54 protein-coding genes (2 of these 54 only partly in view) are annotated in these 55,830 nt (G+C 72.1%); 15 read left to right on the forward strand and 39 right to left on the reverse strand.

Annotation, left to right across the window (positions count from 1 at the left end):
* The 9 genes from ACIBI9_RS01700 to ACIBI9_RS01740 all read right to left on the reverse strand — a co-directional run.
* On the reverse strand, positions 1-115 hold the start of the coding sequence (locus ACIBI9_RS01700) for a helix-turn-helix domain-containing protein (protein WP_397219995.1). The gene continues 842 nt to the left of window position 1, outside the view; the window shows 115 of its 957 coding nt (coding positions 1-115); the start codon lies at positions 113-115; its stop codon lies off the left edge, out of view.
* Between the two features lie 238 nt (positions 116-353).
* Complete coding sequence (gene lipA / locus ACIBI9_RS01705; RefSeq protein WP_397219996.1) at positions 354-1,283, reverse strand: lipoyl synthase; 930 nt, start codon at positions 1,281-1,283, stop codon at positions 354-356.
* A 56-nt stretch (positions 1,284-1,339) separates the two neighbouring features.
* Positions 1,340-2,320, reverse strand: coding sequence for a M48 family metallopeptidase (locus tag ACIBI9_RS01710; protein ID WP_397219997.1), 981 nt, complete (start codon positions 2,318-2,320; stop codon positions 1,340-1,342).
* Between the two features lie 22 nt (positions 2,321-2,342).
* Complete coding sequence (lipB, locus tag ACIBI9_RS01715; RefSeq protein ID WP_397219998.1) at positions 2,343-3,035, reverse strand: lipoyl(octanoyl) transferase LipB; 693 nt, start codon at positions 3,033-3,035, stop codon at positions 2,343-2,345.
* Positions 3,036-3,072: 37 nt separating this feature from the next.
* Complete coding sequence (locus ACIBI9_RS01720) at positions 3,073-3,810, reverse strand: Type 1 glutamine amidotransferase-like domain-containing protein (RefSeq protein ID WP_397219999.1); 738 nt, start codon at positions 3,808-3,810, stop codon at positions 3,073-3,075.
* 37 nt (positions 3,811-3,847) lie between these two features.
* Positions 3,848-4,741, reverse strand: coding sequence for a TIGR01777 family oxidoreductase (locus tag ACIBI9_RS01725; RefSeq protein ID WP_397220000.1), 894 nt, complete (start codon positions 4,739-4,741; stop codon positions 3,848-3,850).
* Positions 4,742-4,884: 143 nt separating this feature from the next.
* Positions 4,885-6,342, reverse strand: coding sequence for a 2-oxoglutarate dehydrogenase, E2 component, dihydrolipoamide succinyltransferase (gene sucB / locus ACIBI9_RS01730; RefSeq protein ID WP_397220001.1), 1,458 nt, complete (start codon positions 6,340-6,342; stop codon positions 4,885-4,887).
* Positions 6,343-6,381: 39 nt separating this feature from the next.
* Positions 6,382-7,746 carry a dihydrolipoyl dehydrogenase gene (gene lpdA, locus ACIBI9_RS01735; protein ID WP_397220002.1) on the reverse strand — a complete coding sequence of 455 codons (1,365 nt, stop codon included), beginning with the start codon at positions 7,744-7,746 and terminating at the stop codon, positions 6,382-6,384.
* Between the two features lie 51 nt (positions 7,747-7,797).
* Complete coding sequence (locus tag ACIBI9_RS01740) at positions 7,798-9,267, reverse strand: leucyl aminopeptidase (RefSeq protein WP_397220004.1); 1,470 nt, start codon at positions 9,265-9,267, stop codon at positions 7,798-7,800.
* 97 nt (positions 9,268-9,364) lie between these two features.
* Between ACIBI9_RS01740 and ACIBI9_RS01745 the strand changes: the two genes are divergently transcribed.
* The 3 genes from ACIBI9_RS01745 to ACIBI9_RS01755 are packed head-to-tail and all read left to right on the forward strand — an operon-like array spanning position 9,365 to position 11,555.
* Complete coding sequence (locus ACIBI9_RS01745; RefSeq protein ID WP_185072825.1) at positions 9,365-9,712, forward strand: GntR family transcriptional regulator; 348 nt, start codon at positions 9,365-9,367, stop codon at positions 9,710-9,712.
* A complete protein-coding gene (locus ACIBI9_RS01750; RefSeq protein WP_397220005.1) occupies positions 9,709-10,671 on the forward strand; it encodes a hypothetical protein in 963 nt (320 codons plus the stop codon). Before ACIBI9_RS01745 ends, ACIBI9_RS01750 begins: the two co-directional genes overlap by 4 nt.
* Complete coding sequence (locus tag ACIBI9_RS01755) at positions 10,668-11,555, forward strand: CPBP family intramembrane glutamic endopeptidase (RefSeq protein WP_397220006.1); 888 nt, start codon at positions 10,668-10,670, stop codon at positions 11,553-11,555. Before ACIBI9_RS01750 ends, ACIBI9_RS01755 begins: the two co-directional genes overlap by 4 nt.
* Positions 11,556-11,581: 26 nt before the next feature.
* Here the strand turns inward: ACIBI9_RS01755 and ACIBI9_RS01760 are convergent, their stop codons facing one another.
* Positions 11,582-12,346, reverse strand: a complete 765-nt coding sequence (locus ACIBI9_RS01760) for an adenosylcobinamide-GDP ribazoletransferase (protein WP_397220007.1) — start codon at positions 12,344-12,346, stop codon at positions 11,582-11,584.
* A gap of 33 nt (positions 12,347-12,379) precedes the next feature.
* On the opposite strand from ACIBI9_RS01760, the gene ACIBI9_RS01765 reads away from it, so the two are divergent.
* Positions 12,380-13,180, forward strand: a complete 801-nt coding sequence (locus tag ACIBI9_RS01765; protein ID WP_397220008.1) for an ABC transporter ATP-binding protein — start codon at positions 12,380-12,382, stop codon at positions 13,178-13,180.
* 3 nt (positions 13,181-13,183) lie between these two features.
* On the opposite strand, the gene ACIBI9_RS01770 is transcribed toward ACIBI9_RS01765, so the two are convergent.
* Positions 13,184-14,233: a bifunctional adenosylcobinamide kinase/adenosylcobinamide-phosphate guanylyltransferase gene (locus ACIBI9_RS01770; protein ID WP_397220009.1), complete on the reverse strand. Its 1,050-nt coding sequence runs from the start codon at positions 14,231-14,233 to the stop codon at positions 13,184-13,186.
* A 44-nt stretch (positions 14,234-14,277) separates the two neighbouring features.
* A complete protein-coding gene (locus ACIBI9_RS01775; protein WP_397220010.1) occupies positions 14,278-14,922 on the reverse strand; it encodes an SCO2322 family protein in 645 nt (214 codons plus the stop codon).
* Between the two features lie 82 nt (positions 14,923-15,004).
* Between ACIBI9_RS01775 and ACIBI9_RS01780 the strand changes: the two genes are divergently transcribed.
* Complete coding sequence (locus ACIBI9_RS01780) at positions 15,005-15,211, forward strand: hypothetical protein (protein ID WP_185072832.1); 207 nt, start codon at positions 15,005-15,007, stop codon at positions 15,209-15,211.
* Positions 15,212-15,281: 70 nt separating this feature from the next.
* Here the strand turns inward: ACIBI9_RS01780 and ACIBI9_RS01785 are convergent, their stop codons facing one another.
* Positions 15,282-16,280: an aldo/keto reductase family protein gene (locus tag ACIBI9_RS01785; RefSeq protein WP_397220011.1), complete on the reverse strand. Its 999-nt coding sequence runs from the start codon at positions 16,278-16,280 to the stop codon at positions 15,282-15,284.
* Positions 16,281-16,337: 57 nt separating this feature from the next.
* Here ACIBI9_RS01785 and ACIBI9_RS01790 point away from each other — a divergent pair, with 57 nt between their 5' ends.
* A complete protein-coding gene (locus tag ACIBI9_RS01790) occupies positions 16,338-17,321 on the forward strand; it encodes a hypothetical protein (protein ID WP_397220012.1) in 984 nt (327 codons plus the stop codon).
* A 28-nt stretch (positions 17,322-17,349) separates the two neighbouring features.
* On the opposite strand, the gene ACIBI9_RS01795 is transcribed toward ACIBI9_RS01790, so the two are convergent.
* Positions 17,350-17,931, reverse strand: a complete 582-nt coding sequence (locus ACIBI9_RS01795) for a DUF3043 domain-containing protein (RefSeq protein WP_397220013.1) — start codon at positions 17,929-17,931, stop codon at positions 17,350-17,352.
* 152 nt (positions 17,932-18,083) lie between these two features.
* On the opposite strand from ACIBI9_RS01795, the gene ACIBI9_RS01800 reads away from it, so the two are divergent.
* From ACIBI9_RS01800 to ACIBI9_RS01825, 6 genes are all read left to right on the forward strand, one after another.
* A complete protein-coding gene (locus tag ACIBI9_RS01800; RefSeq protein WP_397220014.1) occupies positions 18,084-18,902 on the forward strand; it encodes a PspA/IM30 family protein in 819 nt (272 codons plus the stop codon).
* The gene (locus tag ACIBI9_RS01805) at positions 18,899-19,177 is read left to right on the forward strand and encodes a hypothetical protein (RefSeq protein WP_185072836.1); all 279 of its coding nucleotides are present in this window, start codon (positions 18,899-18,901) and stop codon (positions 19,175-19,177) included. Before ACIBI9_RS01800 ends, ACIBI9_RS01805 begins: the two co-directional genes overlap by 4 nt.
* A gap of 3 nt (positions 19,178-19,180) precedes the next feature.
* Positions 19,181-20,080: a zinc metalloprotease HtpX gene (htpX, locus tag ACIBI9_RS01810; protein ID WP_397220015.1), complete on the forward strand. Its 900-nt coding sequence runs from the start codon at positions 19,181-19,183 to the stop codon at positions 20,078-20,080.
* A gap of 2 nt (positions 20,081-20,082) precedes the next feature.
* Entirely contained in the window at positions 20,083-20,643 is a 561-nt protein-coding gene (locus ACIBI9_RS01815) for a hypothetical protein (RefSeq protein ID WP_397220016.1), read from the forward strand.
* A 29-nt stretch (positions 20,644-20,672) separates the two neighbouring features.
* The gene (locus ACIBI9_RS01820) at positions 20,673-22,058 is read left to right on the forward strand and encodes an alpha/beta fold hydrolase (RefSeq protein ID WP_397220017.1); all 1,386 of its coding nucleotides are present in this window, start codon (positions 20,673-20,675) and stop codon (positions 22,056-22,058) included.
* Positions 22,059-22,135: 77 nt separating this feature from the next.
* Entirely contained in the window at positions 22,136-22,738 is a 603-nt protein-coding gene (locus ACIBI9_RS01825) for an SIMPL domain-containing protein (protein ID WP_397220018.1), read from the forward strand.
* A gap of 261 nt (positions 22,739-22,999) precedes the next feature.
* On the opposite strand, the gene ACIBI9_RS01830 is transcribed toward ACIBI9_RS01825, so the two are convergent.
* From ACIBI9_RS01830 to ACIBI9_RS01865, 8 genes are all read right to left on the reverse strand, one after another.
* On the reverse strand, positions 23,000-23,890 hold the full coding sequence (locus ACIBI9_RS01830) for an alpha/beta fold hydrolase (RefSeq protein WP_397220019.1): 891 nt from the start codon (positions 23,888-23,890) through the stop codon (positions 23,000-23,002).
* Positions 23,887-24,207, reverse strand: coding sequence for a Nif11 family protein (locus tag ACIBI9_RS01835; RefSeq protein ID WP_397220020.1), 321 nt, complete (start codon positions 24,205-24,207; stop codon positions 23,887-23,889). The genes ACIBI9_RS01830 and ACIBI9_RS01835 overlap by 4 nt, the downstream gene beginning before the upstream one ends.
* Positions 24,204-24,506 carry a hypothetical protein gene (locus tag ACIBI9_RS01840; RefSeq protein WP_397220021.1) on the reverse strand — a complete coding sequence of 101 codons (303 nt, stop codon included), beginning with the start codon at positions 24,504-24,506 and terminating at the stop codon, positions 24,204-24,206. Before ACIBI9_RS01840 ends, ACIBI9_RS01835 begins: the two co-directional genes overlap by 4 nt.
* A 2-nt stretch (positions 24,507-24,508) precedes the next feature.
* Positions 24,509-25,504: an alpha/beta fold hydrolase gene (locus ACIBI9_RS01845; RefSeq protein ID WP_397220022.1), complete on the reverse strand. Its 996-nt coding sequence runs from the start codon at positions 25,502-25,504 to the stop codon at positions 24,509-24,511.
* Positions 25,505-25,522: 18 nt separating this feature from the next.
* Positions 25,523-26,632, reverse strand: coding sequence for an NAD(P)-dependent alcohol dehydrogenase (locus tag ACIBI9_RS01850; RefSeq protein WP_397220023.1), 1,110 nt, complete (start codon positions 26,630-26,632; stop codon positions 25,523-25,525).
* Positions 26,629-27,288 (reverse strand): hypothetical protein, encoded by a 660-nt coding sequence (locus tag ACIBI9_RS01855; protein ID WP_397220024.1) that lies wholly within the window; start codon positions 27,286-27,288, stop codon positions 26,629-26,631. Before ACIBI9_RS01855 ends, ACIBI9_RS01850 begins: the two co-directional genes overlap by 4 nt.
* Before the next feature lie 106 nt (positions 27,289-27,394).
* Entirely contained in the window at positions 27,395-28,678 is a 1,284-nt protein-coding gene (locus ACIBI9_RS01860) for a ferritin-like protein (protein ID WP_397220025.1), read from the reverse strand.
* 13 nt (positions 28,679-28,691) lie between these two features.
* On the reverse strand, positions 28,692-29,690 hold the full coding sequence (locus ACIBI9_RS01865) for an alcohol dehydrogenase catalytic domain-containing protein (RefSeq protein WP_397220026.1): 999 nt from the start codon (positions 29,688-29,690) through the stop codon (positions 28,692-28,694).
* Between the two features lie 202 nt (positions 29,691-29,892).
* On the opposite strand from ACIBI9_RS01865, the gene ACIBI9_RS01870 reads away from it, so the two are divergent.
* Positions 29,893-31,182: a sugar phosphate nucleotidyltransferase gene (locus ACIBI9_RS01870; RefSeq protein ID WP_397220028.1), complete on the forward strand. Its 1,290-nt coding sequence runs from the start codon at positions 29,893-29,895 to the stop codon at positions 31,180-31,182.
* Here ACIBI9_RS01870 and ACIBI9_RS01875 read toward each other — a convergent pair.
* The 3 genes from ACIBI9_RS01875 to ACIBI9_RS01885 form a co-directional block, all read right to left on the reverse strand.
* The gene (locus ACIBI9_RS01875; protein WP_397220029.1) at positions 31,143-32,078 is read right to left on the reverse strand and encodes a hypothetical protein; all 936 of its coding nucleotides are present in this window, start codon (positions 32,076-32,078) and stop codon (positions 31,143-31,145) included. The genes ACIBI9_RS01870 and ACIBI9_RS01875 overlap by 40 nt on opposite strands.
* A 134-nt stretch (positions 32,079-32,212) precedes the next feature.
* Positions 32,213-35,197, reverse strand: a complete 2,985-nt coding sequence (locus ACIBI9_RS01880; RefSeq protein ID WP_397220030.1) for a type I polyketide synthase — start codon at positions 35,195-35,197, stop codon at positions 32,213-32,215.
* Between the two features lie 150 nt (positions 35,198-35,347).
* Positions 35,348-36,178, reverse strand: a complete 831-nt coding sequence (locus ACIBI9_RS01885) for a helix-turn-helix transcriptional regulator (protein WP_397220031.1) — start codon at positions 36,176-36,178, stop codon at positions 35,348-35,350.
* 148 nt (positions 36,179-36,326) lie between these two features.
* On the opposite strand from ACIBI9_RS01885, the gene ACIBI9_RS01890 reads away from it, so the two are divergent.
* Positions 36,327-37,655 (forward strand): ATP-binding protein, encoded by a 1,329-nt coding sequence (locus tag ACIBI9_RS01890; protein ID WP_397220032.1) that lies wholly within the window; start codon positions 36,327-36,329, stop codon positions 37,653-37,655.
* Between the two features lie 44 nt (positions 37,656-37,699).
* On the opposite strand, the gene ACIBI9_RS01895 is transcribed toward ACIBI9_RS01890, so the two are convergent.
* Genes ACIBI9_RS01895 through ACIBI9_RS01930 form a run of 8 tightly spaced genes read right to left on the reverse strand, consistent with a single transcriptional unit; the run spans position 37,700 to position 46,857 of the window.
* Complete coding sequence (locus ACIBI9_RS01895) at positions 37,700-38,893, reverse strand: PP2C family protein-serine/threonine phosphatase (protein WP_397220033.1); 1,194 nt, start codon at positions 38,891-38,893, stop codon at positions 37,700-37,702.
* Positions 38,894-38,897: 4 nt separating this feature from the next.
* Positions 38,898-39,356 (reverse strand): ATP-binding protein, encoded by a 459-nt coding sequence (locus ACIBI9_RS01900; protein ID WP_397220820.1) that lies wholly within the window; start codon positions 39,354-39,356, stop codon positions 38,898-38,900.
* Complete coding sequence (locus ACIBI9_RS01905; RefSeq protein WP_357599021.1) at positions 39,356-39,661, reverse strand: anti-sigma factor antagonist; 306 nt, start codon at positions 39,659-39,661, stop codon at positions 39,356-39,358. Before ACIBI9_RS01905 ends, ACIBI9_RS01900 begins: the two co-directional genes overlap by 1 nt.
* A 17-nt stretch (positions 39,662-39,678) precedes the next feature.
* Positions 39,679-41,694, reverse strand: coding sequence for a glycogen debranching protein (locus ACIBI9_RS01910; RefSeq protein ID WP_397220034.1), 2,016 nt, complete (start codon positions 41,692-41,694; stop codon positions 39,679-39,681).
* Positions 41,691-42,026, reverse strand: coding sequence for an STAS domain-containing protein (locus ACIBI9_RS01915; protein WP_397220035.1), 336 nt, complete (start codon positions 42,024-42,026; stop codon positions 41,691-41,693). Before ACIBI9_RS01915 ends, ACIBI9_RS01910 begins: the two co-directional genes overlap by 4 nt.
* A 7-nt stretch (positions 42,027-42,033) precedes the next feature.
* Positions 42,034-44,430, reverse strand: coding sequence for an AGE family epimerase/isomerase (locus ACIBI9_RS01920; protein ID WP_397220036.1), 2,397 nt, complete (start codon positions 44,428-44,430; stop codon positions 42,034-42,036).
* A gap of 10 nt (positions 44,431-44,440) precedes the next feature.
* On the reverse strand, positions 44,441-46,030 hold the full coding sequence (locus tag ACIBI9_RS01925) for a thiamine pyrophosphate-binding protein (protein ID WP_397220038.1): 1,590 nt from the start codon (positions 46,028-46,030) through the stop codon (positions 44,441-44,443).
* Positions 46,031-46,032: 2 nt separating this feature from the next.
* The gene (locus ACIBI9_RS01930; RefSeq protein ID WP_397220039.1) at positions 46,033-46,857 is read right to left on the reverse strand and encodes a type 1 glutamine amidotransferase domain-containing protein; all 825 of its coding nucleotides are present in this window, start codon (positions 46,855-46,857) and stop codon (positions 46,033-46,035) included.
* A gap of 152 nt (positions 46,858-47,009) precedes the next feature.
* Here ACIBI9_RS01930 and ACIBI9_RS01935 point away from each other — a divergent pair, with 152 nt between their 5' ends.
* On the forward strand, positions 47,010-48,638 hold the full coding sequence (locus tag ACIBI9_RS01935; protein WP_397220040.1) for an FAD-dependent oxidoreductase: 1,629 nt from the start codon (positions 47,010-47,012) through the stop codon (positions 48,636-48,638).
* Positions 48,639-48,641: 3 nt separating this feature from the next.
* Here the strand turns inward: ACIBI9_RS01935 and ACIBI9_RS01940 are convergent, their stop codons facing one another.
* The 6 genes from ACIBI9_RS01940 to ACIBI9_RS01965 form a co-directional block, all read right to left on the reverse strand.
* A complete protein-coding gene (locus ACIBI9_RS01940; RefSeq protein ID WP_397220041.1) occupies positions 48,642-50,042 on the reverse strand; it encodes an ATP-binding protein in 1,401 nt (466 codons plus the stop codon).
* Entirely contained in the window at positions 50,021-51,079 is a 1,059-nt protein-coding gene (locus tag ACIBI9_RS01945; RefSeq protein WP_397220042.1) for an IS701 family transposase, read from the reverse strand. Before ACIBI9_RS01945 ends, ACIBI9_RS01940 begins: the two co-directional genes overlap by 22 nt.
* Before the next feature lie 130 nt (positions 51,080-51,209).
* Complete coding sequence (locus ACIBI9_RS01950) at positions 51,210-52,790, reverse strand: GMC family oxidoreductase (RefSeq protein ID WP_397220043.1); 1,581 nt, start codon at positions 52,788-52,790, stop codon at positions 51,210-51,212.
* Between the two features lie 11 nt (positions 52,791-52,801).
* On the reverse strand, positions 52,802-54,307 hold the full coding sequence (locus ACIBI9_RS01955) for a GMC family oxidoreductase (protein WP_397220044.1): 1,506 nt from the start codon (positions 54,305-54,307) through the stop codon (positions 52,802-52,804).
* Entirely contained in the window at positions 54,307-54,999 is a 693-nt protein-coding gene (locus ACIBI9_RS01960) for an EthD domain-containing protein (RefSeq protein WP_397220046.1), read from the reverse strand. Before ACIBI9_RS01960 ends, ACIBI9_RS01955 begins: the two co-directional genes overlap by 1 nt.
* Before the next feature lie 120 nt (positions 55,000-55,119).
* Positions 55,120-55,830, reverse strand: the final stretch of a protein-coding gene (locus ACIBI9_RS01965) for an FAD-binding oxidoreductase (RefSeq protein ID WP_397220047.1). It continues 909 nt past the right edge of the window; 711 of the gene's 1,620 nt are visible here — the last part of the coding sequence; its start codon lies beyond the right edge, outside the window; it ends in the stop codon at positions 55,120-55,122.

Below are 55,830 nucleotides of genomic sequence, written 5' to 3' on the forward strand. Positions count from 1 at the left end.
GGGCGCCGGGGGCGATCCTGCAGTCGAGCGGGCCGAGCGTGTCACACACGATGCTCCGCCAGGCGTCGTGGCGCCGCTTGGCGGGCAGGTCACTCGTGCGGATCAGAACGGCCATGTCCGCTCCCGTGGTCGGCTGCCTGCCATGCTAACCACGCCCCCCACCCCTCGAAACCCACCGCCTCGGTGCCCCACCGCCTCCGTGCCCCACGCCGCCGCGGTGCTGGCGCGCCGTCGGGAGCCGCGCCCCCGCGGCCGGGGGCGTGGCCGGGCAGTGGGGCGGCGGCGTCGGGGGGTGCGGGTGGGTATGAAGCAGCCCCGGGGCCGGAGGGGTCCCGGGGCCGGTGGTTGGGAGGTCAGGCCGTCTGGCGAGCCTCGATGGCCTGCTTGTAGAGGCGGCCCGCCCGGTACGACGAGCGCACGAGCGGCCCGGACAGCACACCGGCGAACCCGATGGCCTCGGCCTCCGCCTGCAGCTCCACGAACTCCTCGGGCTTCACCCACCGCTCCACCGGGTGGTGGCGGGGCGTGGGCCGCAGGTATTGAGTAACGGTCAGCAGGTCGGTGCCGGCCGCGTGCAGGTCGCGCATGGCCTCGACGACCTCCTCGCGCGTCTCGCCCATGCCCAGGATCAGGTTGGACTTGGTGACCAGCCCGGCCTCGCGGGCCATCGTGATCACCGCGAGCGACCGCTCGTAGCGGAACGCGGGACGGATCCGCTTGAAGATCCGCGGCACCGTCTCGACGTTGTGCGCGAACACCTCGGGCCGGCTGGAGAAGACCTCCTCCAGCTGGTCGCGGTTGCCGTTGAAGTCGGGCACCAGCAGCTCGACGCCGCACCCGGGCAGCAGCCCGTGGATCTGGCGGGCCGTCTCGGCGTAGAGCCAGGCGCCGCCGTCGGGCAGGTCGTCGCGGGCCACGCCGGTCACGGTCGCGTACTTCAGGCCCATCTGCTGCACGGACTCGGCCACGCGGCGCGGCTCGTCGCGGTCGTACTCCTTCGGCTTGCCCGTGTCGATCTGGCAGAAGTCGCAGCGGCGCGTGCACTGGTCGCCGCCGATGAGGAAGGTCGCCTCGCGGTCTTCCCAGCACTCGTAGATATTGGGACAGCCCGCCTCTTCACAGACCGTGTGCAGACCCTCCCGGCGCACGAGCGATTTCAGCTCGGTGTATTCGGGGCCCGTCTTCAGCTTGGTCTTGATCCACGGGGGCTTGCGCTCGATAGGGGTTTCGGCGTTACGCACCTCCAGGCGGAGGAGCTTTCGGCCTTCAGGGGCAACGGTCACGTTCTCAGCTTACGTCTCCCGGATACGCGGCCCGGCCGGGGGTCAAGGTGAGGAGGTCAGGAGATGAGGCCGAAGCCGCGGATCGCGCGCGTGTACTGGGCGAGGAGCTCGTCGTCGATGCGTTCGGACTCGTGCGTGCCGAGCAGCTCCGAGTGCGGGGGAGTGGTGAGCACCCCGTCGTCGGTGAGCCTGGAGCGGGCCAGCGCGCCCTGCCTGATGGCCGCCGCGCTCTCGCCGCGCAGCGCCGCCGCCTGCATCGGCGCCAGGTAGCCGCCGCCGGACAGCCCGTCGAGCTCGGCGAGGTCCTGTTCGGAGGCGGCCCGCCGGGCCAGCTGCCGCTGCCGGGCCAGGGTACGGCTCTCGCCGGCGCGGGCCAGCCGGGTCAGCGCGTACCGGATCAGGAGCACGGGCCCGCCGAGCACCCGCCCGAGCAGGCGGCCGAACATCCCCGCCACCTCGTACGTGGTCCCCGGGTGGTCCACCGCGCCCAGCGAGGAGGCCGCGATCTTGGTCTGCGCCTCCTCCCTGATCCGCAGCGGCCCGGCCCCCAGCAGCGCGTCCCGCCACGACTCCAGGGTGAACAGCGCCCCGCTCACGACGAGCTCGTCGCCGGTCGGCACCCGCGCGTACGCCGTGGCCAGCAGGGCGACCCGCTGCCTGGGCGGCAGCGCCAGCCACAGCGGCAGCCCGATCATCAGGACGGGGGTACGCGGCAGCCCCACGCGGTCGTAGCGCGTCTCGGGGTCCAGGTCCATGACGGCGACCTTGCGCGGTCGCCGGACGCCGACCCGGTCGGCCACGCGGTCCGCGGCGCCGTACAGCTCGGACGCCGACGAGCGGTCGAGCACCTCGGCGTCGGCGGGCAGACCGCCCAGGCGGGGCCGCAGCGCCCACCCGATGGCCAGGCTCGCGCCGCCGAACAGCCACGCGAGCAGGGAGTCGAGGTGCCCCAGGATCGTCCACGCGCCCAGCGCGACGAAGCCGAGCGTCAGCAGGTGGACCAGAAGGGCGAGCAGGAGAGCGAGGACGCGCTTCACACGGCCGATCGTAGGCCGTGGGTCATCTGCGGAGAAGGTCCTCTTCGTGGAGATCGTACGACTCCATGCCGAGGGCCTCCGCCAGCCGTTTCTCCGCGATCGGCATGACCTCCTCCACCACGATGCGGCGGCCGGTCTCCGCCGACAGCGAGGAGACGCCGACGTCGGGGATGCCGCACGGCGCGATGCGGTTGAACCAGCGGGGGTCGTTGGCGCAGTTGAGGGCGAAGCCGTGCATGGTGACGCCGCGGGCGACGCGCAGCCCGACCGCGCCGAGCTGGCGGTCGGGCAGGCCCAGGCTGGGATCGCCGACCGCCCAGACGCCCCCGCGCCCCTGCACCTGTCTCGCCGTGACGCCGAAGTCGGCGCAGATCTGGATCATGGCCTCTGCGAGGCGGCAGGCGTACGCGGTGACGTCGGTGATGCCGACGATCGGGTAGACCACCAGTTGCCCGGGACCGTGCCAGGTCAGCCGGCCGCCCCGGTCGACGTCGACGACCGGGGTGCCGTCGGCCGGACGCTCGTGCGGGGCGGTGCGCTTGCCCGCGGTGTAGACGGGCGCGTGCTCGAGGAACAGCACGGTGTCGCTCAGCTCTCCGGCGACCCGCTTGCCGTGCACCCAGCGCTGCAGCGACCAGGCCTGCTCGTAGGGGACGTCGACGCCGAGGCGGACGATGGCGAGTGCGTGGGGATCGTCCCCGTGGATGGGGCGCATGAGCCTATTGTGCCGGTCCCGCCCCCGCGAAGGGTAATCAGGGGGTAAGGAGTCGTGGCTCGATCCTGAACTCCTTGACCCCGCCGGCCCCGTCGCTCTCCACCCGGTAGGCGTAGCCGCCCGGCTCGACGGTCACCGCCTGGATGAACTCGGTGCCGACGTAGTGGAGCCCCACGCCCTCGTCGGCGGCGTAGCCGGAGGGCAGCTCGCCGCCGGCCACCGACTGCTGCAGCAGCGGGCGGCGCTGCGGGTCGGAGTCGTAGTGGACGCCGCACGAGTAGGGCAGCAGCGCCATGCCCTCGGCCCACACGCGCAGGTCGGGACCGAAGGAGTCGGTGTTGCCGCCGACGTGCCAGCACAGCGCGCCCGCGCTCTGGCCCGAAAGCACCACCCCGGCCCGCCACGCCTCCTCGAACGCCTCGTCAAGGCCGTGCAACCGCCACAGCGCCATCAGGTTGGCCACACTGCCGCCGCTGACGTAGATCATGTCCTGTTCGAGCATCCACGCCCGGGGATCCTCGACATTGGGCATCGGGAACAGGGTGAGATGGCTCAACTCGACGTCCCACCCGGCGAAGGCGCCGTACATCTTCAGGATCCAGTCGTCCGAGTCGCCCACCGCGGTGGCGATCAGGCCCAGCTTCGGCCGGTCCTGCCCGGTCAGGTCGAGGCCGTAACGCAGCAGCGGACTGGCCTCGAGGAAGCTGTAGCGCCTGCTCGGGCGGAAGGATCCGCCCCCGATGGCGAGGATGTGTGACTGTCCTGACCGGCTCATGTCAAGATTCTCCCACCTGTTGAAGACGGACGGCTCACTACAGTACGGCGCTCAGCGCCTCGTCGAGGCGGGTATGGGCGAACACATAGCCGCTGTCGAGCAGCTTCCTCGGCTCCACGCGGTGGCCGGGCAGCAGCGCCTCGCGGGCGAACTCGCCGAGCCCGGCGGACAGCGCGAAGCCGGGCACCGGGATCGGCACGGTGCCCCTGTGCAGGGCTTTTCCGAGTGTGCGGGTGAATTCGGCGTTGGTCACGGGCGCGGGCGAGGTGAAATTGACTGGTCCTGTAATGTCACGATTTTTCAAGACATGCACCGCGGCTCCGACCCAGTCGTCCACGGTGATCCACGACCAGAACTGCTTCCCCGACCCGAGCGGCGCCCCCAGCCCGATCCGGAAGATCGGCAACATCCGCCCGAGCGCCCCGCCCTTCTTGCTGAGCACCAGCCCGGTCCGCATCTGCGCGGTCCTGACCCCGGCCTCGCCCGCCCGCCGGGCCTCGCCCTCCCAGCGCCCGCACAGATCCGCCAGGAAGCCGCGGCCCTTCCCCTGGCCCTCGTCGATCACCCGGTCGCCGGTGTCGCCGTAGAAGTCGACTCCGGAGGCGGACAGGAGCACCTCTGGCTTGCCGGACAGCGTGCCGATCGCGTCCACGAGCACCCGCGTGCCCTGGACCCGGCTGGCGACGAGCTCCCGCTTGTACGCCGGGGTCCACCGCCGGTCACCGACGGACGCGCCCGCCAGGTGCACGACCGCCTGCGCACCTTCGAGCGCGGCCTGGTCGATCGCCTGCTCGGCCGGGTCCCAGAAGGCCTCGTCGGCCGCGCGTGGGCGGCGCCGTACGAGCCGGACGACCTCCCACCCCTCGGCCCGCAACGCCGGCACCAGCGCCGACCCGAGCAACCCCGACGCCCCCGTCACGATGATCGCCATAGCCCCACAGTACGCCCGCCCCACGTCACGGACGCGCCAGCCGCGCCAGGACGAAAAACCCCGGGCAGACGAACGGCCGGGCGGCCCCGGAAGGGAGCCGCCCGGCCGCAACGCCCGGATCAGGCCCTCAATCAGGCCCTGGGTCAGGCGAGGCCGAGCTGGGCCTCGAAGCGGCCCTCCTCGAGACGGCGCTTGACCGTCGTGAGGAAGCGGGCCGCGTCCGCGCCGTCCACCAGACGGTGGTCGTACGTCAGCGCCAGGTAGACCATCGACCGGACCGCGATGACCTCGCCCTCAGGCGTGTCGATCACGACGGGCCGCTTGACGACGGCGCCGGTGCCCAGCATGCCGACCTGCGGCTGGTTGAGGATCGGCGTGTCGAACAGGGCGCCACGGCTGCCGGTGTTGGTCAGCGTGAACGTGCCGCCGGTGATTTCGTCCGGCGTCACCTTGTTGGCGCGCGTGCGCTCGGCCAGGTCGGCCGTCTTGCGGGCCAGCCCGGCGAGGTTGAGGTCGCCGGCGTTCTTGATGACCGCCGCGATCAGGCCGCGCTCGGTGTCGACCGCGATGCCCAGGTGCTCGACGTCGAAGTACGTGACCTCCATGGTCTCGTTGTTGATCGTCGCGTTGAGCTTCGGGTGCTGCTTGAGCGCCTCGATGGCGGCCAGCTCGAAGAACGGCATGAACGACAGCTTCACGCCCTCGCGGCGCAGGAAGTCGGCCTTCGCCTGGTCGCGCAGCCGCGCGATCTTGGTGACGTCGACCTCGACCACGGTGGTGAGCTGCGCCGCCGTCTGCAGCGACTCGACCAGCCGCTTCGACATCGTCTGCCGCAGCCGCGTCATCTTCTCCGTGCGGCCCCGCAGCGTCGTGTCGACCTCCACGGGCTCGGGACCCGCGGTGACCGGCGCCTGCGGGGTGGGAGCGGCGGCGGGCGCCGGCTGGGCGGCGGCCGGAGCCGGAGCCGCGACCGGGGCGGCCTGGGCCGCGGCGGCCTTGTCGCGCTGGGCCTTGGCGGCCTCGAGCACGTCCTGCTTGCGGATGCGGCCGCCGACGCCGGTGCCGTTGATCGAGTCGAGGTCGACACCGTGCTCGTTGGCGAGCTTGCGCACCAGCGGCGTCACGTACGGGCTCTCACCCGACGGCAGCGGCGCGGGCTCCGCGGCCGGGGGAGCGGCCTGCGGGGCGGGGGCCGCGACCGGGGCAGGCGCCGGAGCGGGGGCGGGGGCCGGAGCGGGCTGCGCGGGAGCCGGCTGCGGGATCGACGAGACCGGCGGAGCCGGGGCGGGCTCGGGCTCGGGCTGCGGAGCCGGGGCGGGGGCGGGGGCCGCCTCGGGCGCCGGGGCGGCGGCGGCCGCCTGGCCCTTCTCGTCGATGACGGCGAGCTCGGCCCCGACCTCGACCGTCTCGTCCTCAGCAACGACGATCTTGGTGAGGACACCCGCGGACGGCGACGGGATCTCGGTGTCGACCTTGTCGGTCGACACCTCGAGGAGCGGCTCGTCGGCCTCGACGCGCTCGCCCTCCTTCTTCAGCCAACGGGTTACGGTGCCCTCGGTCACGCTCTCGCCGAGCTGGGGCATTTGTACGGAGACCGGCATCGTTATTCTTCTCTCGCGTTCTGATCTCGAGGGCTTGGACTAGTTGTGTACGTGCAGCGGCTTGCCGGCCAGGGCCAGCATCGCCTCACCCATGGCCTCGGACTGGGTCGGGTGTGCGTGGATGAGCTGGGCGACCTCTGCGGGCAGCGCCTCCCAGTTGTAGATCAGCTGCCCCTCCGTGACGAGCTCGCCGATGCGCCGGCCCACCATGTGGACACCGACGACCGGGCCGTCCTTCTGGGCGATGACCTTCACGGCGCCTGAGGTGCCGAGGATCTGGCTCTTGGGGTTTCCCGCGAGGTCGTAGACCTGCTCGACGATCTCGATGCCGCGCTCGGCCGCCTGCGCCGAGGTGATCCCCACCGAGGCCACCTCGGGGTCGGAGTAGGTGATGCGCGGCACGCCCGCGTAGTCGATGGGCGGCGGGTTGAGGCCGGCGATGTGCTCGGCCACCATGATCCCCTCCGCGAACCCCGCGTGCGCGAGCTGCAGCGTCGGGATGAGGTCGCCGATGGCGTAGACGCCGGGCACGGAGGTCCGGCAGTGCTCGTCGACGACGACCGCGCCGCGCTCGATGGCGATGCCCTGCTCCTCGAAGCCCATGCCCGCCGACACCGCGCCCCGGCCGACCGCGACGAGCAGCAACTCGGCGTCGAGGGTCTTGCCGTTGGCCAGCGTGACGACCACACCCGTCTCGGTGGTCTTGGCGCTGTCGAAGAAGACGCCCAGCTCGTACTTGATGCCGCGGCGGCGGAAGGCCCGCTCCAGCAGCTTGGAGCTGGACTCCTCCTCGGTCGGCAGCAGGTGCGGCAGCGCCTCGACGATCGTGACCTCGGCCCCGAACGAGCGGTAGACGCTCGCCAGCTCGACGCCGATCACGCCGCCGCCCAGCACGATGACGGACGTGGGCACGCGGTCCATCTTGAGGGTGTGCTCGCTGGTGATGACGCGCTCGCCGTCGATCTCCAGGCCCGGCAGCGACTTGGGCGCCGAGCCGGTGGCCAGGACGAGGTTGCGGCCCTCGACGACCTCCGGGCCTACCTGGATCCGGTTGGGGCCGACCAGGCGGCCCTCGCCCTCGATGATCGTCACGCCCGCGCCCTTCAGCAGGCCCTGCACGCCCTTCCAGGCACGCGTCACGATCTTGTCCTTGAACGCGTGCACGCCCTGCACGTCGATGCCGTCGAAGCGCGCCTTGACGCCGTAGGACTCGCTCTCGCGGGTCTCGTCGGCGACCTCGGCGGAGTGGAGCAGGGCCTTGGTGGGGATGCATCCCCTGTGGAGGCAGGTGCCGCCGATCTTGTCCTTTTCGATCAGCGCGACCGACTTGCCCAGCTCAGCCGCCCGAAGCGCGCAGGCGTAACCGCCGCTGCCGCCACCTAGGACGACGATGTCATAGGCCACAGGAAGGCTCCTTGTCGGGGTGTTCGTGATGCCGTCATCTTTTCATTTGTTTCAGATGCTCGCGTGCCGCTCTGCGAGTCCGATGAGGGTACGGGTGATGGCACCGGTGCCGCCCTTCGGGGTGTAACCGTACGGCTCGCCCTTGTTGAAGGCGGGGCCGGCCATGTCGATGTGGGCCCAGCGCACGCCGTCGGGCACGAATTCCTTCAGGAAGATGCCCGCCGCCAGCATGCTGCCCCATCGCTCCGGCTGGAGGTTGGCGATGTCGGCGATCGGCGAGTCGAGGCCCTTGCGCAGCTCCTCGGGCAGCGGCATGCCCCACGCGCCCTCGCCCGCCGCCTTCGCGGCCTCGACGACCAGCTCCCTGACGGCGTCGTCGTTGGCCATGACGCCGGCCGTGCGCCAGCCGAGCGCGACGATCTGCGCGCCGGTGAGGGTCGCCACGTCGACGATCAGGTCGGGCTCGTCCTGCGCGGCCCTGGCGATGCCGTCCATGAGCACCAGGCGGCCCTCGGCGTCGGTGTCGAGCACCTCGACGGTCTTGCCGCTGTAGCTGTGGATGACGTCGGAGGGGCGCTGGGCGGTGCCGCTCGGCAGGTTTTCGGCCAGGCAGAGGTAGCCGACGGCGTTGACCGGCAGGCCGAGCCTGGCGATGCCGATCATGGCGCCGAGCACCGCGCCCGCGCCGCCCATGTCGGACTTCATCCAGTCCATCGAGGCCGACGGCTTGAGCGACAGGCCGCCGGAGTCGAACGTGATGCCCTTGCCCACGAACGCCAGCCGCTTGGCGGCCTCGGGGTGGGTGTAGGAGAGGCGGACCAGGCGCGGCGGGTTGGCCGAGCCCTGGCCGACGCCGATGAGGCCGCCGTAGCCGCCGTCCTTGAGCTGCTTGTCGTCGAGCACCTCGACGCTCAGCCCCGCCTTGGCGCCCTCCTGCTCGGCGATCTCGGCGAACTTGGCGGGCCACAGGTCGGACGGAGGCGTGTTGACCAGGTCGCGGACCAGGGCGACCGAGTCGGCCAGCACGCCCGCGCGCTCGGCGACGCCGTCGGGCTCGCCTGAGACCACGGTGAGCTCGGCGACCGGCGCCTTCTGCTCGCCGTTCGTGCGGTAACGCGCGAAGGCGTACGCGCCGAGCAGGCCGCCGAGCGCGACGGCCTCTGTCTCCTCGGGCGTGCCGGTGGGCAGGGCGAGCGCGGCCCTGGAGGTGCCGGCGAGCGACCGTACGGCGGCACCGGCGGCGCGGCGCAGACCCTCGGCGTCGGGCGAGTCGCCCAGACCCACCGCGACCAGCAGCGGGGCGGCGATGGCGCCGAACGTGGGAAGCTTGGCCACCTCGCCGGCCTTGCCGGTGAAGGCGACGGCGCGGAGGGAGTCGGCGAGCTTGCCGCCGAAGGCGGCCTCGAGCGACTCGGCGCCCGTGGCGGCGCGCGGGCCGTCCTGTCCTGACCTGAAGCCGACGATCAACGCGTCGGTGTCGATGGAGACTGGATCTGCTGAGTTCAGCCGCACAGTGGTCACGTAAACCGATGCTATCCAGGTCTTCTACGTACTCACAAACAGGGGTTCATCCTACCAATCGCGCGTCATGTCGAATGGTGCTAGTGTCATTAGCACCATGCTGCTGACGCTCGATCTCAACGACGCCCGGCCCCTGCACGAGCAGGTGGCGGGCGCCATCCGCCGCGCCATCGGAGAGGGCTCGTACCGGCCGGGCGACCGCCTGCCGCCGGCCCGCGACCTGGCCCAGGTGCTCGGCATCAACCCCAACACCGTGCTGCGGGCGCTGCGCGACCTGCGGGACGAGGGGTTGCTGGAGTTCAGGCGGGGCCGGGGGGTCAGCGTCGCGGGGCGTGCCGACGGTCGCGCCCTGCTCGCGCAGCGGGCGCGCGAGCTGCTGGACGAGGCCCGCAAGTACGGCTACGGCCGCGACGACCTCATCGCCATCCTGGAGGACCTGCCGTGAATCCCCGAGTCACCGCCGTCATATGGGGGCTGTCCGTCATCGCCGCGCAGACCGCTCTGCCACTGGCGCTGCGGGACCGGCTGCCCGATCCGCTGGCCACGCGCTGGGGCATGGGCGGCCAGGCCTACCGCTCGATGTCCTTGACCGCGTACATCCTGGTCACATTCCTGCTCTGGACGGCGCTCTGGCTGGTCGCGCTGGCCGCGTCCGAGCGGGCCACGGCCCGCAGGCCGAGCCGGACGGTGTGGTGGGGCGGGCTGTTCGGCCTGGGCGTGCTCGCCCTCGGCGTGAACGTCACGACCGTGCTCGCCAACCTCGACGCGGGCAGCTGGGCCGCGGCCCGGCTGCCCGCCTGGCAGGTCCTCGCGGTCATCGCGGCCGGGATCGGCGTCGCCGTTCTCGCGGGGTACCTGCGCAGAGGCGCGCCCGACGCGGATGCCGCCCACCGGATCCCGCCCCTCCTGCGGCTGCGGCCCGGCCGGCGCACCGTGTGGGTGGGCCACGTCGCCAACCGGTGGCTGACGCTGCTCCCGGCCGCCGCCGTGGCCGCCGCCCTGGTGCTGGGCCTGCTCTACGTCACCGGTCTGGTGCCCGGCGGGCAGGCGACGGCGGTCCTGCCCGCGCTCGTCCTCGCGCTGGCGGCCGGGGTGCTGACCTCGTCCGTGTCCGTGCAGGTCGGCGACGGCCGGGTCGCCGTCCAGTTCGGGCCGCTCGGCTGGCCGGCGCGCAGGATCCCCCTGTCGCTGATCGAGTCGGCCTGGTCGGAGACGCGCCATCCGGCCGAGGTAGGGGGCTGGGGCATTCGCGGGCTGCCCGGCGGTTCGACCATCATGCTGCGTGGCGGCGAGTGCCTGGTCATCCGTTACCGCTCCGGCGGCCGGCTCGCGATCAGCATCGACGACGCCGAACGCGGCGCATCCCTCATCAACGCCCTCATCGCGGAGCGAGTGGAGCAATGAAACGACCTCTCCTCATCTTCATCGTCCTGGCCTTCGGGCTGTCGTGGGCGGCGGCGCTGCCCCTCTGGTTCGCCGGCGGGATCGGCTCGCCGCTGCTGCGGCCGCTGGCCACGCTGATGATGTTCACCCCGGCCGTGGGGGTGCTCGGCGTGTGGGCGGTCACGCGCACGCCGTTCCGCGAGTGGGCCAGGCAGACCGGGCTGACGCTGGGCGAGCGCAAGGGGCGCACGGGCGTTCTCATACTGACCGCCTGGCTCGGGGTGCCGCTGCTGCTCCTCCTGGCGGGGGTCCTCAGCGCCGCCGTCGGGCTGTTCTCGATGGACCTCGGCCAGTTCAGCCTGTTCCGGGCGGTGCTGCGGGCCCAGGGTGTGGGCGTGCCCGAGAGCCTCACCACGGCGGTCGTGCTGCAGATCGGGATCGGCGTGATCGCCGGGCCCGTGCTGAACGCGATCCCCGCGCTGGGGGAGGAGTGGGGCTGGCGGGGCTGGCTGCTGCCCCGGCTCGTCTCCACCAACGGCATGCTCCTCGGGCTGGTCTTCACCGGCGTCATCTGGGGCCTCTGGCACGCGCCCCTCACCCTCCTGGGCTACAACTACCCGCGGCTCAGCTCCTGGGCGGCGCTGTTCTTCGTGGGCTTCTGCGTCCTGTTCGGGGTGCTGATCGGGTGGCTGCGGCTGCGCACGGGCAGCGTGTGGCCGGCCGTCGTGGCCCACGGCTCGCTGAACGCCGTCTCCCAGTCCGTGCTGCTGCTCGGCGACGCCGCCGCGCCGCCCAACGAGGTGCTGGTCGGCCTGACCGGCCTGGTGGGCTGGGTGCTCATGGCGCTCCTCGGCGCGGCCCTGCTCCGCTTCTATCCGGTACGCGTGCCGCAGCCGGTCGCCTGACCCTCTCGATTCGATCCCGGGGGCGCTCAGCCGAGGATCGCGCACACGGCCAACGTGGTGGCCGTGGCCGCCTCGACCAGCGCCCCCAGAACGTCACCGGTGATCCCGCCGAGGCGCCGCCGCGCGTGCCCGAGCAGCAGCAGGGCGGCGGCCAGCCCGGCGAGCAGGCCGAGCGGCAGCACGATCGTCCCTGCCAGACTCAGGCCGGGCCCTCCCGAGCCCGGCGCCAGTCCGGCGGCGGCGGCGCCGAGGAGCGCGGCCAGGGTGACGAGCACGGGGGCGGGGCGGCGTACCGTGCCCGCGACCGTCGCGCCGAGCCCGTCGGGCCGGGCGGCGGGGACGCCCGTCCGGCAGGCCCAGGTCAGCGCCAGCCGCCCGGCCACGCAGGCCGTCACCAGTGCCGCGTACCCGGCCCCGGCCGCCGCGGCGACCTGGACGACCAGCGTCAGCACCAGCGTCATCACGCCGAACGGCCCGATGTCCGACTTTTTCATGATGTCGAGCGCCTGAGCGGCCGGCTTGCCGCTGCCCAGCCCGTCCGCCAGGTCGGCGAGCCCGTCCAGGTGCAGCCCCCGGCTCAGCACGGCCAGCAGCCCGACCGCCAGCGCCGCCCCCAGTAGCGGCGGCCCGGGCAGGATCAACGGCAGCCCGGCGACCAGGCCGAGCGCCAGCCCGACCACCGGGGCCAGCGCCATCGCCTGCCCCGCGACCTCCCGATCCACCCGCTCGACCCGCACCGGGAAGACGCTGAGTGTGCCGATCGCGAACGAGAGCCCATGCGGAAGGCGCATATCGGACGATCGTAGGCCCACTAGTGTGGCGGGATGCACGTGGTTGAACTCGAAGGCGTAGGTGTCCGAGTTGTCGGCAAGTCGCTGCTGGACAGCGTCGATTGGCAGGTGGACTACGGCGACCACTGGGTGATCCTCGGTCCCAACGGCGCGGGCAAGACGACGCTGCTCTCCCTGGCGGGCGCCGTCCGGCATCCGAGCGAGGGCGCGGTCAAGGTGCTCGGCCACAAGCTCGGCCGGGTGGACGTGCGGGAGCTGCGCCGCCACATCGGCCTGGTCGCGGTCAGCCAGCGGCTCATCGACGAGGAGCTGATGGAGGAGGAGGGCGCGACCGCGCACACCGTCGTGCTCACCGGGCACACGGGGACGAGCGTTCCCCTGTGGGACAAGTACGGCGAGGCCGAGCGCGACCGCGCCCACCGGCTGCTGGCCGACCTGGGGTGCAAGGACCTGGCGGACCGGCCGTTCCGCGTGTGCTCGCAGGGGGAGCGGGCCAGGATCAGGGTGGCCAGGGCGCTCATGGCGGATCCGGCGGTGCTGCTGCTCGACGAGCCGTTCGCGGGGCTCGACCTGCCGGCCAGGGAGGACCTCATCGCCGCCGTCGAGGACCTGGCCACGACCCGGCCCGTCCTGACCACCGTGACGGTGACGCACCACCTGGAGGAGGTGCCGGCGACGACCTCCCACGCGATGCTCATGCGCGACGCCAGGGTGCTGGCCGCCGGCCCGGTGGAGGAGGTGCTCACCTCGGCCAACCTCTCGGAGTGCTTCGGCCGCCCCCTCCACGTGGACCGCCTCGACGGCCGCTGGTACGCCCGCGCCGTCCGCCCGTAGCGCTCACAGCTCCAGCAGGCGCCCCGCCACCACCAGGGCCACGTACTCCGACTCGGCGGCGAGGCGTTCGTTGAGGCGGCCGAGCGCGTCCCGGAAGGCCCGCCCGCTGGACGTGGCGGGCACCACCCCCATTCCCACCTCGTCGGAGACCGCCACGAGGCGCACGGGCGTCTGCCGCCAGGCCGCCACGAGCTCGTCGCAGCGTTCGCGGACGGGCGCGCGGTCGCCCTCCCAGGCCCCGTGCTCGTCGAACACCGCCGTCAGCCAGGTCCCGAGCCCGTCGATCAGCAGCGGCGTGGTGGCCTGCCCGATGGCCGAGACGAGGTCGGCGGTCTCGACGGTGGCCCAGTGCGCGGGCCGCCGCTCCCGGTGCGCCCACACGCGTGCCGCCCACTCGCCGTCGCCCGCGCCGCTCGGGCCGGTGGCCACATAGGTGACGTACGGCTCGGCCGCCAGCCGCAGTTCGGCCTCGGCCGACTTCCCTGACCGCGACCCGCCCAGCAACAACGCCCGCCACGGCGCCGTCGCGGGGCCGCCGGGACGCGTGCTGCCATCGCCGGGCCACGTCCCGATGGCCGTCCCGTGGAGCGTCCGGCCGGTCTCCAGCACCGTCCCGTCGGGGACGGCCTGCGCGCCCCACAGCCGCAGGCGCCTGGCCAGCTCCTCCTCCGAGCGGATCCGGTGGTCCAGCCCGACGGCCACCACCAGGGTCCGGTCGTCGGCCAGCCCCGCCCGCCGCAGTTCCCCGAGCCGCTCGGGCCGATCGAGCAGGTCGATCAGCACCACGTCGTACCTGCCGGGCCCGTCCGCGGGCACCGGCCGCCCCTGCGGGAGGCAGAGCAGCCGGGAGCCGTCGGGGCCGGCCAGCCCCAGCCCGCCCGCGCAGGCCCGGTACCCGCCCGGCGGGTCGTCGAAGGGGAAGCGGGCCACGCCGTCCACGACCAGCTCGAACGGGCGCCGGTGGCCGGACGGGAGTCCGGCGCACGAGGCGCACCGGCAGCCGGGCTCCGGCCATCCCGCGCCGCCTGCCGTACCGGAGACAAGGATCTTCACCGCGCCGAGCGTAGCGTCCGGCCGGGTGCATGGAACGTTCCAGGTCAGGCCCTGGTCCTGGAGCGGCGGCGGGTGGCCGCCACGGCGCCGCCCGCCAGCAGGGCGAGCGCGCCCGCGCCGGCCGCGATCAGCGTGATCGGCAGGGCGCTCCCGGACGGCGCGGCGGACGCGGCGGCGGCCGTCAGTTCGGTGCCGCTCTTCTCCTTGGACGGATAGTCCGCGACCGCCACGACGGTCCCCTGGGCGTTCACGCGGACCTTGGCGGTGGAGGCGAGGAGCTGGGCGGCGGTGGCGTTCTCGGCGCCCGCGACGCACTTCAGCAGGCTCTGGCCGGGAGGCCGCTCACCGGGGTAGGCGTCGGCCTCCCCGTCGCCGAAGTCCACCGCGACCACCACGCGCTTGTGCCCGGACCCGGCCGCGTCCCTGTCGCACACCGCCTGGAACGACGGCAGGTCCCCGCCGGGCGACTCGCCCCTCACCCCGTCCGGGGCCACGGAGAAGCGCCACCCGATGACCGATCCGTCCGGCGGGGCGGCGTCGGCCGTCACGGCCAGCCAGGCCGTCCCGTCGCTCTGCCACGCGCTCCACGCACGCGGGACCCCGGGGTCGGCGAGAGCGGAGGAAGGAAGTGAGAGGAAGGCGGCCGCCCCGAGTGCGACCCCGGCCGCAACACGATATGCGCGCAGCATCGATTGACCTCCAAGCTCGGGAGTAGGGTTCCAGTGCCTGCGGAGGGTGCGCCGGCGAACCCGCGGAAAAGGAGCGTATGGCATGACATGGCGGTGGCGTTATGAAAATGCAAATGGTGGTGAGGTAACGGATCGCCCTTTGCCGCGAGAAGTGTTTCCGAGCCAGGCCGACGCGGAGTCCTGGCTCGGTGAGAACTGGCGTGACCTGCTCGAATCGGGAGTTGAGCAGGTGGCCTTGCTCGAAGAGGACCGTGTGGAGTACACGGGATTGTCATTGCGTCAGGAGTGACCGGCGGTAAATGAAAAACCCCTTGAGCGCGATTGTGGCTCAAGGGGTTTTTTCTTGGAGGGGCGACAGGTTACGGGCGGGTGCTCGGGCTCTGCGTCTTCGCCGGGTCGCGCTCCACGACCGGGCCGAGCACGTCGTCGATCCGCTTGAGCACGTCGGCGTCCAGCTTCACGCCCGCGGCCTTGACGTTGTCACGCACCTGCTCGGGGCGGCTGGCCCCGACGATGGCGCTGGAGACGTTCGGGTTCTGCAGCACCCAGGCGACGGCCAGCTGCGCCATGCTCAGCCCGAGGTCGGCGGCGACCGGCTTGAGCTCCTGGACGCGGGTCAGCACGTCGTCGTTCATGAACCGGGCGATCATGGCGCTGCCGCTGTCGTCGGTCGCCCGGGAGCCCTCCGGCGGCTGCTGTCCGGGCAGGTACTTGCCCGTGAGCACGCCCTGGCCGATCGGCGACCAGACGATCTGGCCGATGCCCTCCTTCTCGCTCAGCGGCACGATCTCGCCCTCGATGATCCGCCACAGCATCGAGTACTGGGGCTGGTTCGAGACGATCCGGTCGAAGCCCATCTCGTCGGCGATCTTCAGGGCCTGGGCGATCTGGTCGGCCGTCCACTCGCTGACGCCGATGTAGAGGACCTTGCCCTGGCGTACGAGGTCGTCGAACGTCTTGAGCGTCTCCTCCAGCGGCGTCTCGTAGTCGAACCGGTGCGCCTGGTACAGGTCGACATAGTCGGTCTGCAGGCGGCGCAGCGAGCCGTTGATGGACTCGGTGATGTGCTTGCGTGACAGGCCGCGGTCGTTCTGGCCGGGGCCGGTCGGCCAGTAGACCTTGGTGAAGATCTCCAGCGACTCCCTTCGCACGCCCTTCAGCGCGCGGCCGAGCACCTCCTCGGCCTTCGTCGCCGCGTAGACGTCCGCGGTGTCGAACGTGGTGATGCCCTCGTCGAGCGCCGCCTGCACGCACTGCTTGGCGGCGTCCTCCTCGACCTGGGAGCCGTGGGTGAGCCAGTTTCCGTAGCTGATCTCGCTGACTTTGAGACCGCTACGACCGAGGTGTCGGAATTCCATGCATCAGACTTTAATCCCGGTCCATGGGGTGATCGGTTTCGGGATAGGGTGCGCGACGTGCTGAAGCTCGTACGGCTGGCGCTGACGGCGGCCATCCTGACCGCGATCGCGGTACGGCTGCGCCGCCGCGCCCGGATCCCCGGCAAGCCGCCCGCGCCCCCGATCTCGGCGGGCGTCTCACGGGCGGCCGGACGGACGCGGATGGGCCTGGTGTGGGCCGCCATCGCGGGAGTCGTGGTGCTGACGCTGGCCGCCGCCGTCATCCCCACGGGGCCGCAGGTGGTGTCCGAGGCGCGGGCGGCCGTCTACCAGGCTCAGCAGTCGGCCATGACCGTGGCGATGGGCGCCGACGGGAAGAGCCCGGTGCCCGTCACACCCACGCCGACGCCCGGCGCGCCCACGCCGGCCGCCACGGATCCGACGCCCGTCGCGCCCACGCCGACCGCTGCGGGGCCTGCCTCGACGCCGCCCCCGGGCATCCCGGCCGCGTGCATGCTGAGCGGCCGGACGGCGGTACGCCCGATCAGCCCGCGCGTGCGGGCGGCGGTCGACCGGCAGTGGCGGCGCATCGAGCGGTGGCTGCGGGAGCACGCGCCCCGGACGTACGCCTCGCTGGGCGCCCCCGGCAGGGCCGGCACCATCGCGCTCGCCGAGGCCCAGACGGGCCTGGAGTTCCCCGACGACCTGAGGGCCTCGCTGCTGCGCCACAACGGCATGTCCGGCCCGCCCGCGGCCCGCTTCGGCTTCGGCGGGGAGCAGGTGCTCGGCGTGCGCGGGATCCGCGACCAGTGGCGGGAGAGCTGCGCCGCGCGGGTCGGCAGGGGCGACCCGATCGGCCGGCTGATCCGCGTCGGCACCCTGATCGAGGTCGACGCGGACACCGGTCACGTGGTGGCGTCGATGGTGGGGCCAGAACCGATCTGGCCCTCGTACCACGCGATGCTGCGCGACATGGCGGACGCGCTGGAGAAGGGCCGCCCCGTGTTCGGGGCGCGGGCCACGGTGAAGGGCGGCCTGCTCCGCTGGTCCGACGCTCAGTGAGCGAGCCGTCCCCGGTGGCCGGGGACGGCTACTTCTTGGGCACCGGCTTCCCGCCCGGCAGCACCATGGGCGGCGGGAAGCGCAGCTTGCGGATCTGCAGCGCCCGCATCGCCGCGTAGAAGCCCACGCCCTTGGTGCTCTCCTGGGGCAGCTTCTCGGCCACCAGGCGCTTCACCTTCCACGCCACGTAGACGGAGGTGAACAGCACGCCGATCATCATGATCGGCCAGCCGATGGTGACCGTGTATCCCAGCACCGCGGCGCGGATCGACATGGGCCACGGGATCCACGTCGCCAGCAGGATCAGTAGCGAGAACGGCAGGAAATACTGGCTCGGCAAGCGCCGGGAATCGACCCACTCGCGCGCGAACTTGCGCGCTGCGCCCTTGTCACGAGCAGGAAAATACCGCTCGTCACCTGCGAGCATGCCCTGGCGGGCCCTGTCGCGCTCGGCGGCCTGCTTGGTCCGCATCTGCCGATAGGCCTCTTTGCGGTCTTTCGGCGCATGGACCGGCTGGCGCCGTTTGCTCTCCTGATCACGGCGCTTGGGAGTGGGACGACCTTTACCCTGGGGCTTAGGATCGTCATCGGGGACGGGGGTGTCGTCCACGGAGGTTTGGGAACGGCGTCGCAACACGACGTCAACCCTACCTGGACTGCAACTTAGTGACGCCCTCGTGCGTTATGCGTAGGGTAATCCCAAGGCGGCTGCGCTGCATTGGGTGAACACCAGCACGACCTAGAAGGGGACGGCCGACGCGCATGAGCGTGATGAAGAGACTTTCGATGATCTTCAAGTCCAAGGCCAACAAGGCCTTGGACAAGATGGAGGATCCGCGCGAGACCCTTGACTACTCCTATCAGCGGCAGCTCGAGCTGCTGCAGAAGGTGCGCCGGGGTGTGGCCGACGTCGCCACGTCGCGTAAGCGGGTCGAGCTCCAGGTAACCGGCCTCGAGAAGCAGGCCCAGCGCCTTGAGGAGCAGGGCCGCAAGGCGCTGTCCGTCGGGCGCGAGGACCTCGCCCGCGAGGCGCTGCAGCGTCGCTCCAATCTGCAGACGCAGATGGCCGATTTGAAGCTGCAGCACGACAACCTGCAGGCCGAGGAGGAGAAGCTCACCACGGCTTCCCAGCGGCTGCAGGCCAAGGTCGACGCCTTCCGTACGAAGAAGGAGACGATCAAGGCCACCTACACCGCCGCCGAGGCGCAGACCCGGATCAACGAGGCCTTCTCCGGCATCTCCGAGGAGATGGGCGACGTCGGCCTGGCGATCCAGCGCGCCGAGGACAAGACGGCGCAGATGCAGGCCCGCGCCGGCGCGATCGACGAGCTGCTGGCCAGCGGCGCGCTCGACGACTACACCGGCACCCGCGGCGACGACATCCAGGCCGAGCTCGACCGCATGGGCGGCGGCATGGACGTCGAGCTGGAGCTGGCCAGGATGAAGGCCGAGCTGGGCCAGGGCCCCGCGCCCAAGAGCGCCATCGAGCAGGGCCAGCCGCAGCAGCAGGCCCAGCCCCAGGCGCAGCCGCAGCAGCACGGCGGGACCCAGCAGCTTCGTCAGCCTGGGGAGCCGGCATGATTGTCAGGATCATGGGCGAAGGCCAGGTGCAGATCTCCGCCGACGACATCGCGGTGCTCAACGAGCTCGACACCGAGCTCGAGGCGGCCATCGAGGTCGGTGACGAGCCGATCTTCCGTACGAAGCTGCATGCACTGCTCGACAAGGTGCGCCAGGTGGGCAAGGCGCTTCCCGACGACAGCCTTGAGCCGTCAGAGCTGATCCTTCCCCCCGCGGACGCCTCGATCGAGGAGGTCCGGGAGATGCTGGGCGACCAGGGCCTCATCCCGGGCTGAGCCGTGAGCACGCGGTTCGCGTCCGACCGCGGGCTGACCACCCGCATGGCCGTGACGATGTTCCTGCTCGGGCTGCTCTATGTCGTGTTCATCGGCGTCCTGATCGCCCTCGGCGTACGGGCGCTGACCGTGCTGGTGATAGCCGGGGGCCTGCTGTTCGTCCAGTACTTCCTGTCCGACCGCATCGCGCTGTTCGCGATGCACGGGCGGGAGGTCTCGCCACAGGAGGCTCCCGAGCTGCACGGCCTGATCGACCGGCTGTGCGCGCTCGCCGACATGCCCAAGCCGCGGGTGGCGATCGCCGACTCCGACGTCCCCAACGCGTTCGCCACCGGCCGTAACCAGAACAACGCCGTCGTCTGCGTGACGACCGGCATCCTGCGCCGCCTGGAGCCCCAGGAGCTCGAAGGGGTTCTCTCGCACGAGTTGTCGCACGTCGCCCACCGCGACGTCGCCGTCATGACGATCGCCTCGTTCCTGGGCATCGTGGCGGGCCTCATGACCAGGATCGCCCTCTACACGGGGCTGGGCGGCCGGCGCAACGGCAACCAGGGCGGCCTGCCCGTCGGGCTGATCATCCTGCTCGTCTCCGTCGTCGTGTACGCGATCAGCTTCCTGCTCACCCGTGCCCTGTCGCGCTACCGCGAGCTGTCGGCCGACCGCGCCGGCGCCCTGCTCACCCAGCGCCCCTCGGCCCTGGCCAGCGCGCTGGTGAAGATCACCGGCGACATGGCCAGGATCCCGACCCAGGACCTGCGCGAGGCGGCGCCGTTCAACGCCTTCTACTTCGCCCCGGCGGCGGCCCCGGGCCAGACGCTGGCGAACATGTTCTCCACCCACCCGCCGCTCGAACGGCGGCTGGCCCAGCTGGCGGACATCTCCCGGCAGCTCGGAAGGGGCTGAGCATGGGCTGGCTGGATGCCCTGCTCGGCCGGTCCAAACCGGTCAAGCCCAACCTCGACGCGCTGTTCGCGCTGCCGTCGGCGGCCGTGACGCTGCAGGCCGCGACCGGGCTCGTGCCCACGGGCCTCGGCTCGGTGGCCTTCAGGGCCGCGGAGGGCGGCGCCTTCGCCTCCCTGGAACGCGACGTCAAGGCCCTGCTCGGCGAGCGAGTCGAGGAGTCGCACGACTCGTACGGCTACACCTGGCTCATGGTGCGCCGCTCGCCCGACGCGCTCGGCGACCTGGTCACCGAGCTGCACGCGGTCAACTCGTCGCTCGAGTCGGCCGGGTTCGGGCCGTCGCTGCTGTGCTCGCTGGTGTCGTTCCGGTCCGAAGCCGACGGCCGGCGGCTGGCCGTCGTGTACCTGTACAAACGCGGGACCTTCTACCCGTTCGCCCCGCTCGCCGCTCAGAGGCGGGACAACGCGCTCGAACTGCAGGTCCGGGGCGCCCTCGAGGGCGAGTTGCCGCTGGAGAAGGATCTCGGCCGGTGGTTCCCGGTCTGGGGCGCGCCCGGTCTGTGACCGGACACCTTGAGTGATCTAATGATCACGTGGAGCGAAGGTTGTACGTCCTCGCGGCTTCCGCGTTCATCGTGGCGGCGGTGCTGGGCAGTGCGTGGATCACCGGCCAGTTCACCACGCCGGAGGTCGACAGGACCGACGGGTACGTCAGCGAGCTGGCCGCCCGCGACCAGCCGTGGACGCGGCTCTTCCGCACCAGCGACGCGCTGGCGGGGCTGGCCTGCGCGGCCGGGGTGGCGCTGGTGCCGAGGGTGGCGCGCGAGTGGCAGGCTTGGCTGGCGCTGGCGGCGTTCGGGCTGTTCACGTTCGCGGCCGGGCTGTTCCCGCTGGACTGCGCCACGCTGAGCGACCCGTACTGCGGGCGGCGGGTCGTGTCGCCCGTGCATCACGTGCACCAGCTGGCCGGGGCGCTGGCCACGGCCGCCCTGCTGGCCGCGATGGTGCTGCTCAGCGCGCGCTGGCGGTCGTGGGTGTCGTGGCTGTTCACGTGGCTGGGGCTGGCGGCCACGCTGCTCACCGCCGCCGCGCTCGCCGACCGGCACGGGGCGGGGCTCGCCCACCGGGCGCAGCTCACGCTGTTCGCGATCTGGCTGGTGTACGTGGCCGTCCACCTGCTCATCACCGACGATCCGCCCGTCCCGCCGATCATGGCGGGGGCGTTCGATCAGGAAGGCGGGTACGCCGGGCCGCACGTGATCGAGCAGGGCGACGGGCCCGTCGTGCTGATCACGGCCGAGCTCGGGGGCGCCTGGTTCCACTGGGGCGCGGTGGCGGGGCTGCTGGCCGGGACCCATCACGTCATCCGCTTCGACCGCTGCGGCCTCGGCCTCAGCCCGCACGCGCCCGTCCCGCCCACCCTGTACACCGAGGTGGCCCGCCTGGCCGCGCTGGCCCCCTCCCATCCCGAGCAGGTGACCGTCGTCGCCCACGGCGTGGCCTGCTGGCACGCGGAGGCGTTCGCCAGGCTGCACCCGCTGCGCGTGGCCAAGCTCGTCCTGGTGGACCCGGCCCCTGTCGTGGAGCGCAAGCCGTCCGCGCCGGCCAGGAGCGCCGGCCGGTGGCTGCCCGCCCTGGGCGGCACGTGGGGCGCGACCGCCGTGGCCCGCCTCGCGGGGCCCGCCGGCCACCGGCTGCTCGTTGGCGTGCCCGACCCGTACGGCGTCTACCGCACGGGCAAGGTGCTCGCTGCGGTGGCGGGGGAGTGGCTGGCCCGCCGCGACATGGCCGCCGACCTGCTGCGGATTCGGGAGGAGGCGCAGTTTCCCGGCGTGCCGGTCACCGTGATCAGCGCCGGCGGGCGGGACCTGGGCCACGAGCGGCTGGCCGGGGCCCTGTCCGCCAAGCTCGTACGCCTGCCGGAATGCGGGCACCAGGTCCAGCTGGAGGACCCGGGGGCGGTCGCGGAGGCCGTCTGAGACGCGCCGGGAATCGGCCGGGTGGGATGGCGCCGCGCGTTCTAGGATCGATGCGGAACCCGTTCGAGGGAGTAGGCGTGGACATCACCGTCGTAGGCGAGGGCGCCGTCCTGGCCGCACCCGACATCCTCCGGCTGCACGCGGGCGTCGAGGTCCGCCGGGCCTCCGCCGCCGATTCCTTCACCGCCGTCCGGGCCGCCGCCGCCCGGCTGGCCGAGGCCCTGGCCCGGGAGGGCATCGCCGCGCAGGACGTGCGCACGGTGGAGCTGTCGCTGGGCCCGGAGTACGAGGTTTACCCGAAGGTGGCCGCCTACCGGGCGGTCCAGGGGGTGGAGGTGATCGTCCGCGACCTGTCCCGGGCCGACCACGTCATCGACACGGTCGCCGGGGTGGGGGAGGAGGCCAGGCTGAACGGCCTGGCCTTCGAGGTGTCCGACCCGTCGGGCGTGCTGCGGGAGGCGCGTACGCGAGCGTTCCGCGACGCCGCCGCCAAGGCCGCCCACTACGCCGAGCTGGCCGGGCGCCCGCTCGGCCGGGTGGTCTCGGTGAGCGAGGACGTCGGGGGCGGCGGCCCTCAGCCCCTCACCATGGCCGCCGCGGTGGCGGAGACCGGCGCCTCCATCAGCCCCGGCCGCCAGTCCCTCACGGTGACCGTCCGGCTGGTCTACGACTTCGCCTGACTCCTGGGCGGCACCCTGCCGGCGAGCGTCCCGATGGTGCGGGCGACCTCCTTCGGGTGCTCGTGGTCGCGCCCGCGCATCACCACTCGCCTCGAGGTCGTCGATCTGGCATGGGACTAGCCTGCGGTAGCGCGGCAGGACGGCCGCGAGCGTCCCTGACGCCCGGGCCTGCCACGGCGGCATTCCGGCGGCGTCCCGCGAGAAGATCGTCAACGCCAGGCCGGGCCGTGCGCCCTGCCGGGGTGGCAGGGCGCACGGATCTCACATCGGGTGCCGCTTGAGGAAGGCGTGGGCGGCCTCGCCGACGGCCACCGGGTTCATGCTCTGCAGCCCGTGCGTGGCGTTGGGGATGCCGCACCGCTCCGCCTGCGGCAGCCAGTTCATGAGGAAGCGCTGCGCGTCGCGGAACCCCGGCATCGCCGACTCGCTGTCGAGGCCCATCACCGCCAGCACCGGCATGTCCGGCTTCCGCGTGACCAGCCGGTCGGCCTCCGACGGCTTGAAGCCCCACTGCGAGATCGCCGGGAAGTCGACGGTGAAGGTCGTGTCGACGCACGCCTCGACGCGGTCCCACACGTCGAGGGGCCCGGTCATCTCCACCGCGGGCAGGAAGCTCGGCCCGCACACCGCCTCCATGTAGAGCTGCGCCGCGCCGAGCTTGTCGCCCGTCTCGTACAGCTTCATCGCGTTCATGAAGGCGTCGACGTTGGCCCTGATCGCGTCCGGCTCCTCACGCGGCAGGTACGGCTCCAGCAGGATCGCGCTGTGCGCCCGCTCCGGGTACGACAGCAGGAACTGGAAGGCGATCACGCCGCCGAACGAGAAGGCCATGATGTGCGCCTTCTCGATGCCCAGGTGGTCGAGCAGCTCGGCGACGTGCTGCGCGCCGCCCTCGATGCTCAGCTCGGGCTCGTCCAGCGTGCTGCCGTTGTAGCCGGCCCGGTAGTAGCTGATGAGCTGGTAGTCCTGCAGCAGCGGGGGGTAGAACCGCATGGGGGTGATGAGGCTGTCGGCGATGCTGGTGCCGTGGATGCACAGCACGGGCTCGCCCTCGCCGAGCACGGTGTACCTGAGCTCGGCGTCGGTCACCGGCGCCCGCAGGTTGTGCTCGACGTTCCACTCGCGCCCGATGTAGAGGGCGTTTCGCATCATGGCTTGCGCTCCAATCCGACCAGCAGGCCGGTCTCGTCGAGGCTGGGCACGAGGTCGAAGACGAGGAACTCCAGGTAGTACCGGCCCCACAGCAGGCCCCAGAGCGGGAACCGCTCGTTGAACTCCTCGCCGCGCTCGCGCGCCAGCCGCGCCTCCAGCTCCCAGATCAGCGAGTTGAACTCCTGAGGGGTGAACGGCTGCCCGGCCGCGGCGGCGGCCGCGACGACCTCGTCCTTGGACTTGTCCTTGAGCCGGTCGACCAGGTCCGGCCGCTCGGCCAGACCGCGCAGGAACCCGATGACGTTGGCTTCGCTCATGCCGGCTCCTCCCGGGAGTAGCGGGCGATCACGTGGCCGACCAGGTAGTCGAGGTAGCGCGTGCCCCACATGTGCCGCCACAGGGTGCTGCTCCCGTCGAACGGCTCCTTGTCCTTGTGGATGACGACGTCCGCCTCCAGCCGGCCGATGACCCGCTCGGCGTCGGCCTCGGTGAAGGCGAACCCTTCGTTGCGGGCGTGGAACAGGACCCGGGGAAGGTCCATGGGGGAGTAGCGGGCCAGCAGGTCGGGATCCGACCGGGCCGCCTCCAGGAATCTGACGAACTCCGCCTCGGCCACGGCTAGCTCTCCAGCGCGTGCCTGATGACGTCGTCGATGGCCTTCACGTCGGGCTCGGCCAGCCCGAACGTGGCCAGGTGGCCGTAGACGCTGTCGATCTGGCGGAAGGTCGCGCCGGGGATCCACTCGGCGTACTGCCTGAGCTCGTCCGGCGGGAACAGCGCGTCGCCGGTGAAGGCGGCGATCGTGGTCTTCGCCTTGATCCGGCCCAGGACCTCCCGCAGGGACTCGCCCGTGGCCCCCGGCCAGGCGGAGCGGGCCTTGCGGGCCTGGGTGACCACGTCGTCGGCGTCCTGCGGGAGCCAGAAGCCCTCCCAGAAGCCCTCGACGAACGCGTCCACGCTGTCGAAGCCCAGGGTGCGCCAGACCTCGGCGCCACCGTAGTAGAACGTGCGGGGCGGGGCGGTCAGAGCCGAGCCGTGCGCGACCCGGGCCAGGCCGCCGCTGACGCTCGCCGCGTCGGTGTAGGCGCCCCCGGCGTAGTTGGGGTCCGCGGTGATGGGCTCCTCCACCACCGTCTTCAGCCAGAGCTTGGTCCACGGTGGCGGGGTGGGCGCCCCGGCGATGGGGGCGATGCTCCGTACGAGGTCGCCGAAGCGCAGCGCCCACTCGTACACCTGGATCGCGCCGATCGACCAGCCGAGCGCCAGCCGGATCTCGCGCACGCCGAAGACCTCCTCCAGCAGCCGCTGCTGGGCGATGACGTCGTCGGCGACAGTGACGGTGGGGAAGGGCCGCGACGGGGTGTTGCTCGGCGCGGAGGACGGCGGGAGGCCGAAGTGGCCGGGCAGCACGATGAAGTGGGTGCGGGGATCGAGCGCGCGGTTCTCGCCGATCCAGCCGTTGAGCACCTCGGCGGGGGCGCCGAGGAAGGTCGGGAACAGGACCACGTTGTCCTTGGCCTGGTTGAGCTCACCGAAGGTCTGGTACGCCAGCCGGGCGCCGGGCAGCGTGTCGCCTGAGGTGAGCCGGAAGTCGCCGAGCTCGAAGGTGTTCATTCCTGGCTCCAAACGTCGTCACGTGTCGAACCGCAGAATCGTCTTGATGTTCTTGCCGGACCTGAAGTCGTCCGCCGCGGCCTGGATGTCGGCGAAGTCGTACTCCCTGATGAGCGGCTGCACGGGCAGCCGGCCGCCGCGGATCAGCCGCGCCAGCAGCGGGATGAGCCGGTCGGGGTCGCTGTCGCCCTCGCAGACGCCCAGGATCCGCCGCCCCGGCAGCAGCCGGTGCACGTCGACCGAGACCTCCACCCCGTACGGCGGAGCGCCCACGACGGCCACCGCGCCGCGCGGGGCGAGCGCCTCGATGCCGGCGCGCAGCACGTCGGGGTTGCCCACCGCCTCGACCACGTAGTCGACGCCGGCGCCGCCGGTGATCTTCCGTAGCTCGCCGGCCAGGTCCAGGCCGGTCGAGTCGACGGTGTGGGTGGCGCCGATCTTGGCCGCCAGCTCGAGCTGCGCCGCCTGCCGGCCCACGGCGATGATCTGACTGACCGGGGTGAGCGCCGCGCCCATGACGGCGGCCAGGCCCACCGCGCCCGTGCCGATCACCGCGATGGAGGTGCCGGGCTCCGGGCGCAGCGTGTTCCACACCGCGCCGGTGCCGGTCTGGACGCTGCAGGCCAGCGGGGCCAGCAGCTCGAACGGCAGGTCCGGGTCGACCTTGACGACGCTGCGCTCATCGGCGATGGAGTGGCGGGCGAACGACGACTGGCCGAAGAACCGGCCGCCGAGCGCGACCCCGCCCCTGCTGATCGGCGAGCTGCCGTCGGCGCGCTTGCCGCCGATGAGGTTCTGCGGGATCCATGTGGTGCAGTAGGCGGGGTGGCCGATCCGGCAGGAGGCGCAGCTCCCGCACGAGGTGAAGGTGAGAACGACGTGGTCGCCCGGCTTGACCTTGGTCACGCCCGGGCCCGTCTCCTCCACGACGCCGGCCCCCTCGTGCCCGAGCACGCCCGGCAGCGGGAACGGGATGTGCCCCGCCGCCACCGTGAGGTCGGTGTGGCAGATGCCGGCGGCCTTCATCCGGACGAGGATCTCGCCCTGGCGCGGGGCGTCCAGCTCGACGTCCCGGAGGGTGAACGCCGCCCCCGGCGATTCGACGACTGCGGCTTGGGTGGTGGTCACGAGTGTCTCCGATCGTCGGGGGTGAGGGTGTACGAGCTCGTGACGTGGGTCCACTCCGCCGGCCCCCACTCCGCGCCGTCCCCGACCTGGGGCGGAGCTCCGACCACGCGTACCACGTAGTAGTCGAGCAGGCCGGGGGCCCGTCGGGTCCAGATCGAGCCGAGCTCGTCGTGGTGGCGCTGGCCGAAGTAGAGCCGGTCCTCGTCCCGGCCGTGCGAGCGGGCCAGGCCGAGCAGGTCGTACTCCCGCGGGCAGTCGTCCACGCCCGGCAGGTCCAGGATCGAGCAGCCGCCGTGAGAGACGTCCTGCCACTCGCCGGGCCGCCAGTGGCCGTCGCCCGCCTTCACCTCGTCGGCGCCGGCGATGATCCCGGTGTCGAACAGGCGCAGGCAGACCTTGGTCCGGGAGAAATCGGCGTCGCGCGCGCCGGGCGTGCGCTCGCTGGGACCGAGGAGCTCGAACATGCCCATGATGACGAGCTCGAAGAGCCGGCTGTCGCAGCCGGGGTCCTTGTAGGCGTTGAAATGAATGGCCCAGAAAGGACTGTGCAGCCAGAAGTCGTCCACCCCGAATATTCCCGGGAATACTTCGGCGGCGGCCGGGCTGCGCCATCGGCCGGAGAGTTCCGCGACCGTGAATTCGGCGCTGGTTTCCATCACACCTCGCATGAGTCAATTCTTTTTCCGGCGGCCCGGCCGACGTCAAAGAGCCGATGCGTACATTGGCAAGTCGGCCGGGCGGCGCGAGGTAATTCGTGAAGTCCTACGACGGGAGCAGCGCCGGGGGCACGTGCGCGCGCACCCGCTCGGCCAGCTCGGCCGCCCGGACCCCGGCCGAGGCGGCGACCGCGGACCCCGGACCGCCGGCCTTCTCGGCGGCTCTGCAGCGCTCCACGAGCACTCTCATGCGCTCGTGCAGCAGCGCCCACGAGGGTTCGCGCCAGGGCACGAAGTTGCTCATGGCGTAGTACATCTCGAACGCGAAGCCCGCCGTGCGGCCGGGGTGCTCGGGGCCGACGGGCATTGTGGTCATGGCGGTGGCCAGCGGCCGCAGCACGTCGGCCATCATGCTGATCGACGTGCCGACGAGCAGGCCCAGCTGCTCCTCGCTCTCGTCGGTGTGCGTGAAGAACCTGGTCAGCAGGTGCAGCACCAGCTCGTAGGCCACCGCCGCCAGCTCGGCCGTGCGGCGGGTGCCGGGGTCGGTGATGAGCGGCTGGGGATCCACGATGTCGTAGGGCTGCTTGAGGTAGGCGGCCAGCGCCGGCCGCGCCGGGTCGAAGCCGGGGTCGAGCGCCCGCAGCTCCTCGTACTCCCGCCACACCGCGAGGAAGCGCCCGTAGTGGGCCTGCTCCCAGGAGCCGCGCGCGCCCTCGCCCTGCTCGATGATGAGATCGACCGCGGTGAACGCGGACTCCAGGTCCGTGACCGCGACGAGCTGGGGCCAGCGGAACAGCTCCGGCGTGGCCTGGGCGCGCGGGGACCCGACGAAGACGGCGCGCTCCCCGAGCTCGGCGCAGAGCGCCCGCAGTCCCTCCTCGATCCCGCGGTACAGGTGGCCGATCGTCGCGTACTCCTGGCCCCCGGGCATGAGGTCCGCGGGGTCGAGCCGGGTGCGGGTGGGCGGCACCGGCTCGAACTCCTCGGCGTCCTGCAACTGCATGCCCTCGGGGCGCTCCAGGTACAGGAAGTGGCGCAACGCCTGCTCGCCGAAGGGCAGCAGATCGAGCTGGATGCCCGACGGGAAGTATCCCGAGCGCTGCGGGAAGTTCGGGCGGGTGAAGGTCGGCGCCGCGCCGATGGCGGCCAGCAGGTTGGACACCAGCGCCAGGTGGAGCATCTCCTCGACCGCGATGGAGTGCAGGACCTTGCGCCAGCCGGCGACCGCGTCCGCCTGCTCGGCCGTCAGGCCGTCCTCCGTCCCGCTCTTGAGGCTGGCCTCGGCGAAGAGGTACTGGCTCAGGATCATGTGTTCCAGCTGTGAGGCCTCGTTGAGCAGCCACCACAGGTGCTCCCGGTTCGCTATGACGATCGGGGGCTCGGACATGCCGGGATCCTCCTCAGTTGGGGGTGAGTACGGCGCGGTAGCGCACCTGGCCTGCCTCCACCCGCTTGAGCACCTCGTTGATCTCGGCGAACGGGTAGGTCTCCACGCGCGGCCTGACCTTGCCCGCGGCCATCAGCGTGAGCACCTCGACCAGGTCGGAGCGGTTGTTGTGGGTGCTGCCCTTGATGGAGCACTGCTTGAACAGCAGCGTCGTCATGTCGTCGATCTTCAGCGGGCCGGTGACGCCCATCGTGACCAGCCGCCCGCCGTAGCGCAGGCCGGACAGCACGCGGGCGACGAGGTCCGCCGAGGTGGTGGTGGCCAGGATGATGTCGGCGCCGCCGGCCTCGGCCAGCGCCTTGCCGGGGTCGTCGCCGACCACGACGCCCTGCGCGGCGCCGAGTTCCTTGGCGTACTCCGCCTTGTCGGGCGAGGTGGTGAGCACGACCGTCTCCAGGCCGATGGCGGCGGCCAGTTGCACCGCCATGTGCCCGAGCCCGCCGACGCCCAGCACGCAGACGCGCTCGCCCGGTCGGGGATCGGCGTTGCGCAGGCCGCTCATCGAGGTGAAGCCGGCGCAGAAGGCCACCGCCGCGTCGGTGTAGTCCAGGCCGTCGGGCAGCAGCGTGCACCCCGACTCCCAGGCCACCATCAGGTCGGCGTAGCCGCCGCCCATGTCCATCCACGTCTGGGTGTGCGGGCAGGCCACCGGATGCCAGCTCTGGCACTGGACGCAGCGCCCCTCGCCGCGCTGCATCCACGAGACGCCGACCCGGTCGCCCACCCGCAGGGTGGTGGCGCCGGGGCCGAGCGCCACCACCTCGCCCACCGGCTCGTGCCCAGGCACGATCGGCAGCCGCACCGGCCAGTGGCCACGGCGGACCAGAACGTCGCTGAAGCACATGCCGCACGCCTGGATGCGTACGACGACCTGCCCGGGCCCGGGCTCGGGATCGGGGAGGTCCTGGAACTCCCATGGGGAGTTGAGTTGCGTGACGGCGGCTGCGCGCACGGTCTCCTCCTTGGCGAGACACGTCAGGGAGGCCCACGATAAATATCCGGCCCGCGCCGGCGGCACCCTGACTTAACGGAAACCACGGTGCTTTTGTCAGACGCGGACCTGACGAAATAACGGCGTTCTGTGGCCGAAACGGGCCATATTCCGGGCGCGAATGGTACGAATAAGTCACCGCCCGCAGTCCTTGGAGGTTGCCATGCCTTCTATTGCCACCATCGCGCTCGCCGGCGGCCGCGGCCTCCGCGCCCGCCCGCTCACCCTCGAAGGTTCCGGTCACATAAGGAGCAAGGCCGCCGTCCCTTTTCTCGGGCGGCCGGTCATCGAATGGCTCGTCGCGGCTCTGCGCGACCAGGGAATAACGAGTTTCCACGTGGCGGCCAACGGCCGGGAGAATCGTTATCAGGTCAAGGAGGCGCTGGGGTACGGCGAGCGGCTCGGGGTCTCCGTGCGCTATTCGCGGCCGCGTACGGACCGGTTCAACACCGGCTCGGGGCAGGCGACGCTCAGCGTGATCGAGGAGCACGGCCTGCTCGGCCACGCCCTGGTGCTCCCGACCGACTCGCTGTTCGAGTTCGACCTGGCGGCGCTGGCGCGCGACCACCTGGCGAGCGGGGCGGTGGTGACCGTCGGCCTGGTCCATCGGACGGCGGCGGAGGTGGCGGGCACGTACGGGCTGGTGCTCGCGGACGGCGCCGGCCGGATCCAGCGGTTCATCGAGAAACCGCCCATGGAGACCATCGCGGCGGTGGCCGCCGACCTGGACAGGGTGCCCATCAATGCCGGGCTCTACCTGGTGGACTGCGCCAGGCTGCGCGCCCTGGGCGCCACCGACGAGCTGGCGGCGCTGGCCGGGCGGGGGCTCGACTGGGGCGGCGACCTGCTCCCGTGGCTGGTGTCGCGTGGCCACCGGGTCATGTGCTCGCCCCTGGCCAAGGTGGGTGACCTGGGCAACCCCCGCGAGTACCTGCTCACCATGGCCGAGGCCCTGGCCGGCGGCTACCCGAGCCTGCGGCTCCCGGACGGGCCCGTGATCCACCCCTCCTCGCTGGCGCGCCGCGACGAGGTCAGCGGGCTGACGCTGGCCGAGAAGCTGGCCGCCGGGCTCGTCCACGTGGGCCCCGGCGCGTGGATCGGCCGGGACGTCGAGATCGGTCCCGGCGTCGTGCTGCGCGACTCGTACGTCGGCGATGAGGCGGACCTGCACCCGTGGTGCCGCCTGGAACGGGTGGCCTGCCTGGACGGCGCGATCATAGGGCCGGGCGCGCGGCTCAGCGACGCGTACGTGGGCGTGATGGCGAGGGTGGACTCGTCGCTGGAGCGCCCGGCCGTCATCGACGGCTTCACCGCGCTCGGCCACGAGGTGCGCGTCGCCGAGGGCGCCGGTCTCAGCGGCGTCATCGCCTATCCGGGACAGACCGTGACAGGGGCCGGGCACTCCGGCGGGCGTCAGTCGCAGACGTCGTCCGGCTCCTCGACCCGGTCGTAACGGAGCCGGGTCTCGATGGCGTAGGCGTGCGGCGCGTACCCGGTGCGGAGGTCCTGGAAGACGGTCCACGCCTCCAGCGGGTCGCGCTCGGCCGGCAGCCCCGCCTCGTGGGCCAGCAGCAGCGTGTCGGAGAAGTTGCGCTCCTCTCGCCCCTGCAGGCTCACCGGGATCGACGGCAGCGTGATGCACAGCCCGTGGGTCAGCCGGTGCATGCAGCGCGTCCCCGTCGTGAGCAGGGCCTTCGTGTGCGCCGGAGCCCAGCTCGGCGCGAGCGCCTCGATGAGCGCGGCCACGTCCAGGACGATGACCGCGGCCTTGAGCCAGTCGAGGTCGCCCGCGGGGCGGCGGAACGTGAGCGCCGGATGGGCGAGGTGGGAGTGCTCCACCTCGGCCATCCACCCGGTCCACTCGGCGAACAGGGTGTCGAGGTGGTCGCGCGAGCCGGTCTTGAGGTAGGACGCGAGCATCGTGTCGGCGTCGCGCGGGTTGCACACGCTGCCGGCCAGCCTGGCGACCAGCCGCTCCCGCCGGCCGTAGGCGGACAGGAAGTGCCCCAGGTACGTCGTGATGGCCGCCACCATCAGCAGCCTGGAGGCCCACTCGGCCTCGCGCAGCGGGGTGCCCTCCAGCAGTGCGAACCCGGCCGAGGACACGCCGAGCCAGATCGCGGCCACCGTGACGACGGCCAGCGGCCCGCACAGGTCGAGCAGCGGCTCCCGCAGGACGGGCGGGACCCGGCCGGCCATCGCGAGGATGGGGCCGGCGAAGGCCCGCAGGACGCCGCGGACCAGCCGGGTCGGCCTGCCACGGGGGGTGAACACGGTCAGCACGACGCTCAGCCACACCGCCGCCACGAGCGCGGCGCCGGCCAGCGTTCCCAACACGGCTGTCACCATGCCCGTATCCTTCCGGCTCTTGACTGGATTGCCCAAGAATCAGTTAGTGCTAGCAGTCGGAATGCCACCTTCAAAAGAGCGGAGACGAGGCTCCGGGCGACCCGGAGCCCCGTCTCGACAGCGGCGGCCGCGCCTCACACGGTGGCCGCCGAGCGTAATTCGGTGGTGAGGTCGAGCAGCGTGCTCGGGCCGAGCAGGCTGCGGACCGGCACGTCCACGCCCAGCTCGCGGCGCACCCGCTCGCGGAACCTGGTCGCCAGCACGGAGTCCAGCCCCAGCAGGGTGAGCGGCACGTCCATCCCGATCTCGTGTCCGGGTACGGCGAGGACCTGGGACGCCAGGTCGGCCACCATGGCGGTCAACTCCGTCTCCGAGAGGGCCGCCAGATCCGGGCGTCCTGGCAGCGCCGGGGTCGGCTCGCGGGCGGGCTCGGGAGGAACGGGGGAGGTGGCCGAGCCGGGCCAGAACCGCCGCCGCTGCCAGGGGTAGCCGGGCAGCCGGACGTACTCGCCCTCGGGGTGGACGTGCTCCCAGAGGGGACGGCAGCCCAGCACGTACGCCTGGCCGAGCGCGGCGCTGAGGGCGGCCGCGTCCGGCACGTCCCTGCGCAGGCAGGGCACCACGCTCGCGTTGGCGCCCGCCGCCTCGACCTCCTCCTCCAGCGCCGTCTGCAGCACCGGATGCGGGGTCATCTCGATGAACACGGTGGGCCGGGCGTCGGCGAGCGCGGCCTGGCAGGCGTCGGCGAAGCGCACGGGCAGCCGCAGGTTGTCGAACCAGTAACCGGCGCCCAGCTCCGTGCCGTCGACGACCCGGTCCCGGGCGCTGGAGTGGATGGGCACGGCGCAGGGGCCGGGCCTGATGCTCGACAGCGCCTCCAGCAGCGCCTCGCGCACCGGCTCCACCTGCGGCGCGTGCGAGGCGTAGTCCACGTCCACCCGGCGGCAGAAGACGCCGTCGCGGCGCAGCGGCTCGACGATCCGCTCCAGCCTCGCCGGGTCGCCGGACAGGACCGTGGAGTGCCGGCTGTTGACCACCCCCACGCTCACCTGGCCGGAGTGCTCGCCGATGGCCTGTCGGGCCGCCTCCTCGCCGAGCCTCACGGCCCACATGGCGCCGGGCGCGCGCAGCTCGCGCAGCAGCCGGCTCCTCCTGGCGATCACGGCCGCGCCGTCGGCCACGCTCAGCGCGCCCGCGGTGACCGCCGCGGCGATCTCGCCCATGCTGTGGCCGATGAGCAGATCGGGCTCGACGCCCCACTCGCGCCACACGGCGGCCAGCGCCACCTGCATCGCCCAGAGGGTCGGCTGCACCTCGTCCACGCGGGACAACCGCTCCCCGCGCAGCAGCACGTCCACGGGGGACCAGCCGAGCTCGGCGGCCACCGCTCGCGCGCACTCGTGCAGGCGCAGGGCGAAGGCCGGCTCGGCGGCCAGCAGCTGCCTGCCCATGCCCGCCCACTGGCCGCCCTGGCCGGGGAAGACGAACACCACCTTCGGCCGCCTGGCCGCGCGGCGCTCGCCGGCGTGCACCGACCGCCCGTCACCCCGCCCGCTCGCGCGGAACTCCCGCAGGGACGCGGCCAGCGAGCGCGCGTCGTCGCCGACCGCGGCCAGCCGGTATTCGTGGTGCGAGCGCCGGGCGCCCGCGCTGAAGCACACGTCGTGGAGGCCGGGGCCCGTGTCCTCGGCCCCCGTCCCCTCTGCCATCGTGTCGAGCAGTTCGGCGTACGCGCCCGCGAGCTCGTCGAGCGCCCTCGGGTCCCGCGCCGACAGGGGCAGGACGTAGCTGGGCCGGGTCCGGCCGCGCCGGGGACGCGCCGGCCGCGGCGCCTCGGAGAGCACGAGGTGGACGTTGGTCCCCGACATGCCGAAGGAGTTGACGCCCGCCAGGGCCGGCGCCTCCCGCTCCGGCCAGTCCTGGGTGAGCAGCGCGAGCTCGACGGCCGCGGTCGGCTTGCGCAGGACGGCGTGCGGCTCCACCACGTGCAGCGTCGCGGGTATGGTCCGGTGCCGCAGCGCCAGGGCCGTCTTGAGCAGCCCCGCCATCCCCGAGGTGAACTCGGTGTGGCCGATGTTGGACTTGAGCGATCCGACCAGGCAGCGCCGCCCCGGCTCCCGGCCCTCCCCCATGACCAGGTCCAGCGCGGCCAGCTCGGTCGGATCGCCGGCGGGGGTGCCGGGCCCGTGCGCCTCGACGTAGTCGACCTCGCAGGGGGAGACCCCGGCGTCGAGATAGGCCCTGCGCAGCATCGTCTCGTGCCCCTCCAGCCCGGGGGCGACGAGCGAGCCGCCGGTGCGGCCGTCGTGGGTGGCGGCGCTGCCCAGGATCGTCGCGTACGGGTGCTCGCCGTCCGCGAGGGCCCGCGAGAGCGGCTTGAGTATCAGGGCCACCACGCCCTCGCTGCGCACGTACCCGTCCCCCGACACGTCGCCGAACTTGCAGCGGCCCGAGCTGGACAGCACGCCGGCGTCCGCGAGCGCGAAATACAGGTCGGGCACGATCTGCAGGTTCGCGGCGCCGACGATGGCCAGGTCGGTCTCGCCCGCCCACAGCGCCCGGCAGGCCACGTGCACCGCCAGCAGCGACGTCGCGCACGCCGCCTCCACGCCCATGCTGGGACCGCGCAGGTCGAGCTGGGTGGAGACGCGGCCGGGGAAGATGCCGCTTACGGCCGCCCCGAGCGCGGCGTGCATGTCGTACATCCCCGAGCGGCGCAGCAGGTCCCAGTACCCCGAGGGCAGCAGGCTCGTGTAGACGCCGGTGTCGCTCCCGGCCAGGCTCTCGGCCGGGATGCCCGCGTCGTCGAGCGCCTCCCAGGTGACCTCGAGCAGCAGCCGCTGCTGCGGGTCCATCCGCAGGGCCTCGAACGGCGTGACGCCGAAGAAGCGCGCGTCGAACCCGGCGATGTCGTCCAGGTAGCCGCCCGCGCCCCGCAGGACATCGGGCCGGCGCCGGCCGGAGGCGGTCTCGATGTCGAATCTCTCTTGGGGGATCATGCCGATCACGTCCCGGCCCCCGCTGACGATCTGCCAGAGGTCGGCCGGGCTCTGCGCACCGGGCAACCGGCAGGCGGCGCCGACGATGGCGATGGGATCACGCCCGCTGTTGATGTGCATGGGGCCCCGTTCCCGTCCGCGCCCGGGTCATCGTGAATTCGACGATGCGGGCGCCGTTGTTGGTTGGCCGAACGACATCACCTAAGGTCCGGCTCGCCCACGTGGGTGTCAATTAACAGATGACGAAATACCGGGATGGTGGAATCCGCGTTATTCGCTCGCGTGCATCGGAAAATGGATCACGAGCCCGACCAGCGGCTCGTCCGGGGTGATCATGAGCGCCATGCGCAGGGTCTGCAGGCCCAGCCGCGGATGCCGGAACCGGCGCGTGAGGCTGCGGTGCTCCTGCACCTCATGCCTGCGCCACAGGCCGGCGAACAGCGGGCTCAGCTGGGAGAACTCGGCGATCTTGTTGGTCAGCCGCTCGTCGTGCGGCCATCTGGCCAGCTCCGAGCGCCACCGGGCGATGACGTCGCAGGTGACGCGCTCCCAGTCGGGCAGCCGCTCCTTCGCCTTGGGCGAGACCAGCAGCCAGCGCAGCATGTTGCGGTGCTCGGGCGTGTAGCTGCCCCAGTCGTCGTACCACTCGGCGGCGGCGTCGTTCCAGGCGGTCAGGTCGCAGTGGATGTCGGTGGCGTAGACCGGATAGTCGCTGGTGCTCATGAGGCTCACCAGCGGGCCCATCACATCGCCCGACCACGTCTGCCCCTCGAGCGGCTGCGGGTTGGAGACCTGGCCGTGCACCAGCGTGTGCATGTAGCGGCGCTCGTCCTCGCTGAGGTCGAGCACCCGGGCCAGGCTGTCGAGCACCTGGATGGAGGGCCTGATGTCACGCCCCTGCTCGAGGTAGGTGTACCAGGTCGGGCTGAGGCCGGCGAGGACCGCCACCTCCTCGCGCCGCAACCCTTTCGTCCTGCGCCCCCCTTCGGGAAAGCCCACCTGCCCCGGCGTGACCCGTGCCCGCCTGCTCCGCAGGAACCGTGCGAGCTCCTGCCGACTCCAGCCGTCGCCTGACACAGAACCCCCCGTGAGTGCCTCCACCGCGTCAGCAGATCAGGATCGCAAGGCAGAGTCTAGAAGCCTCACGGAATATTTGTCACCTCTAGCCGGATTGCGTCATTTCGGCATTGACGTTACGGCATTGTTCCCAAAGCATGAATTTGTTCATTCAATTGAGGAGATTAACCAGATGAAGTGGCATTTCATCGACCGCCGCGAGCAGCTTGCCGCGATTCGGTCAGCCCTCGGGGCCGCAGGCGCGGGGCCGATTGTCCTCACCGGTGAGCCGGGTTCGGGCCGCAGCCGGCTGGTGGAGCACGTGCTCGAATCGTCCGAGGCGGCGAGTTACGAGATCGTCCGGCTGCGTGCCGCGGACGGTCCCGGTGAGGTCGCCGCCCGCGTCGGGACGGCCGCCGGGGACCGTCCGCTGCTGCTCGTCATGGACGACGCGCAGGTGAGCGGGGACGAGAGCCTGATGGCGCTGCGCGCGGCCGCGGGCGGGAGCCCGGGGGCCAGGGTGCTGGTCACGACGCTGTCCGGGCCCGCGGCGCGGCGCCCCGATCCGGTGGACTGCCTGCGCTTCGAGCCGGGCGCGTACACGGTCGACGTGCCGCCGCTCACGGCCGAGGAGGTGGCCGCCCTGCTGGCCGAGCTGGCCGGCGGCCACGTACGGCAGGCCACCGCCGGCGCCCTGCACGCGGCGACCGGCGGCAACCTCCGCCTGCTGCACGACTTCCTGGTCGGGCGCCGGCTCACCGAACGCCTGACCCGGGGCGCCGCCGGGTGGGAATTCCAGTGCGCCACCGAGTGGCTGCCGCCGATGGACCCGTCCGCGGCCACTCCGCATCTGGTGAAGGCCACCTGGGACGCCTGGGCGGCGCTGGCCTTCGACCGGGCCTTCGAACTGTGCAAGGCGGCGGCGTGGTGCGGTGAGGGGCACACCGTCTCGGTGCCGCTGGCGCACCTGCTGCTGCTGCGCGGCAGGGGGCGCGACAGCATGTCGTTCCTGGACTCGCTGCCCGAGGGAGTGGTGGAGAGCACGCCGCATCTGGCGCTCGCCCGCGCGGTCAATCTCGCGTGCGGGCGGGGCCGGCCGGAGGCCGCCGCCGAGTTCCTGCTGCGCGCGGCGGTGGCCGCCGGGCCGGCGCAGCGGCCGCTGCTGCTCGCCTACCGGGCCTGGATCATGGCGTTGAGCGGCCGCTCCGCCGACGACGTCGGCACGATCACGCGCACCGACAGGGAGACCGCCCTGTTCGTGCACGCGGCGCAGGCCATGGCCCGCCTCCGGACCCGGCCCGACGAGGCGGTCTTCCACCTGCGGCGCGCGCTCGCGCTCACCGCCGGGGGGACGGAGGCGGGGCCGCCCTGGCTGGCGGCGCATCTGACGGCGTACCTGATCGACGCGCTGCTGCTGGCCGGGCGGGCGGGCGAGGCGACGCTGCTGGCGGAGGGCTTCCACGGCGGGGAGCCCGCCTCCGGCTGGGACGTCGCCGTCGCCATGTCGATGGTCGCCGCCTGAGAAGCCCGGACCACGTGCGGCGGCCGTGGTCCGGGCCGGGCTCCTCAGGACGGGTTCCTGCTCAGCGCCAGCGTGGTGATGTCGTCGGACTGCTCGGCGGCCCCCACGAACGTGCGTACCGAGGTGTCGACCGCCGCGAGCAGGCGGGAGGCGTGCGCCCCTGCCCCGCCCAGCACCTCCTGGAGCCGGGGGGTGCCGAACAGGCCGTGGGCGGCGTTCCTGGCCTCGACCACCCCGTCGGTGTAGGCGAACAACGCGTCGCCGGGCCCCAGCTGCACGTGGCCCAGGGTGTAGGAGCTGTCGGCCAGGATCCCGACCGCGGGCCCCGTCGGCGGCAGCATCGTCTGGCGGCCGTCGGCACGCACCACGATGGGCGGATTGTGCCCGCCGTTGATGTAGACCAGGTCCCCGGAGTGCGGGTCCAGCACCCCGAAGAACATAGTCGCGAAATACGCCTGCTTGATGTGATTTCGGGCCATGTACCGGTTGGTCCCGACCACCGCCTGGATCAGCGGGCCCGCCCCCAGCGACAGCAGGGGCAGCGCCGACTCTCCCGGCGAGCCGTCCAGCGCCACGGCGGCGGCGTCGTCGCTGACGTCCTGGACGAACCCGGTGTGCTCGGCCGTGTGCCGGAGCAGGGTCCTGATCAGCGCCATGAACAGCGCCGCCCCCACGCCCTTGTCGCACACGTCGGCCACCACCAGCGCCAGCCTGCGCCCGTTGACGAGGGTGAACACGTCGTAGAAGTCGCCGGCCACCTGCCGGGCCGGCCGGAAGCTGGCCGCGATCTCCCATCCGTCCATCCTCGGCAGCGACTCCGGCAGGAACCCGGCCTGGATGTCGCGGGCGATGCGCAGCTCGCGCTCGTACTCCCGCAGGCTGGCCAGCGCCGCCATCTCCTCCACCGTGGTGCTGAGCTGCCAGCGTTCCCAGCAGGAGTTCGCCCTGCTGCGCAGCAGGCCGGGCAGGAACGGGCGGGTCACGTAGTCGAACCCGCCGCGTACGCACTCCTCCAGCGCGGCGATGTCGTCGTCGGGAAAGGCCACGATCGTGGGCATCCGCCCGTCGACCAGGAACCGCTGGCTGACCAGCGCCATCCGCTGCAGCCCCAGCGCCGCTGAGATCAGCAGCAGATCGGGGTGCGGGTGTCGCAGGACCAGGTCGTCCGGGACGGCGAGCTGGACCTCGAAGCCCTCTTCGCGCAGCGCCCCGTCGAGTTCGAGCACCGCCGTGGACATGGGGTTAGCCGGCCCGGCAACCACCAGAGCCGTCGGCATTCGCGCCTCCAAGCAGTCGCATGATCAGGGTGTTGCGGTTGCGTCCGCCGACGTACTCGTAGTGGAACTCGTCCACCTTGCCCATGGCGAGGAGCAGCCCGTAACCGCCCTCCTCGCGCAGCGCGGGCGGCAGCGCCAGCCGCGGCGCCGGATCGTATCCGGCGGGGTCGAACGGCGGCGCGTCGTCCTCGATGCTGACCCGCAGCCGGTCGTGCTCGATCTCCCCGGACAGCTCCACGACGCCCGCCCCGCCGCGGTAGCCGTGCTGGGCGATGTTCGTGGTGATCTCGTCCGTCGCCAGGCGCAGCCAGTACGCCTGGCGGGAGGTCAGCCCCGCCCCGTCTGCCAGCGCCTCGATGAAATCGGCCACCACACCCGGCAGTGACACGTGCTGGACATCGATCCTGAGCCGGCAGGCGAGCATCACTGCATCACGATGCTGCGGTCGAAGCCGGTGAGCCGGATCGTCTCGGCCACCTCCGGCTTGGTCCCCACCAAGGTGATCTCCGAGCCCCGCGGCAGCTTCTGGTGCGCGAACACCAGGCAGCGCACCCCCGCCGACGACATGTACGTCAGCTCGTCGAGGAGCAGCACCAGCTTGCCCACCTGGCGGCCCACGGCCTGCGACACCAGATCGTTGAGCTCGGGGGCGGAGCTGCCGTCGAGCTCGCCGGCCAGCCGGATCGTGGCGGTGTCGCCCTCCACGCTCATTTTCATCCTGAAGGACATGACGTGCTTTCCCTTCGCTAATGCGTGACCAAGATCGCGACGCTTCTGGGGCCGATGGACAACTGTGACTGGTTGGCCAGCGGCGGCTCTGAGCCCGGCTCGAAGGCGTCCATCGGCGGGGCGGCGGCGGTGTCGGCGAACAGGTGCCAGGTCTGCCCGCGCGGCGCGGGCGGCAGTTCGAGCGTGTGCGACTCCCAGTGCGAGTTGGCGGCGACGTAGACGCAGTCGCTCCCGCCCCCGTCGAACAGCGCGGCCAGCACCCGCGAGTGCGCCGACCAGTCCGGTGACCAGGCGCGCACGCCGTGCCAGTGGACCGAGCCGGGAGAGCCGCCCCGCAGCACCGGGTGCGCCCGCCGGAAGGCGATGGCGCGCCGGGTGAAGCGGAACAGGTCGGCGTTCTCCTCCCGCAGCCCCCAGTCGAGCCACGTGAGCGGCCCGTCGTGGCAGTAGGCGTTGTTGTTGCCGAGCTGCGTGCGGCCGACCTCGTCGCCGGCGAGCAGCATCGGCACGCCCCGGCTGGCCAGCAGGATCAGCAGGGCGTTGCGCTGCTGCCGGGCGCGCAGCGCCAGCACCGCCGGGTCGTCCGTCCCGCCCTCGTGCCCGCCGTTCCAGGAGTTGTTGGCGTCGTCGCCGTCCCTGTTGCCCTCGCCGTTGGCCTCGTTGTGCTTGTGGTCGTACGAGACCAGGTCCCGCAGCGTGAACCCGTCGTGCGAGGTGACGAAGTTGACCGTGGCCGCGGCGCCCCTTCGGCTGTACATGTCGGGCGAGCCGACCATGCGGGTGGCCAGCTCCCCGGTGACGCCGAGATCGCCCTTGAGGTACCTGCGCACCGTGTCGCGGTAGCGGCCGTTCCACTCCGACCAGCGGCTGTAGTGGGGGAAGCTGCCCACCTGGTAGAGCCCGGCGGCGTCCCACGCCTCCGCGATCAGCTTGCGGTCGCGCAGGATCGGGTCGTACGCCAGCGACTCCAGCAGCGGCGGGTTGTGCAGCAGCTCGCCGTCGGAGCCCCGCCCGAGTATCGCCGCCAGGTCGAACCTGAAGCCGTCGACGTGGCACTCGGCGGCCCAGTAGCGCAGGCAGTCCAGCACGAACCCGCGCACCACCGGATGGTTGCAGTTGAGCGTGTTGCCCGTGCCGCTGAAGTTGTAGTAGTGCCCGTCGGGGGTGAGCATGTAGTAGGTGGCGTTGTCCAGGCCCTTGAAGCTGATCGCCGGCCCGCGCTCGTCGCCCTCCGCGGTGTGGTTGAACACCACGTCGAGCAGCACCTCGATGCCCGCCCGGTGCAGCTCCTTGACCAGGTGCTTGAACTCGTCGACCTGCATGTGGTCCCGGCCGGTGGCCGCGTAGGACGCCTTGGGGGCGAAGAAGCCGATGGGGCTGTATCCCCAGTAGTTGACGCCGGTGAACACGTTGTCGGTCTCGTCGAACTCGAACACCGGCATCAGCTCGACGCAGTTGACCCCCAGCTCCAGCAGGTACGGGATCTTCTCCACGAGCCCCGCGTACGTGCCGGGCGCCGCGACCCCGGAGGAGGCGTGCCTGGTGAAACCGCGCACGTGCAGCTCGTAGATCACCAGGTCCTCGTGCGGCAGGCGCGGCGGGCGGTCGTCCTCCCAGTCGAAGTCGTCGAGCGTCACCCGCGACCTGTGCCGGTAGGGGCCATGGCCGGTCAGCATCCTGGCGTACGGGTCGCTGACCACGATGTCCGGGTCGAAGCGGTGGCCCTGCCACGGCCTTCGGGGGCCGTCCACGCGATAGCCGTACTCCAGGCGCTCGACGTCGAGGCCGAAGACGGTCATCGCGTAGACGCTGCCCACCCGGAACGACTCCGGGAAGGGCAGCTCGGCCATCGGCTCGGGCTCGCCCTCCCGGTAGAGCACCAGCGTCACCGAGGTGGCGTGGTTGGAGTAGACCGAGAAGTTGACGCCCCCGGGCACCCGCGTGGCGCCGAACGGCAGCGACCGCCCAGCGCGCACGGGGTATCCGGCGATCCGCTGCGTGGGGTAGGCGTCGATCGGCTCCAGGATGGTCATACAGTCAACGCCTCCACGCCTTGCTCGACCGACTCGACCACGGTGAAGAACCCGAGGAAGCCGGTCGCCTCCATGATCGCGCGCACGTCGGGGGACAGCCCCGTCAGCGCGAGGCGTACCGTGCCGTGCTGGGCCTGCCGGTAGACCAGCAGGAGCACCCGCAGGCCCGCGCTCGACATGTACAGGGTCCGGGACAGATCCAGCACGATCAGACCCTCGCTGGGGAAGAGCGCCTGCAGATCCTGCTGGACCCGGGGTGCGGTCTCGCTGTCCAGCTGGCCCTCCAGGCTGATGACGGTGACCCCGCCGCGCAGCTCTTTGTGCAGTCGCATGGTCATGTCACTCCTCCACGGGCGCGAGGTGGGCGCGCACCGTCACCGGCCCGGCGGAGTCGGGCAGCTTCACCGTCATCGCCTCGGCGTCGAAGAGCTGGTACGGCGAGCCGTCCACCTCCACCCACTCCAGCCGGACCCGGCCGGGCGGCAGCGCGTCGGGCGCGACCCGCAGGACCCGGTCGGTGAACCCGTCGGGCCGCGGCCGGAACCACAGCGTCAACGGTTCCTTGTCGAGCAGCAGCCGCTGGTAGACGGTCGCCAGGAAGCACAGCTCGGCCGCGTGGCACATGCTCATCGAGTGGCTGCCCTTGAACCGCTCGGTGCCGAGCAGGTACGGGTGGCCGTCGGCGAGCACGTTGAAGTAGATCCCGCCCTCGTCGTGGTCGAGGAAGAAGGCGCTGTAGAAGGCGGCCGACTCCCGCGCCCTGCGCACGAACTCCTCCTCGCCGACCATCCCCGCCAGGATCTGGTAGGCGAGGATCGCCTGCTCCTGCTGCCACCAGGCCTTCCTGTCGTGCCAGACGAACCGGTGGACGTGCTGGCCGGGGGCGAGCCTGCGCTCGACCACGTCGTACCAGCCGCCGCGCTGCGGGTCGCTGCCGAAGCCCGGCATCTTCTCGCCGATCTCGGTCGCCAGCGTCCGGTAGCCGTCCTTGGGCCGGATCGACATCATCCGCATGAGGTTCCAGGCGATCTTGAGGTTGTGCCCGACGACCGCCCTGTCCTGCTGCCAGTGCCAGGTGGTGTCCGGCGTCCAGTCGGCGTGGAAGCGCTCCTGCACGTACGGGCTGTCCTTCCTGGGCATGTGCTCGGCGATGAGGTCGAACGTCTCCTCGAGCATGTCGGCGTGCCGCTCGTCGCCGGTGGCCAGGAACAGGTTGATGAGGTAGGCGGGGGCGTGGTCGCCGACGGAGTTCCAGTTCTTCCTCGACCGGTTCGGGCCCAGCGACTCGTGGTGCGGGCTGAGCAGGATCGGGTCGATGTGCGAGAAGTACCCGCCCCGCTCGGGGTCGTGGAAGAACTTGCGGAACAGCCGCAGCGTGCCGTCGATGTCGGCGGCGATGCGCGGGTCCCCGGTGAGCCGGTAGAGCTGGGTGGGGCCGGCCAGGGCGTAGATCTGCTCGTACATCGGGATCGCGTCGTAGTCGTCGCCGAACTCGGAGGTGAACAGCTTGCGCTCGACCCCGTCGCGCACGTCGATGCCGTGGTACCAGTACACGACGTCCTCGTCGCGGTCCACGAAGCGCATGTGCTCGCGCAGGTAGGCGGCGCCCTGCTCGGCCACCTCCAGGAAGTCCTCCTCGCCCGTGAGCATGTAGGCCGAGGACATCCCGTAGACCATCCGGGAGATCGTGTCGGTCTCCTGCACGTCCTGGCCGGCCTTCTCGCCGTCCAGCCGCAGCATGGTCCGGTACGCGGAGTAGTCGATCGGGCCGTCGGCCCCGAACTGCGCCTTGCGGTAGAACCTGCCCAGCTCGCGGATCTGCTTCACCCACCAGTCGGGCTGCTCGAAGGCGTACTGGCCCGGCTGCCTGCCCAGGAAGGTCAGCGTCTTGGCCTCGATCGTGTAGGAGCCGTTCTCGTGGTAGAAGATCCCCTTGACGAACACGTAGGTGCCCGGCGTGAGCAGCTGCTCCAGGTGCGCCGAGGCGTCGAGGTACGGCTCCGAGAGGTTGCGCACGAACTCGGCGGAGGTGGTGCCGGTCAGGCGCACCCGCACCGGCCGCCCGTCGTTGGTGCGCAGGCTGATCTCGCCGTGCTCGAAGCCGGTGACGTAGCCGGCCACCAGGTCGGAGAAGGTGAAGTCGGGCCGGTAGACCGTCTCGGAGCCCCGGTCCGCGGCCACCAGGTCGATGATCATGCGGGCGAAGGTGGCACAGTGCTCGGCCGTCCGGCCGGTCACCAGGTCGCGGTCCACCACGACGTCCTGGTCGGTGTAGACGGCGCCCATGTTGCGCGCGTCGCCGACCAGGTTGTTGTGGCACGTCACGCGGCGGCCCTTGACCGCGTCGGCGATGGGCGCCGCCAGCCAGAGGCCGTGGCAGATGATGCCCTTGACGATCCGGTGGTCGTCGAAGGCGTCCTTCAGCAGCCGTACGGCGGGGGCGAGCTCGTGGACGTCCTCGGTGTAGCGCAGCCGGTCCGACACCATGCCGGACGGCACGATCAGCACGTCGATCCGGCTCAGGTCGGCGCTCTCCAGGTCGCCGCTCACCGTGAACGGCTCCTTGAACTCATGGCCGTGGAAGGTCAGCGAGTCCTGTCCCCACAATCGCGTGAGGAACTCGACCCGCGCCCCCTCCTCGGTGAAACGCCGCTGGTAGTAGTGGAGCTCCTGCTCGACGAAGTCGCTCTCCATGAGGATCGCGACGGTGCGCCCGGCCAATCGCTTCTCACGCACGGTGTACCTCTCAGGTGGTAATCAGATCGACGAGGAACGGCCCCGGCGTCGCCAGCATCCGCTGGACCGCCGCCTCCACCTGGGCGGGCTTGCTCACCTTGACGCCGGGGACACCCAGGCTCGCGGCCAGCTTCACGAAGTCGATCTGGGGGTGGGACAGGTCGAAGCCCTGGGGGTGGGGGTGCGCGGCGATGCCGCGCTCGCGCCAGTACTGTTCGAGGTTGTCGTCGAGCAGCTGGTAACGGCGGTTGTCGCAGATCACGAAGCGGGCGGCCACGCCGTACCTGACGGCGGTCCACAGGGCCTGGATGGTGTACATGCTGCCGCCGTCGCCGGTGAAGGCCACCACCTCGGCCTCGGGGCGGGCCAGCTTGATCCCGATGGCGCCGGGGATGCCGACGCCGAGCGAGCCGCCCCTGGTCTGGAAGTAGGTGCCGGGCAGGCGCGGCGGGAGCCGCCTGAGGAGCGCGGGGGAGGAGGTCAGCGCCTCGTCGAAGACCACCAGCCTGTCGCCGGCCCGGGCGGCCAGCTCGCCGGCGAACAGGTCCGTCATGGTCTCGCCGTACACCTCGGCCGGCTCGCGGGCGGGCTCGGGGCGGGCGGGGCCGAGCAGGCGGGCCAGCGCCGCGAGGGTCGGCTTGGGGTCGGCGACGAGCGCGACGTCGGCCGGCAGGTTCTTGGCGATCTCGTAGTCGTCCAGGTCGATGTGGACGATCTTCGTCGCCTCCGGGAAGGGGCTGGTCAGCAGCGGGAACACCTCGGGGAAGAGGTACGTCCCGACGACGAGCACGGCGTCGGCCCCGGCCAGCGCGGCGGCGCTGTGCTCGCCGAACATGTGCCCGAGGTCGCCCCGGTGGAGCGGGTGGGTGGTGTCGATGGTCAGCTCCGAGGAGTTCACCGTCCACACCGGGGCGCCGAGCGCTTCCGCCACCCTGGCCAGCTCCTCCTGCGCGCCGGACACCGAGACCCCGTCCCCGGCCAGCACCACGGGCCGCCGGGCGGCGCGCAGCACCGCCGCGGCCCGCGCCAGCTCCTCCGGCACGGGCACCGTCGCCCGGCTGGGGATCGTGCTGGCCACGGCGGGCTCGTCGGTGTCCTCGTCGAGCACGTCCATCGGCAGTGCCACGAAGACCGGCCCGCGCGGCGGCGTCATCGCGATCTTGACCGCGCGCCGCAGCACCCTCAGCACCGAGCCCGGGTGGGTCACCCTGGTCGCGTACTTGGTCACCGGCCGGGCCATCGCGACCAGGTCCACCGCCATCTGGCCGTCCAGCGCCTCGTACCGCACCCCTGCCTCGCCGGCGATCACCACCAGCGGCGAGTGGCCGCGCTTGGCCTGGTAGAGCAGGCCGACGCCGTTGCCGAGGCCTACCCCGCTGTGCAGCTGGACCAGCGCGGGCCCGGCGGTGGCGCGGGCGTAGCCGTCGGCGATGCCGAGCGCCGCCGACTCCTGCAGCGCCAGCACGTACCGGAAACCCGGCGTGTCCTCCAGCGCGTCCAGGAACCCCTGCTCCACGGTCCCCGGGTTGCCGAACATCACCGAGATGCCGTCGGCCGCGAACTGCTCGAAGATCGCCTGCTTGCCGGGTCGGGTGGCCATGGTCACCAGCCGTAGCGGCGCAGGCCGGACTCGAGCACCTCGACCAGCTTCTCGCCGGACAGGTACGAGTCGGGGGTCGAGCGGCCCGTCACGAACGGGTGGTCGACGATCACCGACGTCTCCTTGCCCACGTTGCCGTGGTAGCGGCCGTCGGGCGCGGTGGCGTCGCGCAGGATGTACTCAAGCGGGTACGGCGGCGGCCCCATGTTGAAGTCGACCCCCAGGAAGCCCGTGCCGTCCTTGTAGTCGTACTCCTTGCAGTGGCCCGTCACGTGCTTGCCACGCAGGATGCTCGTACGGTCCTCCCAGTCGCGGGCGAAGGCCAGGCAGGCGACGCCGTAGCACTCGGCGAGCACCGGCTTGTCCGCCCGGACGAAGGCGAGGATCAGGTCGTGCACCCGGCCGTTGTTGGCCAGGTCCACGATCGGGCCGCTGCCGCCCACGAGGACCAGGGCGTCGTACTCCTCGATGTCCCGGTCCAGCCGGGCGAGCTCCCGGTAGTAGGCCTCGACCTTGCGGAGGTATCCGTCCTCGCTGTTGTAGGGGCGGTCGGGGATCCACTCGGCGAGGCTGGCCGGGGCGTCCAGCCGGTCCGACTCGTCCAGCTGCCTGGCGGCCACGGCCACCTCCGGCGTGGTCACGGAGCGGCCCAGCGGCGGATCCACGTACCCGGGGTCGAGACTGGGCGGCAGTGCCCGCGCCCGCTTGCCGGTGGGGGTGGCGAACACGCTCCGGTAGCCCTGCCGGTCGAAGGCGGCCAGCGGGCCGACGAGTTCCTCTCCCCAATATCCGTACTCGGAGAGAACAATAAGAATGGTGCGCGTCATGCGTGGATTCAAACAACGAGCGGTTTTCCGGGACAAGCCCGGCCCGCCTATTCCGTCAAGTCCATAAAATTCGCCGGCACTTCGTCAGGTGCCGGGGGCGGCCGCGTGGAAAATGACGAAACAATGGTCGCAGCCGATTCTGGAGGGTTGTGATGCCCGAGCAGCGGCGGCCGGTTCTGCTGGCCGTGGACGACGACGACCACGTGCTCCGCGCGGTGCGGCGCGATCTGTCCCGCGCCTACCAGGAGCGCTACCGGGTGGTGGCGTCGAGGTCGCCGGTGGAGGCCATGCGGATTCTCGACCGGCTGCGCGAGCGGCGTGAGGAGGCCGCGCTGATCCTCTCCGACCAGCGCATGCCCGAGATGACCGGGATCGAGTTCCTGGTGGAGGCCGGCCGGCGCTTCCCCGCCGCCCGCCGCGTGCTGCTGACGGCCTACGCCGACACCAGCGTCGCCATCTCGGCGATCAACGAGGTGCGGCTCGACCACTATCTCGTCAAGCCGTGGGAGCCGCCGGAGGAGCGGCTCTACCCCGTGCTCGACGACCTGCTGTCGGACTGGGAGTCCGCCCACGAGCCTCCCTACCAGGGCATCCGCCTGGTCGGCCACCGGTTCGCGCCCGCCACGCACCGGCTGCGCGACCTGCTCACCCGCTACCGCCTGCCGTTCAGGTTCGAGGAGGCGGAGGCGGGCGACCCGGGGGCGCCCGAAGTCGTGCTGCCCGACGGGCGCCGGCTGGCCCGCCCCGGGCACGGCGAGGTGGTGGCGGCCCTGGGCCTGGCGACGGAGCTCAGCCACCCGCACTACGACGTGGCGATCGTCGGAGGCGGCCCGACCGGGCTGGCCGCGTCGGTCTACGCCTCGTCCGAGGGGATGGCGACGCTGCTCATCGAGGCGTACGTCCCGGGCGGCCAGGCCGGCACCTCCAGCCGGATCGAGAACTACCTCGGCTTCCCGTCCGGCATCTCCGGCGTCGATCTGACCAACCGCGCCATGGCGCAGGCCCGCAGGTTCGGCGTGGACGTGCTGGCCCCGGTCGAGGCCAGGCGGCTGAGCCGGGCCGGCCGGGCATGCGTGCTGAACCTGTCCGACGGCAAGGAGATCACCGCCGCCACCGTGCTGCTGTCGCCGGGCCTGTCGTACCGCGGTCTCGACGCCGAGGACGCGGCCCGCTTCGAGGGGGCCGGCATCTACTACGGCGCGGCCCTGTCGGAGACCGAGTCATGCGTGGGGCGGCACGTGTGGGTCGTGGGCGGCGCCAACTCCGCCGGCCAGGCGGCGCTGCACTTCTCCCGGCACGCCTGCCACGTCACCATGGTGGTGCGCGCGGACAGCCTGGCCAGCGCCATGTCCGCGTACCTGGTGGACGAGATCGCCGCGACGGGCAACATCACGGTCATGACGAACACCCGCGTGGTCGCCGCCGACGGCGCGGACCGGCTGGAGCACATCACGCTGCGCGACACCCGCAGCGGCGGGCTGACCACGCGGGAGGCCGAGCACGTCTTCGTCTTCATCGGCGCCAGTCCGCGCACCGAGTGGCTGGACGACCTCGTGCGCAGGGACGCCAACGGCTTCCTGCTGACCGGCCCCGACCTCGGCCCGGTGGCCGGGCTGGCCAGCTGGGACCTGCCACGGCCGCCGCTGCTGCTGGAGACGAGCGTGCCGGGCGTGTTCGCGGCCGGCGACGTGCGCGCCAACTCCGTCAAGCGGCTGGCCTCGGGCGTCGGCGAGGGCGCCATGGCGGTGTCGATGATCCACCGCTACCACTCGGAGAGCTGACCCTTACCCGGGGCCCCGGGCCAGCGGCAGCCGCACCACGAACCGCGTGTCGCCCGGCCGCGAGTCGACCTCCATCGAGCCGCCGTGCCGCTGCGCCACGATGTCCATGCTGACGTGGAGCCCGAGACCGGTCCCCTTGCCCAGGTCCTTGGTGGTGAAGAAGGGCTGGAACACCATCGGCAGCGCCTCGGCGGGGATGCCGTGGCCGGTGTCGCGGAACTCCACCACGGCGTGGTCGCCCTCCCGCCTGGTGCTGATCGTCAGATCGCCCTGGCCGCCCATGGCGTCCACGGCGTTGTCGATGAGGTTGGTCCAGACCTGGTTGAGCTCGCTGGGGAAGGCCTGGAGGTCGGGGACGCCGCCGTATTCGCGGCGTACGCGGATGTTGCGCAGCTTGGGCGCCATGAGGGCGAGCGTGGCATCCAGCCCCTCGCGCAGGTCGGCGTCCCGCTGGGGCGCGCGGTCCAGGTTCGTGTAGGCCGAGGTGCGCCGTACCAGCTCCACCACCCGCTCGGACGCCTCGGCCGCGTCGCCGGCGAGCGTCCGGATGCGCAGCACCGGCACCAGGTACGCCAGCGCCGCGGCGAGGGCGCCCGGCCGCAGCCCGGCGGCCAGCTCGTCGAGCTCGGCACGGTCCACACCGTGCTCGGCGAGGTCGTCGGTCAGCTCGACGGCCTGATCGAGGCCGTGTTCGCGGAGCCAGTCGGCGACGTCGTCGGCCGCCTCCGCCTCGGCCAGCGGGTCCAGCGCGGCCCCGGAGCCCAGCCGGTCCTGGAACCGCGCGACGAGCCGCACCTCGGCCTCCTCGCCCGTGCGCCCCCACTCGACCGCGGCGGCGGCCAGCCGGGGCGGGAGGTCGCGCAGCTCGCGCGTGGCCCGCAGGGCGGCCGCCGCCGGGTTGTTCAGCTCGTGGGCCAGGCCGGCCGCCAGCATGCCCAGCCCTTCCAGCATGCGGCTGCGCCCGGCCTGGCGCTCCATGGCGTTGATGCGCCCGGCCAACACCGGCAGCAGCACCCGGCAGACCTGCGGGCAGCGCTCCAGCATGTCGAAGAACGCGTCCTTGCCGTAGGCCACGACCCGCGCCGGCCCCACGGCCAGCGCGGTGGCCAGGTACTCGTCGCTGGTGAGCAGCGGGAGCTCGCCGATGAACTGGTGCTCCAGCACGTCGCCGAGGTGCCGGGCGAGCACCTGCTCCCGCCCGCCGACCAGCTTCGAGACCACGATCTCGCCGTCCAGCAGGACGTAGAAGGCGTCGGCCGGCGCGCCCTCGACGAACAGCGCCTCCCCGTCGACGAGCTCCCTGACGGTCCCGGCGCACGCGAGCCAGTCGAGCTGCTCGTCCGACAGCCCGGAGAACAGCTCGATCTCGGCGAGCCGGTCGGTCAGCCATGCGGGCGCAGGCACAGTTCCTCCGCCTCCCGTCCGTCCAGGCCGCGCAGCAGCCGGTAGGCGTGGGCGACCGACACCAGCGTGACGTGGTGGTGCCAGCCCTGGAAGGAGCGGCCCTCGAAGTGCTGCAGGCCGGACTCGGCGGCGACCGACGCGAGCACGGCCGCCGCCCTGTTGCGCAGCCCGACCAGCCCCGCCAGGTCGGCCACCCGGTTGCGGCCCAGGTCGGTCAGCCACATCGCCCGCGCCCCCGAGCGCGGATACCACCGGCGGCCCGGCGCCGGCGGCCGCGGGCCCGCCTGCCCCTGCACCACCTGCAGCCGGGGCCGTAACGGCTCCAGCACCGGGCGGGCGGGCAGGCCGGCCCCGCCGGCCGGCAGGGTGCCGGGGGAGACGCGGACGAGGTAGGGCAGCCCGCGCTCGGCGAGCCCGGCGAGGAGGAGCTCCACGCCGGGCATCGACCTGCCGTCCACCACGATGGGCGCCGGAGGCAGCCCCCAGTCGACCACCATCTCGTCGACGGCCTGCAGCAGGTGCCGCCAGTGCGGCCGGCTGCGCTCGTGGGCCGGCACGCGCGCCCGGCTGCGCAGGCCGTCGTCCTCGTCCCACGAGCGGGGCAGCAGCAGCCGCCAGTTGACCGGGCAGCCGCCGTCCTCTCCCACCATCACGACCGACAGGCCGAGCTGGCAGTTGAGGAGGCGGCCCGCGGAGTTGGCGAACTGCCGCGCCACGCCCACCGACTTGGACCCGTTCTTCGGGAAGACGACCTCCTCCAGCACCCACGCCTTCGGCCGGATCGCCTCGGCGAGCAGCTGGGCCAGGCGCTGCCGTACGGGCGCCCAGTCCCAGGGGCTCTGGTTGATGAACTGCTGGAGGCACTGGTCGACGGGCCGCCCCACGACCTCGGTGGAGATCCGGCGGATCGACTTGCGGCCCGGGACGGAGACCAGGCCATGGACGTAGACCTCGCCCCATCGGCGCTGATCGGAACGGAGGAAGGACGCGAACAGGTCCTCACAGAAAGGAGAGAGCCAAATCTCTCGCGAATTCAAATCCGCGTATACGGTCATACGACCAACCCCTATAAATCGAACATCCCCCTTTCCTCGAATTATTGAAATGTTCCGGCCCGGCTGACAGGACGAGGTTGTGCTGGCACTCTCGCTTCTACTTATGGGACTTCTACCTATGGGAACGGACGAGGTCGGCCGCGCGCTCGCCGATCATCACGACCGTGGCGTGCGGGTGCGCGTTGACCAGCGAGGGCATGACGGAGGCGTCGGCCACGCGCAGCCCCTCCACGCCGCGCACCCGCAGCCGGGGGTCGACCACGGCCGAGGCGTCGGTGCCCATCCGGCAGGAGCCGGCGAAGTGGTAGTACGACCCGGTGTTGGCCTTCACCCAGGCCCGCAGCTCGTCGCGGTTGGTCACGCCGGGCCCTGGGGCGACCTCGGACAGCCCCCACCTGCCGGTGAACGCCTTGGTGCGGTAGACGTCCCTGGCGATCTCCACGGCGGTGACCGTGCGCTCCAGGTCGACCGGGTCGCCGAAGTAGTTGGCGTTGATCCGCGGGTAGGCGGTCGGGTCGGTGCCCGCCAGCCGTACCCATCCCCGTGAGACCGGCCCCACCAGGCCGGTCAGGCTGAGGATCACGTGCGGGTCCACCAGCTCCCGCACCGGCGCGACCGGCTGGCCGGTCTGCACGCGGCGGATGACGTTGGCGAAGAACTTCTCGCCGAACGGCGCGCGGTGCACCAGCGCGACCTCCAGGTCGGGGACGGGCAGCCCGTCCTGCGACCCGCAGAAGAGCGCGACCTCGGTCACGTTGCCGCGCGGGTCGTCGCCCGGCTCGGCCAGGTAGCCGATCGGCCCGATGACCAGCGGGTGGTCGTGGAAGTTGGCCCCGACCCCGGGCAGGTCGGCCACGACCGGGATGCCGAGTTCGGCCAGGTCGCCGGCCGGGCCCAGGCCCGACAGCAGCAGCAGCTTGGGCGACTGGATGGCGCCCGCGCACACCACCACCTCGGCCTCGGCCCGCGCCGTGTGCGTGCGGCCCTCGCGCAGGTACTCCACGCCGACGCAGCGGGTCCCCTTGAACAGCAGCCGTGCCGCGAGGGCCGCGCTCAGCACGGTGAGGTTGGGCCGGTCGAGCGCGGGATCGAGGTACGATTCGCGGGCGCCCCGGCGCCGGCCGTCCTTGATGTTCACGTGGTGCCAGCCCGCGCCGAACAGGCCCGCGTTGAAGTCGTCCAGGCGCGGATGGCCGAGCTCGACGCAGGCCTCGATGAACGTCTCCGACACCGGGCTGCCCGTCTCGGCCGCGTCGGCCACGGTCATCGGACCGTCCTTGCCGGCCAGCGGGTTGTGCCCGTCGCGCTGGTCCTCCAGGCGCTGCAGCCACGGCAGCACGTCGTCGAAGGACCAGCCGGGACACCCGTGGTAGGCCCAGTCGTCGTAGTCCTGCGGGCGGCCCCTGGTGTGCATCATGTGGTAGATGTTCGAGGTGCCGCCCAGGCCCCGACCGGCGGCCGAGTAGACGCGGTTGCCGTCCAGACCGGGCTGGGGCTCGCTCATGTACGCCCAGTCCAGGTCGGTCAGCAGCACCTCGTTCCACCGCCACGGCGTCGTGACCGCGTCGGTGACCTGTGCGTCGCCCGCCTCCAGGAGCAGCACGGAGGTGTCGGGGTCCTCGCTGAGCCGGGCGGCCACCACCGATCCGGCGGCGCCGGCGCCGATGACGATGTACCTGTAGGTGTCTGGCACGGTCGGCTCCTTCATGTCAGCAGGTCGGCCGCGCGCTCCCCGATCATGACGGTGGCGGCGGCGGTGTTGCCCGCGGGGATGGACGGCATGATCGAGGCGTCGGCGACGCGCAGCCGCTCGATCCCGTGCACGCGCAGCGCCGCGTCGACCACGGCCAGCGGGTCGCTTCCCATGCGGCAGGTGCCCACCGGATGCCACACGGTGGTCGCGGTGGCGCGGACGTAGGCGGGCAGGTCGGCGCCGTGGCCGGGCGCGCTCTCGCGGTCGTGCAACGAGCACATCGCGCTGCCGTGCGCCAGTTCCCTGGACAGCTCGATCCCGCGCACGAGGGCGGCCAGGTCGGCCGGGTCCTCGAGGTAGCGGGGATCGACCAGGGGCGCGTCGGCGGGGTCCGCCGACCGCAGGGCGAGCCTGCCCCTGCTGCGCGGCCGCGCGAGCACGGGGGCGAAGGTGAAGGCGGGCCCGTCGACGCGGTACTCGTCGGCCACGAACTGCACGGGGCCGAACAGCATCTGGAGATCGGGGTCGTCCGGCGGGAACAGCCCCACCTCCGCCAGCAGCTCGGACAGCGGCAGGACCGACCGCGCGGCGTAGGCCACGCCGAGGATGAGGTGGTCGTGCAGGTTGGCGCCGACGCCGGGCAGGTCGGCGGCGACCGCGAACCCGTGCTCGCGCAGGGCATCGGCCGGGCCGATCCCGGAGAGCATCAGCAGCTTGGGCGTGGCGAGCGCGCCGCAGGAGACGATCACCTCGGCGCTCGCCTCGGCGCGGTGGACGGCGCCGTCGCGCAGGTACTCCACGCCCGTGGCCGTCGTGCCGTCCAGCAGCACGCGGGTCGCCGTCGCGCCGGTCTCGACGGTGAGGCGGGGATGCCCGCGCAGCGGGTCGAGGTAGCCGAACGCCGTGCTCGAGCGCTGGTTGTCCTTCGTCCTGGTGGACTGGTAGGTGAAGGCGCCCTCCTGCGCGGCCCCGTTGTAGTCCCAGTCCTCTCCGCCGGGGAAGCCCAGCTCGTCGGCGGCCCTGAGGAAGGCGCGCGACACCTCCGACATCGCGGACAGGCGGGCCACCTTCATGGGCCCGTCCGCCCCGTGGTACGGCCCGGCGCCGTCCTCGAAGTCCTCGGCCCGCTTGAAGCAGGGCAGCACCTCGTCGTACGACCAGCCCTCGTTGCCCTGGGCGGCCCAGCCGTCGTAGTCGCGGCGGTTGCCCCGGACGTACAGCATGGCGTTGACCGAACTGCCGCCGCCCAGCACCTTGCCCTGGGGCAGTGGGATCGTCCGCCAGCCCAGCCCGGCCTGCGGGACCGTGACGTACGGCCAGGTGACGGCGGGGTCCTGCCACAGCGAGGCCATGCCCGGGATGCCGGTCTGGCGGATGGCCGCCAGACCGGCGTCGCCGCCGGACTCCAGCAGGAGCACGCGCGCGTCGGTCCGCTCGACGAGCCTGGCGGCGACGACCGCCCCGGCCGCGCCGGCGCCCACGACGATGTACTCGTATCCCTGGTCACCGGCGGACATCAGCGGCTCTCCGGTCCGATGACCCAGTGCTCGGTGACGGCCAGCCGGTGCACGTACCTCGGTTCGACCAGCGTCTCCATGTCGGCCACGACCTTGGCGTACTCAGGCGAGGCGAGCGCGGCCTCCATGGCGTCCCTGTCGTCGAACCACAGGAGGTGGGCGGCGTCGAGCACCGCCTCGCCGATGGCGTACGCGCCGTCCCTGACGTGGCACTGGAGGTACCGGCGCAGCCCCGGCACCTGCGCGACCAGTTCGGCGTGCGGGCCGAGATCGGCACTTCTGAAGTCGGCCAGCGGCAGCCCTTCCTTCCGCTTGACCAGCACGATCAGCTTCACGCCCGACGGCGGGGCGAGCTCGGGTCCCGGCACCAGCTCGTGCGCGTCGGTGTCGAGCACGACCGTGCGCCAGAACGCCGCCCAGCGCGGCTCGTCGACCCGCGCGCCCTCCAGGAACTCGGGCGTCTGCAGCGACTCGAGCTGCTCCCGCTCGTCGCGCAGCCAGATCTCGGCGACGCCGCTCCACAGCGGCTCGCCCTCGTCGGGCGACAACGGGATCCGGGTGTCGATCAGGTACTTCCTGATCTGCGGGATCTTGCTCGCGTACCGGACGGCGTGCACGTTCAGCCAGTACTGCTGGAACTCCTCCTCCGTCATCCCGGGCTTGGGCGCGGCGAAGATGAGTTGATGGATCACGGTGTTCTCCTCCGTCACTCGGTGTGCTCGACGCTAGGAGCGCGCATCGGCGCCGGGAAGCGAGCGCGGCGGCGGCGCGCTGACAAAGTCAAGTAGGGCGGGGCACTTGGCCAGGTGCCGCTACGGCAGCGAGACCGACTGCGCGTGCCGGAAGACGTCGCGGGGGTCGTAGGCCGCCTTGACCTGCTGGAGCCTGGCGTAGTTGCCCTTGTAGTACAGCGTCTGCCAGGGCACGCCCGAGCGGTTGAACGCGGGGTCGGTGATGTCGGGGTCCGGGTTGTTGACGTAGCAGCCGTCGGCCTGGTCGCCGGGCACCGGGTAGCCGCCGGTGGCCGCCCATACCGAGCCGTACAGGTCGCGCAGCCAGCCGATGTTGGCGGCGTCGGCGGCCGGGTCCTGCCACTGGGTCTCGAACAGCGTCCAGAACGCGGCGTCGCGGTGCGCCAGCGCGGTTCGCGTGGCGGGGACGGCGTTGATCGCGCCGCCGCTGAACCCGGCCAGGGTCACCGCGGCCGCCGGGTTGGCGAAGTCCGTACGGGTGAGCGCGTCGTACATCGCGCCCGCCTGCTCGGCCGTGTACGAGCGCCGCAGGTAGGCCGACTTGGAGGAGCCGCGCAGCGTCGGGTTGATGAACGAGGGGATGCTGGCGGCGATCAGCTTGACCGCGCGCAACCATGGGAGCCGCTGCGCCGGCTGGGCCGCCACCACGGCGTCGGCGCCGAGTCCGGCGGTCAGGGCCCCGAGGTAGTCGCCGAGGATCCGCGCCGCGCCGGGGGCGGTGGCGTCGACCTGGGTCAGCAGGAAGACGTTCCCGCTCGAGCGGTGCGCCAG

The sequence above is a fragment of the Nonomuraea sp. NPDC050451 genome (assembly GCF_044458585.1).

Coding starts and splice junctions, on each gene's coding strand:
- lipB (WP_397219998.1), bottom strand. CDS start 3,035: ATGCGCCCCATCCACGGGGACGATCCCCACGCACTCGCCATCGTCCGC.
- ACIBI9_RS01720 (WP_397219999.1), bottom strand. CDS start 3,810: ATGAGCCGGTCAGGACAGTCACACATCCTCGCCATCGGGGGCGGATCC.
- ACIBI9_RS01725 (WP_397220000.1), bottom strand. CDS start 4,741: ATGGCGATCATCGTGACGGGGGCGTCGGGGTTGCTCGGGTCGGCGCTG.
- sucB (WP_397220001.1), bottom strand. CDS start 6,342: ATGCCGGTCTCCGTACAAATGCCCCAGCTCGGCGAGAGCGTGACCGAG.
- ACIBI9_RS01745 (WP_185072825.1), top strand. CDS start 9,365: ATGCTGCTGACGCTCGATCTCAACGACGCCCGGCCCCTGCACGAGCAG.
- ACIBI9_RS01755 (WP_397220006.1), top strand. CDS start 10,668: ATGAAACGACCTCTCCTCATCTTCATCGTCCTGGCCTTCGGGCTGTCG.
- ACIBI9_RS01760 (WP_397220007.1), bottom strand. CDS start 12,346: ATGCGCCTTCCGCATGGGCTCTCGTTCGCGATCGGCACACTCAGCGTC.
- ACIBI9_RS01765 (WP_397220008.1), top strand. CDS start 12,380: ATGCACGTGGTTGAACTCGAAGGCGTAGGTGTCCGAGTTGTCGGCAAG.
- ACIBI9_RS01775 (WP_397220010.1), bottom strand. CDS start 14,922: ATGCTGCGCGCATATCGTGTTGCGGCCGGGGTCGCACTCGGGGCGGCC.
- ACIBI9_RS01780 (WP_185072832.1), top strand. CDS start 15,005: ATGACATGGCGGTGGCGTTATGAAAATGCAAATGGTGGTGAGGTAACG.
- ACIBI9_RS01785 (WP_397220011.1), bottom strand. CDS start 16,280: ATGGAATTCCGACACCTCGGTCGTAGCGGTCTCAAAGTCAGCGAGATC.
- ACIBI9_RS01800 (WP_397220014.1), top strand. CDS start 18,084: ATGAGCGTGATGAAGAGACTTTCGATGATCTTCAAGTCCAAGGCCAAC.
- ACIBI9_RS01805 (WP_185072836.1), top strand. CDS start 18,899: ATGATTGTCAGGATCATGGGCGAAGGCCAGGTGCAGATCTCCGCCGAC.
- ACIBI9_RS01815 (WP_397220016.1), top strand. CDS start 20,083: ATGGGCTGGCTGGATGCCCTGCTCGGCCGGTCCAAACCGGTCAAGCCC.
- ACIBI9_RS01830 (WP_397220019.1), bottom strand. CDS start 23,890: ATGATGCGAAACGCCCTCTACATCGGGCGCGAGTGGAACGTCGAGCAC.
- ACIBI9_RS01835 (WP_397220020.1), bottom strand. CDS start 24,207: ATGAGCGAAGCCAACGTCATCGGGTTCCTGCGCGGTCTGGCCGAGCGG.
- ACIBI9_RS01845 (WP_397220022.1), bottom strand. CDS start 25,504: ATGAACACCTTCGAGCTCGGCGACTTCCGGCTCACCTCAGGCGACACG.
- ACIBI9_RS01855 (WP_397220024.1), bottom strand. CDS start 27,288: ATGGAAACCAGCGCCGAATTCACGGTCGCGGAACTCTCCGGCCGATGG.
- ACIBI9_RS01860 (WP_397220025.1), bottom strand. CDS start 28,678: ATGTCCGAGCCCCCGATCGTCATAGCGAACCGGGAGCACCTGTGGTGG.
- ACIBI9_RS01870 (WP_397220028.1), top strand. CDS start 29,893: ATGCCTTCTATTGCCACCATCGCGCTCGCCGGCGGCCGCGGCCTCCGC.
- ACIBI9_RS01875 (WP_397220029.1), bottom strand. CDS start 32,078: ATGGTGACAGCCGTGTTGGGAACGCTGGCCGGCGCCGCGCTCGTGGCG.
- ACIBI9_RS01880 (WP_397220030.1), bottom strand. CDS start 35,197: ATGCACATCAACAGCGGGCGTGATCCCATCGCCATCGTCGGCGCCGCC.
- ACIBI9_RS01890 (WP_397220032.1), top strand. CDS start 36,327: ATGAAGTGGCATTTCATCGACCGCCGCGAGCAGCTTGCCGCGATTCGG.
- ACIBI9_RS01895 (WP_397220033.1), bottom strand. CDS start 38,893: ATGTCCACGGCGGTGCTCGAACTCGACGGGGCGCTGCGCGAAGAGGGC.
- ACIBI9_RS01900 (WP_397220820.1), bottom strand. CDS start 39,356: ATGCTCGCCTGCCGGCTCAGGATCGATGTCCAGCACGTGTCACTGCCG.
- ACIBI9_RS01905 (WP_357599021.1), bottom strand. CDS start 39,661: ATGTCCTTCAGGATGAAAATGAGCGTGGAGGGCGACACCGCCACGATC.
- ACIBI9_RS01910 (WP_397220034.1), bottom strand. CDS start 41,694: ATGACCATCCTGGAGCCGATCGACGCCTACCCCACGCAGCGGATCGCC.
- ACIBI9_RS01915 (WP_397220035.1), bottom strand. CDS start 42,026: ATGCGACTGCACAAAGAGCTGCGCGGCGGGGTCACCGTCATCAGCCTG.
- ACIBI9_RS01925 (WP_397220038.1), bottom strand. CDS start 46,030: ATGGCCACCCGACCCGGCAAGCAGGCGATCTTCGAGCAGTTCGCGGCC.
- ACIBI9_RS01930 (WP_397220039.1), bottom strand. CDS start 46,857: ATGACGCGCACCATTCTTATTGTTCTCTCCGAGTACGGATATTGGGGA.
- ACIBI9_RS01935 (WP_397220040.1), top strand. CDS start 47,010: ATGCCCGAGCAGCGGCGGCCGGTTCTGCTGGCCGTGGACGACGACGAC.
- ACIBI9_RS01955 (WP_397220044.1), bottom strand. CDS start 54,307: ATGTCCGCCGGTGACCAGGGATACGAGTACATCGTCGTGGGCGCCGGC.